Consider the following 57,671-nt stretch of genomic DNA (forward strand, 5'->3'; position numbering starts at 1 on the left):
CGCTTTTCCTCCCGGTGGGTGTGGATGAGGTAGGGGATGATGATGGCGGCGACGATGATCAGGAGGATGGCGCCGACGGCGGCGGCGTTGGCGTAGTCGAAGCTGGATTTGAAGACGAACATGTCCACGGCGGGGACTTTGGTCTGGTAGTTGGCTGGTTTGGAGATCGACATGATGAGGTCGAAGGATTTGAGGGACATGTGTCCGATGATGATCAGTGCGGACAGGGCTACCGGGGACAGTTGGGGAAACAGGACGTGGCGGTAGAGCTGGAGTTCGCTGGCGCCGTCCATGCGTGCGGCTTCGCGTAGTTCGTGGGGGATGCCGCGGAATCCGGCCAGGAACAGGGCCATGACGTAGCCGGACAGTTGCCAGATGGCGGGGATGGCGATGGCCGTGATGCCGAGGGTGACGTTGTTCCACCAGTTGTTCTGCAGGAAGTCCAGGCCGATGATCTGGAAGAGGCGGTTGAGGCCGGAGGCTTGTTGGTCCTGGTTGGAGTTGAGCAGCCAGCGCCATACGACGCCGGAGGCGACGAAGGAGACGGCCATGGGGAACAGGTAGATGGAGCGGAAGAAGCCTTCGCCCTTGACGGGTTTTTCCAGGAGCCAGGCCCAGCCGAAGCCCATGAGCATGGTGCCGGCGAGGAACACGCCGGTGAACAGCAGCAGGTTGGTCAGGGAGTGCTGGAAGTCCTCGCTGGCCAGGAGGGTCAGGTAGTTGTCGAACCAGACGGTGACCGCGGGTTGCTGGCCGGTGGCCTGGGCCGCGGTGTGGTTGTCGGTGAACGACATCTGGAAGTTCGCCGCGATCAGCCCGTAGACGAACACCCCCAGAAGCAGCAACGAAGGAGCGAGCAGAAGCAGGGCAGGCCCCACCCGCCGCAGGGTCTTGGACATGGGTTTCCTCGAAGGTCGATGCACCCGCCACGAAGCCCGCCGGGGAAGGCCGCGGCCGGGCAGGACCTCCGGGCGCCGTCGTGGGAGCCACCCGGAGGTCCTGCGCCGCCGTGTTACGCCCGGCGGGCTTGCGGGTCGTGCTGGGTCGGTCGTCTCAGCTTTGTGTGGCTGTGGCGAGTTCGGTCTGGAAGGCGTCCAGGTCGGAGGCGCCGGTGGTGAACTTGCTGGTGGCGTCGCTGATCGCGTTCAGGGTCGCGACCGGGGTCGCGGCGCCGTGTGCCAGGGAGGAGACGATGGTGTCGTTCGCGAACGACTCGATCGCGCCTTGCTGGTACTCGGAGAAGTCCGCGGGGTCGGCATCGGTCCGTGCCGGGATGGAGCCCTTGGCGGCGTTGAACGCGGTCTGCCCCTCCAGGGACCCGATGGTCTCCAGCCACGCCTTGGTGCCCTCGGGGTGGGGCGCACCGACCGGCAGGGTGAAGGAATCGGCCAGGAAGTCGAACGTGCCGGCAGTACCCGGAGAAGCAACGGCCACGAAGTCGGTGCCCAACTCCTTGTCCTGCTCCTCGAACGCGGCCACCGCCCAGTCACCCATGATGTTGAACGCGGCCTGACCATCGATGACCTGCTGAGTGGCCTCCGGCCAGTCCAGACCGTCCCGGTCGGAGTTCGTGAACGACATGATCGTCTCGAAGTCCTCCAACGCACCGGTCACCTCATCCGAGGACCAGTCCGTCGACCCGTCCCACAGACCCGAGTACGCCTGCGCACCCAGATCGGCCAGCAGCACCGTCTCCAGCAGATGCACCTGCGTCCACGTGGTCGCCACCGAGATCGGCGTCACCCCCGCCTCGTCCAGCTCCTCCAGATCCGCGATGAACGCATCCAGGTCCTCGTACTCACCCGAGGGATCCAGCCCCGCATCCTCCAGCACCGCAGGATTGGCCCACAACACGTTCGCCCGGTGAATGTTCGACGGGATCGAGTAGATCGCCCCGTCCTCGGTCGAGAGCCGCTCCACCAGATCCGCCGGGAACGCGTCCGTCAGCCCGAACTCCTCGTACAGACCCGACACGTCCTCGATCTGAGCCGCATCGATGTAGTCCTGCAACTCCGCACCCGCGTGAGCCTGGAACGTGTCCGGCGGGTCCTGCGCCTGCAGACGCGTCTGCAGCAGATCCTTCGCCGCCGACCCCGCACCACCAGCCACCGCACCGTTCACGAACTCGATGTCCGGGTGCTGCTCCTGGAACACCCCCACCAGAGCATCCAACCCCGCCTTCTCCGAACCCGCAGCCCACCACGTGAACACCTCCACCTGATCACCGCCACCCTCGGAGCCGGCATCACCAGAACCACTACCGCCACCACACGCCGCCAGAACCATCCCCAGCACAGCGGCCGAAGCCACCACACCGGCCGACTTTCGATCTACTCGCATTTCGAGCCTGAGCCTTCCTAGGTCGTTCGCAGATGTGCTCGCCGGAGGGGCCGGCGCACGATGTCGTGGCGCCCCGCACCGCCGGCGAACGGTCGGGCCCGTGAGCCCCGTGACCTGCCTTCCATGCAACGGGGGTGCGTGCGGGGTGTCAATCGGTGGGGATTTTTGACGCCGGACCGTGACCTGTTGACCTCTCGCCAGGGCCTCACCAGCGCTTATGCCCGGGTTCGTCCGCCCGTGACGTCGTGACTAGGTGGTTCCCACATCTTCGCTTGGTTACTGTTCAGCAACGGATCAGTCATCACTAGCATCGCGGGTGGCCCTCATGCGATGCGGGCGATGTTGCTCGCATCGTCGGTGCGCGCGTGACGACGTCGTCACGTCCGCGTGCCGTGTTCCTCACCCACACCCCGGCTCCGGCCGGGCCCCATCGAGGGAGTAGCAGATGCTCAGATCGTCGAGAAACTCCTATCGCAAGCCTGTGACAGCGCTGACGCCGTGGGCTGTCGCGACCGTACTCGTCGGCGCCACACTCGTCGGCGCCCCAGCCACCGGTGCCGAACCGGCCGAGCCCGCTCCGGCACCCGCGCCGGGCCTGACGGGCATCGCGCCGGAGCAGGTCGAGGCGTTCGAGCGGGATCTCGGCCTCACGCCCGAGGAGATTCCCGCACGGCTCGCGCTGGACGCCGGCGCAGCGGGCCTGGAGAAGCACTTCGCCTCGTCGCTCGGCGACGACTACGCGGGCACCTGGGTGTCCGAGAGCGGTGACGCTGTCCACGTGGCCGTCACGACGAAGGCCGCGGCGAACGCGGTTCGCGAGACGGGTGCCGAGGCCGTCGTCGTGCGGCACGGACTCGACGACCTCACGCGGTGGAAGGAGGCGCTCGACGACATCGGAGCGCCCCGGTCGGTTCACGCGTGGTACGCCGACCCGGAAGCCAACGAACTCGTCATCGAGGCCGCCGACGCCGACGCCGCGCGTGCTCTGGCGAAGTCGGCGGGCGTACCGTCTGGTGTCGTGCGGGTGCGGCACTCCGAGACGGCTCCCGTACCCGCGCGCGACATCGTGGGCGGCAACGAGTTCCACCGGCCCACCGGTGACGGGTTCGTGACGTTGTGCTCGATCGGCTTCGCCGTCGCGGGCGGATTCGTGACGGCCGGCCACTGCGGGAACACGGGCGACGCGGTCAACGCGCCCGACGGTGCCGCGCTCGGTACGTACGCCGGCTCCCAGTTCCCGGGACGCGACTGGGCGTGGGTCAGGACCAACAGCAACTGGACACCGACTCCGGCGGTGAACAACTACGGGGGCGGCACGGTCGCGGTCGCGGGCTCGAACGAGATGCCGATCGGCGCCTCGGTGTGCCGGTCGGGCCGTACCACCGGCTGGCGCTGCGGCGTCATCCAGGAGAAGAACGTCACGATCAACTACGGGAACGGCGACATCCCGGGGATGGCGACCGGCTCGGCCTGTGCCGAGGGAGGCGACTCCGGCGGCTCGGTGATCTCGGGTGACCAGGCGCAGGGTGTGACCTCAGGCCGGATCGGCGACTGCTCGAGCAACGGCCGGTTCATCTACCAGCCGATCAACCCGATCCTGGCGAACTACAACCTGAGCCTCACCACCACCGGGGGCGGCGGGGGCGGCCGAGAGATCGTCGGGTACGAGGGCAAGTGCATCGACGTGCCCAACTCCAACTTCTCCGACGGCGTGCCCCTGCAGATCTGGACCTGCAACGGTACGGGCGCCCAGCGGTGGACGTTCCACTCCGACGGCACGGTGCGTGCCGGTGGCATGTGCATGGACCTCGCCTGGGGCGATCCCACGAACGGGACGACCGTGCAGATCGTGAACTGCAACGGGAACGTCGCGCAGCAGTGGGTCCTGTCCGGGGCCGGTGACCTGGTGTCGATTGCCGCGAACAAGTGCGTGGACGTCCAGGGCTGGAACGGCAACGACGGCACGAAGCTCGTGATCTGGGAGTGCCACGGCGGCGCGAACCAGAAGTGGTGGCTCAGGTGAGCGCCGGGTCGAGCACGACCTGACAGAGCACCGGGCCGGTAGGACCGCACCACACGGCACGCCCTGGGACGCCTCCCGAACCCGCGACGGTCGCGGGGGCTCCCAGGGCGACGTCGTCCGCGCGGTCGCGGCTCAGCATCACGAGACGTGGACCGACGCCCAGGGAGTGGACGACTCCGGGGTGGCGCGTGGAGACGGCGACCGGTACGCCGGAGGGTGGTTCCCAGCCCGGCCGGACCGAGCGAACGGCCTCCAGATCGTCGACGAGCAGGAGATCGGCCTCCGGGGCGGACGGCGAGCCGGGCGTGACGGTTCCCACTCTCATGCCGCTCATCCGCGCCCCGTGCGCCAAGGCGGCCAGCGCGGTGGAGCGGCCCGATCTCGCGCGGCCGAGCACGGCGAGGTTGCCGTCAGCGGGGTCCCAGCGGATCGCCGTGCGGCGCTGCTGGCCCGGGAGATCGCCGAGCGCGAGCAGGAGCCCGGGCGCCGGCCGGTGTTCTGCAGAGGCCAGCTCGGCATGAGTGACACGCTCGGGAAGCGGCGGCTGCCAGAGCGGGGCGTGGGCCGCGGGACCACCGTAGGCCGTGCGGATCGCCGCGACGAGATGGGTGGGCCCCAGGGGCTCGGCACGAGACCGGCGCGTTCCGGACGGTGACATGGTCGTGGACGCCCTGTCCGCCCTCTCGTCGCGGCTCCGCCCCCACGGCGTGGCTCGCCGGACCGGCGCAGTGGTCTCGCCCGGACCGGTGTGGGCGCACTGCAGCGCGACGGGGGAGCTTGACCCGATCCGCAGGATCGCCCGTCCAGGGCGAGCGACGGGGAGCGACGCGGCATCGGGACAGTCGACCACGTCGCGGGACTCGAGCGGATCCGTGACGCGGAGGGCGAGCCGCGCGGTGACGTTCGCACGTACGTCGTTGCTGACGGCTCCGGCCGGTCGCTGGGTCGCCAGGACCAGATGCACACCGAGCGATCGTCCCTGTGCGGCGATCCGGGCCAGGTCGGGAAGCAGGCCGGGCAGCTCGTCGGCGAGGGCGCGGAACTCGTCGACCACGACCACGAGGCGCGGCATGGTGCCCGCTGCCAGCGCCGCGATATCGGCGACGCCATGGTCGGCGAGGACCGTCTTGCGGCGTCGTAGTTCGGCATGTATTCCTTCGAGCGCCCGTGCCGCCAGCACCGGATCGAGGTCCGTGACGTGTCCGACGACGTGCGGCAGATCGGTCAGAGGGCCGAGCCCGGCACCGCCCTTGAAATCGACGAGGCCGAGCATCAGCCGGTCGGGCGGGTGCTGCAGGGCGAGTCCGAGCACGAGGGCGCGTAACAGTTCCGACTTGCCGGAGCCCGTGGTGCCGGCGACGAGGAGGTGCGGTCCGTCGGCCACCAGGTCCCATGTGACGGTGCCGGTCGTGGTGCGGCCGAGGGGTACGGCCCAGCTGCCGCCGCGGTGGCCCGTGACGCCCGCCGCGACACCGTCGAGGTCGTGCAGGCCGCCGAGCGGGACGTCGTCCGGCAGGTTGCTCACGGCGTCCGTGGGACGGGCGGCACCGCTGAGCGTGGCCGGCGTCCGGCCGAGGTGCCGGGCGCCGGCCAGGAGCCGGGCGTAGTGTTCCGCCCACTGCGTCGTCACGCCGACGAGCGGCAGGGTCCGTCGGCCTCCCTCCGGTCCCGTGACGTGGATGTGGCGGTCCCGGACGGTGATGACGGTGCGGCATCCCGCGACGGCACCGAGGACGACTGCGACGGCGCCCCGGGCGACCGCGCGACGCGCGGTGGCATGGTCGTCGGGCGAGCCGTGGTCGACCACGAGGACCGGGCCGACGGGGAGGTCGTCCGTCTCGGTGCCGCTGAGTCCCGGGCCGGTGAGTCCCGTGCCGGTGAGGCGGGGAGCGCGGCCGGCGAGAGCCGCGTCCGGCTCTGCCGGGAGCATGGCATGGTCGGCGGCGAGCCAGCGGCACCACGCCCAGTGGTGCGTGGCTCCGAGCACCAGCACCGGCCGCCCGTGTACGAGGAGGTCGGCGACGACGGCACGGGCCACGGCGCGCGCGGGATCCGGTGCGCCGACGACCGCCACGGACCCGTCGCCCAGGAGCTCGTCCCACATCCCGCCGGGCCAGCCGGGACGGGGCCCCGCCTTCGACCAGGCGGACCGGGCCGCGCGCCAGGTACCCGGCGAGGCCTGGTGGGCGGCGACCGCGAAGGCGAGCAGCGCATCGGGTCCCGCTCGGTAGGCCTTGCCGGCGAGCGCGCCGGCCGTTCCGGCCGGTGCGCTGCGTCGCCGGAGCACCTGGGGAAGCACCGCCGCGAGACCCAGCAGCGCGAACAGGGCGAACACGGGCTGTCGCAGAACGACGGCCACGCCGACCGAGGCGAGTACGGGCAGGAGGCTGAGGAGCCACGTCACGTCGGCCGATGATCGCGGGGGAGCGAGGACTCTGCCCGCACCACCGCGCCGCAGGCGCAGTCCGTGACGGCGCCGCATGCCGTGGCCGCTCCGGTCGATCAGGCGTCGGACATCACGGACCAGTCCTCCGGTGACGGGGAGGAGGACACCCGCCGCCGCTCCTTCGGTCCTCGTCAGCATCCACGACGCGCGGAGCACCGCGGCGGCGGCCGGTCCCGGCGCCGGGACCGGCCGCCCGGCCGCCAGCGTCGCGCCGGGGAGCAGTGGCCGTTCTCCGGCACGGCCGTCCTCGGGGACGGAGGCGCCGTCGGCCAGGAGGGCGCCCCGCAGCAGCTCCGGGCGGCGGAGAAGTGCGGCGAGCGGCTCTCGGAAGGTGGCGGGGGAGACGCCGTCGGACAGTTCGACGTCCTCCCCGGGGTGCACGGTCACGCGGACGGTCATGGCGTCCACGTTGCCCGACGGCTGTCGCGGGCGAGCGGGCCGTCCCGCGGCCCTGTGCACGACCGGTGTTCTCCACCGGCTTTCGTCCGCGTCACCGCCTGCGACCTCGGTGGTCGGGGAAGACCCCGGGTCGTCGGACCCACGGACTCAGGGTGGCTGTACGACCTGGGTATGACACAGCGTCCGCACAGGACCATCCTCTCGCACGACGCGGGACCACCGGCCCGATCCGTAGATTCCGAGGTGTTCTTGAAACATCCCTTCGTTCCGAGGAGAACTTCCGTGGACACCACCGTGTACGTCCCCGTCGACGGCACCCGCGCCGTCCGGGCGCGTGACCTCACCAAGACCTATGGATCCGGGGAGGCCGCCGTGCACGCCCTGGCGGGTGTCGACGTGGACTTCGCCGCCGGCGAGTTCACGGCGATCATGGGCCCGTCGGGTTCGGGCAAGTCGACACTGATGCATCTGCTCGCCGGCCTCGACACGGCGACGTCGGGGCAGGCGTTCGTCGGGACCACCGACGTCACCGCCCTGAACGACAGCGCCCTGACGAAGCTGCGCCGCGACCGTGTCGGCTTCGTCTTCCAGCAGTTCAATCTCCTGCCGATGTTCACCGCCGAGCAGAACATCACGCTCCCCGTGGAACTGGCCGGCGGCACGGTCGACCGCCAGTGGTTCGGCACCCTCGTCGAGACGCTCGGTCTGACCGAGCGACTGACGCACCGTCCGGCCGAGATGTCCGGCGGCCAGCAGCAGCGCGTCGCGATCGCCCGCGCGCTCATCGCGCAGCCCGACGTCGTCTTCGCCGACGAGCCCACCGGTAACCTCGACTCCCGGTCCGGCGCCGAGGTGCTGAGCTTCCTGCGCCGCAGCGTCCGCGAGCTCGGCCGCACGATCATCATGGTCACGCACGACCCCGCCGCCGCGGCCTACGCCGACCGTGTCGTCCTGCTCGCCGACGGCCGGATCGCGGGTGACATCAGCGACCCGACGCCCGAGTCGGCGCTGGCCGGCCTGGACGCGCTGCGCACGCTGGAGCCGAACGTGTCGACGGGCACCACGCCGGTCGTTCCCGGGGCTGGTGCGCGATGACCACGACCACGACGACTTCGTCCACCGACGCCCCGGGCACGTCGCCCTCCGGCGTCGCCGGTTCGCCCCCGAAGCGCAACGACCTGCCCACGGTCCGGTACACGATGGCGCAGATGCGCCGCAGCGCCGGCCGCCTGACCGCAGCCGGGATCGCGATCCTCATCGGCACGGCCTTCGTCGCCGTGACGCTCCTGGCCGGCAACGTCATCACCCGCGCCACCTACGACACGATCGCCGCGCGCTACGCCGACGCCGACGTGCTGGTCACCACCTCCGGCAACGACTGGCGGGAGGACGTCGAGGCCGTGCGCGGCACCGAGGGCGTCGTCGCCGCGGACGCCGTCCGGAGCGCGTACCTGAACCTCGCCGAGAACGGCGAGTTCGCATACGCCGAAGGCGTCGCCCGTCCCCAGGACGACCGTCTCATGCCGCTCGACCTGACCGAGGGCAAGTGGCCGTCCGAACGCGGCGAGATCGCGGTGCCCGACGGCGTCGCCGAACGGCTCGGCGTCGCGGTGGGCGACGAGATCGACATCCACCGCTGGGTGCAGACCGACCCCGAGACCGGCGACGGCGAGGAGGTCTCCGAGCCCGTCCGCGTCGTCGGCGTCACCGAGGACCCCTACGGCGCCTACGCCGCGAGCGGCGGCGCCGTCGTGGCCACGGCCGCCGACATCGAGGAGTGGGGTGACGAGCCCGTACCGGGCGATCCCTTCGAGATCGCCGCCGTTCTCGACCCGTCGGCCCTCGCCGGCGGTGAGCCCACGCAGGCGGTCCGTGACGCCCTGAACTCCGCGGTGGTGAGCGACGGAGACCACTCCGTCGTGACCGTGGACGAGCACGCCCAGCGGGTCAGCGCGGAGCGGACCGGGGGTGAGGACCTGGTCTTCCTGGTCTTCGTCCTCACGTTCGCCGCCGTCGCCCTCCTGGTCGCCGGCCTCGTCATCGCGAACACCTTCCAGGTACTGGTCGCCCAGCGCACCCGGACGCTCGCGCTGCTGCGCTGCATCGGTGCCGGGCGAGGCCAGCTCTACCGGTCCGTGCTGCTCGAAGCCGCCGTCCTGGGCGTGCTCGCCTCACTGGGCGGCGTGCTGACCGGCGTCCTGCTCGCCCAGACCGCACTGTTCGTCGCGCCGCAGTTCGACATCGGGGTGCCGCTGCCCACCATCGTCAGCCTCACCCCCCAGGTCGTGCTCATCCCGCTCGCGGTCGGTACCGTCGTCACCCTGGTCGCCGCGTTGGCCCCCGCCAGGAACGCCACGCGTGTCGCACCGCTCGCCGCGCTGCGGCCCGCCGAGACCCTGAGCGTGCGCAAGGGCGCCGGCCGGGTACGGGCGATCTTCTCCGCTCTCGCCGTCCTCGGCGGTTCCGGTCTCGTGGGCCTCGGGGTCTACCTCGGCGCGGACGGGCGGGTCGACCTCGGGCTGGCGGCCACCGTCCTCGGCGGGGCGCTCTCGCTCATCGGCATCATCGTCGGGACGGTGTTCTGGCTGCCGAAGGTCGCCGCGTTCCTCGGGGCGATCGTCGCACGCACCGGGCCCGCCTCCCGCCTGGCGGCCGCGAACACGCTGCGCAACCCACGCCGTACGTCGGCCACCGCCACGGCGCTGCTCATCGGCGTCACGCTCATCATGACCATGACCACCGGCGCCGCTGCCGCCCGGAGCACCGCGGACTCGACCCTCGACGAGACGTTCCCGGTGGACATCATGGTCATGCCCGGGTCGAGCGACGTCCCGGCCTCGGCGGTGGACGACATCGCCGGTGTGGAGGCCGTCAGCACCGTCACCGAGGTGTACGCCGCGGACGCCGAACTGCCCGGTGGGGAGTACCTCTACCTGCAGGCCGCCGACATCGAGGACCTGCGCGGCACGGTGAACGACGAGTCCGCCGCCGACGGCCTCGAACCGGGCACCGTGCTCCTCAGCGAGGGGCAGATGGAGAACCTGGATCTCGCCGAGGGCGACACCGTCGACGCGACCGGTACCGGTGGCGAGACCGTGCCACTCCAGGTCGTGGAGACCAGCAACGTGGGTCTCACCAGCTTCGTCACGCTCGGTGACCTCCGCCGGCTCGATCCCGACGCGGCGCTCGCCGGGGTGTGGGCCTCGCTCGCCCCGGAGGCCGAACCCGCCGACGCCCTCGCCGACGTCCAGGACGCCATGTCGGACGACGGTGTGTTCGTCACGGGTCCCGCCGCTCAGCGCGCCCAGTTCGAGCAGGTGATCAACGTGATGCTCGGGATCGTCGTCGGTCTCCTGGCGGTCGCGGTGGTGATCGCGGTGATCGGCGTCGCCAACACCCTGTCCCTGTCCGTGATCGAGCGCCGGCGCGAGTCGGCGACGCTGCGGGCGATCGGCCTGAGCAAGTCGCAGCTGCGCGGCATGCTCGCGGTCGAGGGCATGCTCATCGCCGGGGTGGGTGCGGTGCTCGGTATCGTGCTCGGTCTCGCCTACGGCTGGACCGGAGCGCTGACGGCGCTGTCCATCATGGGCGAGGTCTCGCTCACGGTCCCGTGGCTCGATCTGGGCGTCGTCCTGGTCGTCGCGGTTGTCGCAGGCCTCGTCGCGTCGGTGGCCCCGGCCCGCAGCGCCCTGAAGGCGTCCCCGGTGGAGGCCCTCGGAGCGGAGTGACACGCCGTCCGGACCGGGAACCGCCGAGATGGTGACCGGACCGGGAACCGCCGAGGTGCGAGCTGCCGCGCAGCACGTACCTCGGCGGTCCTCGTCGTGGGGCCGGCTTCGGCGCCGGTAGCCTGGGTGGTTCATTCCGCGAGCCGTCCAGGAGAGTCCGCGATGCGCGCAGTGATCTTCGACGCCGTCGGCGCGACGCCCCGGGTGCGGGACGTTCCCGAGCCGGTTGCGCCCGACGGTGGCGTCGTCGTCCGGGTCGAGTCGACCGGGCTGTGCCGCAGCGACTGGCACGCCTGGGCGGGCCACGACGACATCGCCCTCCCGCACGTGCCCGGCCACGAGCTGGCGGGTGTCGTCACCGCGGTCGGCACCGGTGTCGAGCGCTGGGGCGTCGGCGATCGCGTCACCGTCCCGTTCGTGTGCGGCTGCGGACGGTGTGCCTGGTGCGCCCAGGGCGACGCGCAGGTCTGCCCCGACCAGGAACAGCCCGGCTTCACCCACTGGGGATCGTTCGCCGAGAAGGTCGCCCTGCACGCCGCGGACACCAACCTGGTCGCCGTCCCCGACACCGTCGGCCTCGACGCGGCCGCCGCCCTCGGCTGCCGCTTCGCCACGGCCTATCGCGGCCTCGCCGGCCGTGCCGCCGTCCGCGAGTCCGAGTGGGTCACCGTGATCGGCGCGGGCGGTGTCGGACTGAGCGCCGTGATGATCGCGCGGGCGCTCGGCGCGCGCGTGATCGCCGTCGACCGTCACCGCGAGGCGCTCGACGCCGCCCGGTCGCTCGGCGCCGAGCACGTCGTCGTGTCCGACGGCGTGACCCGGGTACCCGACGCCGTCCACGAACTCACGAGCGGGGGCAGTCACGTCGCCGTCGACGCCGTCGGCGGGGAGCGAACCTGTGCCGACGCGATCCTCAGCCTCCGGCGACGCGGCCGCCAGGTGCAGATCGGGCTGCTACCGCCCGTCGACGGGCACCCGCGCGTCCCGATGGACCGCGTCATCGGGTGGGAGCTCGACCTCCTCGGCAGCCACGGAATGTCGGCCGCCGACTACCCGGGAATGCTGGCGCTCATCGGCCAGGGCCGGCTCCGCCCGGACGACCTCGTGGAACGGGTGATCGGCCTCACCGAGGCGGCCGACCTGCTGCCGCGCTTCGACAGCGCGACCGTCGCCGGGATGACGATGATCCACCCGGGCGGGTAGCGCCGGGGCCCTTCCCGAGTGATGCCTCAGCCGCGGCCCCAGCGGCGGCGCCTGCCCACCTCCGCGGAGGACACCGTCGATCCCACCGGCAGCACCGCCTGAGGGTCGTAGGTGCGTGGCACGCCCGCGAGGAACACGGAGAACACCGGAGGTGTGCGCTGGCTGAGTTCCAGGCGCCCGCCGTCGGCCGCGACGAGGTCCCGCGCGAGCGCCAGCCCGAGGCCTGTGCCGTTGCCGGAGGTCACGCCCCGTTCGAAGATCTGGCCGACCATGTCCTCCGGCACGCCCTCGCCCTCGTCCGTGACCTCGACCGCGACCATGCCGCGCGTGCCCGACGGGCGCGACCGCAGGGTCGTCGTGCCGTCCCCGTGTCGTAGCGAGTTCTCGAGCAACGTCGACAAGGTCTGAGCGAGTGCGCCCGGAGTGGCGAGCACGCGTTCGCCGTCGGGCTCCTCCACGACGAGCGTGCGGCCCTCGGACTCGAACGTGTCGCGCCACTCCTCGTGCTGCTGCCGGAAGACGACCGCGAGGTCGACGGACTCGGTGGTGCCGCCCTGCGCCTTGCGTGACCGGGCCAGGAGGTCGTCGACCACGCCGACCAGCCGCTCCACCTGTTCCAGCGAGATGCGCGCCTCCTCCTGCACCTCGGGCTCCGAGGACATGAGGGTGATCTCCTCCAGTCGCATCGTGAGCGCGGTGAGCGGAGTGCGGAGCTGGTGGGAGGCGTCGGAGGTGAACTGCCGTTCGACGGCGAGGCGGGCCGCGAGGCGGTCCGAGCTCCGTGCCAGTTCGGCCGCGACGAGGTCGATCTCCTCCACACCGGACGGCTCGAGCCGGGGCCGGACCTGTCCGGCGCCGAGCTGCTCGGCGGCCCCGGAGAGGTAGACGAACGGGCGGGACAGGCGCTCGGCCTGCCAGGCGGCGGTCACGGAGCCCGCGGTGAACGCCGCCGCGCTGCCGACGAGCATGAGAAAGACGAGCTGACCGGACTTGATGTAGGCGGGCCAGGCCGAGACCTCGATGCTGACTCCGACGAAGGGGCGGGTCTTGGTGGCCCAGGCGGCGTCGATCACGGGGCCGGTCGGCGCCTCCCCCCGCGAGAGGAGAGTTCCGTTGGGCAGGCTGACCGTCACGTGCGCCGGCGTCTCGGTCTCGGCCGGCTGCACGGCCTCCGCGAGGAGCGCCTCGGGAAGCTCGCCCTCCTCGTAGGAGGCACGGGAGACCTCACGGGCGACGTCCTCAGCGAAGGTGACGGCCCGCTGCTCGATGCGCTTGACCTCGGTGTCGTAGACGAACCGGGCGCCGAAGATGGCGAAGGGAACCCCGAGCAGCAGAACCGCGACCGCGACCGCGACCATCGTCGCTTGGACGATGCGGTGGCGCATGTGGCTAGCTCGCTCCGATCTCGAAGCGGAAGCCGAGGCCGCGCACCGTGGAGACGTAGCGCGGGGCGTTCGCGTCGTCGCCGAGCTTGCGGCGCAGCCACGACACGTGCATGTCCAGGGTCTTGGTCGAGCCGACGGGGTCGGAGCCCCACACGTCACGCATCAGGGTGTCGCGGACGACGACGGAGCCGGCGTTCTGCACGAGCACCCGGAGCAGGTCGAACTCCTTGGTGGTCAGATGCAGCTCACGATCCCCCTGGAAGGCGCGGTGCGCGGAGACGTCCACCCGCACGTCCTGTGCGTGCAGTTCCTCCTCCTCGCCGGTCTCGCCGTGCGTCCTGCGCAGCAGCGCCCGCACGCGCGCGAGCAGTTCTGCGAGGCGGAAGGGCTTGGTGACGTAGTCGTCGGCGCCGGCGTCGAGGCCCACGACGAGGTCGACCTCGTCGGCGCGAGCGGTGAGAACGAGGACCGGGACCGTCAGCCCGCTCCCGCGAATCTCCCGCGCGACGTCCAAGCCGTCCATGTCGGGCAGGCCCAGGTCCAGGACCACGATGTCCGCGCCGCTCGCGTGCTCGATCGCACCTTTGCCGGTTCCTTGCGCGACGACGTCGTAACCTTCACGGGTAAGCGCACGCGCCAACGGCTCGGCAATGGCCGGGTCGTCCTCGGCTAGGAGTACGTGAGTCATTCCGCCATGGTAGGGCATAACGCGCGTCCTGGCTGCCATGGGCAGGGGTACATCTAGTGGTTTGACGAATCGGTTCGGCGACTCGTTCGGCGAACCCGCCACGAACCGTACGAATCATCCCCGTGTCCAGGCAAATTGCTACCACGGTATGACGCGCCGGTCAACGGCTCGCCATACGCTGGCCACCGTGGAGAGCCCCAGTCTGTACGAACGCGTGTCCGGGTGGTTCGAGCGCCATCGCTTCGCCACCGACGTGACCGTGGCGGTGGTCCTCGGGGGCTTCGTGCTCGTCGCCGCGGTCGGCGCCACCGAGGCGATGGTCTGGGCATCCGGGCTGCCGGGATGGTTCCCCGCCGTGTGGTCCGCGCTCATGATGGTGCCGATGGCCTGGGTGCGGACCCGGCCGGTCGCCTCGACGGGCGCCATGGTGGTGCTCGCGCTGGCCCACATGGGGCTCGGGGTGCCCGTCATGCTCCCTGCCGACCTGATGCTTCCCTACTCCCTCTACGGCCTGACCGCCTACGGGCCGCGGTGGGGACCGCGGGCGGGCATCATCGCGGCGGCGGCCGGCTGTTTCCTGCTCTACCTGGAGACCAAGTTTCTGACCGGCGACACCGGCGGCGGCGCCGAGGCCGCGGGGACCTTCGCCTTCCTCATCTTCTGCACCGCCTGGGCGCTGGGCCTGTTCCGCCGGTCCCGGCGGGCCATGCTGGACGCCCTGCGCGATCGCGCGGAGCGGCTGCAACTGGAGAGCGCCCAGCAGGCGACGATCGCGGCCGGGGCCGAACGCGCGCGCATCGCCCGGGAGATGCACGACGTCGTCGCGCACTCCCTGTCGGTCGTCATCGCCCAGGCCGACGGCGGCCGCTACGCCGCCCGGGCCGACCCGGAGGCGGCGAGCCGTGCCCTGGACACCATCGCGGAGACAGGTCGTGCGGCTCTGGCGGACATGCGCAAGATCCTCGGGGTGCTGCGCACGTCGCCCGAACCGGGTGAGGCGCCGGGCGCACCGGCGTCGTCGGACGGGCCGGGCGCCACGGGCTCCGCCGCCGAGCCGGCTCCGATCGCCCCGCAGCCCGACGTCACCCAGATCGAGGCGCTCGTCGAGCAGTCCCGATCCGACGGGATGCGTGTCTCCTACGCCCGGATCGGCGAGGAGCGCCAGTTGCCGCCAGGCATCGGGCTCAACATCTACCGCGTCGCCCAGGAGGCCCTCACGAACGTGCGCAAGCACGCCGGACCTGACCCCCGGGTGACCGTCCTGATCCGCTGGGGTGAACGCGAGATCGAGATGAAGGTGTCCGACGACGGGCGCGGGCTCGCCTCGAACAACCGGCCCGGTGCCCCCGGCGCGGGGTACGGTCTGGTCGGGATGCGGGAGCGCGCCGAGCTGTTCGGCGGGACGCTCACCGCCGGCGCGAGGTCCGGGGGCGGGTTCCAGGTGCGGTTCGTCGTGCCGGTGCCGGCCGCGCCGTCCGGCGCCGGGCATCTCCGGTTCGCGCCGCACGAGACACCGGCTGACACGCCCGGGGCCGACGGCGCGCCGGCGGACGCTCCCGACGGAGCGCCACCTGGCGCGACGACCGGTGCCACGGCGGGCAGCTCCGCCCGCACAGCGACTGACGAGGAGTCATGACCGAGACCGCCGCCCCGACCCGCGTCGTCCTCGTCGACGACCAGCAGCTCGTCCGTGCGGGACTGCGCATGGTGATCGACTCGCAGCCCGACCTCACCGTCGTCGGCGAGGCGAGTGACGGCCTCCAGGCACTGCGCCTCCTCGCCGCCACCCCGGCCGACGTCGTCCTCATGGACGTGCGGATGCCCAACCTCAACGGCCTGCAGGCCACGGAACGGTTGCTGGGGGGCGACGGCGGAGGTGGTGCCGTACCGCGCGTCGTCGTGCTGACGACGTTCGACCTCGACGAGTACGTGCTCGAGGCGATCCGGGTGGGCGCCAGCGGGTTTCTCCTCAAGGACGCGCCGCCGGAGGAACTGCTCGCCGCCGTGCGGACGGTGCACCGGGGCGACGCGGTGATCGCGCCGTCATCCACGCGGCGGCTGCTGGAGCACCTGGTCACCGCGCTGCCTACGACCGATCCGCACGGCGCGGAGGCGCACCTGGCGCTGGGCGCGCTCACCGAGCGCGAACGCGAGGTGCTCGTGCTGATGGCGCGCGGCCGGTCGAACCAGGAGATCGCGGCGGAGCTGTACGTCGCCGAGGCGACCGTGAAGACGCACGTGGGGCGGGTCCTGGCCAAGCTGGGGGCGCGTGACCGCGTGCAGGCCGTGGTGACGGCGTACGAGACGGGGCTGGTGCGGCCGGGGGCGTGAGTGCCTGTCCGTCGGCATGGTTCAGGGTGCTCGACGGGGCTTCCGGTCGCGTGGGTGACCTGTCGATGGACGGGACTTGGCCGGCAGCTTTCCTGGCCGTGGCACCTTGCCCTGTTGTGGGTGAAATCGTGGCCTGAATAGGGATAAACGTTGACGAGCCCTACTTGAGCCTGGGTAAGTTGTCTGCCGGTCCGGCGGCTCCGCGAGTGTCGTCCTGTTAGAGCGAAATGGAGCAGTCGTGGCGGTTCGACGTTCGATGGCGGTTCGGTGGCCTGTTCTCGTGGCGGCGTTCGTGACCGTCGCTGCCTTGTTCGGTGTGGTGTTGGTGCCGGCGGTGTCGACACCGGCGTTCGCGGATGAACTGCCGGTGACAGATCCCGTGTACGAAGGGCCTGAGGCCGAGGACGGTCCGACCGGGGACGGGCTGGCGGACGACGGTCGGCCGGTTCTCGAGGGAGCGGGTGACGGGTCGCAGCCGGTCGAGGACATCGAGGCGGTCTCACAGGCCGAGTCGGAGGCGCTGGCCGAGGCAGCGGAGACTGGCGAGGCGGTCGAGGTCGTCGCTCAGCGCTCCGAGCAGGGCGAGGTCTGGGCGCAGCCGGACGGCACCCTGGAGGGGCGTTCGTTCGTGGTTCCGCAGTGGACGCGGGCCGACGGTGATTGGGTCCGCGTGGACACCACGCTGCGGGAGGCCGACGGCGTGGTGGTACCGGTGGCTTCGACGGTGGATGTCGAGTTCTCCGCCGGTGGCGACGGGCCGCTGGTGCGGATAGACCGGATGGGCCGCGTGGTCGAGCTGACGTGGCCGGAGCCGCTGCCGAGTCCCGGTCTGGACGGTGACACCGCTACGTACAGCGAGGTACTGGACGGTGTGGACCTGCAGATGACGGCCACGGAAGACGGGTATGCCTCGTACTTCGTGGTGAAGACCCCCGAGGCTGCCACATCGCCGGAGCTGGCCGAGATCCGGTTCTCCCTGGAGACCCAGGGGCTCGACGTCTCGGAGACCGAGGACGGCGGGCTGGAAGCCCGGGACCAGGGCGCGGCCGGTGTGGTGTTCGCGGCTCCGCCGGCGGCGATGTGGGACACGGTTGCCGAGGAGCCGGATCAGGCCGGCGGGGAGTCCGCCGAGGCGACCTCCCTTCGGACGAGCGCTTCGGGTGCCGGCAGCGCGGACACCGCCGCGGACGCGGCGGGCGAGCATGGCGATCCCGACACGTTCGCCGAGGTTGGCGTCGAGGTCTCGGCGGAGCGCGACCGGCTGACGCTGATCCCGGACCAGGGGTTGCTGAACGACCCGGAGACGACGTTCCCCGTGGTGATCGATCCGCAGTGGCACACGCCGAAGGCCGGAGCGTGGGCGTCGCCGAACAAGTCGTACCCGGACAACATGGGCTGGAAGTTCAACGGGAAGTCGACACAGGGCCTGGGCACGTGCACGGGCTGGTCGGACTGCCCGGGCGGGTCGACCTACCGGCTGATGTACCAGTTCGACGTGTCGCGGTTCAAGGGCACCAGGATCCTGTCCGCCGAGTTCGTGGTGAAGAACACGCACTCCGCGGTGTGCTCGAACCACCGTGTCGACCTGTGGCGTGTGGGGGCGATCAACTCGTCCAACACGTCGTGGAACAAGACGAGCAACTCGACGTTCTGGAAGGAACTGATCGCGCACGACTCGTTCCACTACGGCGGGAACCAGTCCACGTGCAACAGCGCGGCGGACGCGGAGTTCGGCATCCGGGACACGGTGCAGCAGTTCGCCGACAACCGTTGGGGGCGCCTGACGCTTGGCATGCGCGCGTACTCCGAGACCAACAAGTCGTACTGGAAGAAGTTCTCGCGCAACGGCTACGTGCGGGTGAAGTACAACCGTGCGCCCAACCGGATCAAGGCGACGCAGCTGTCGATGAACCCCGGCGGCTCCTGCGCGAAGTCGGGGGACGCACCGCGGATCCGGCAAATCGACAAGCTGGTTGCTTCGCAGGCCACGGACCCGGACGGGGACCGACTGCAGGTGCGGTTCACGATCACCGACACGAACAACAACCAGGTGTGGACCTCGGGACTGGTGCCGTCGAGTTCGAAGGCGAATGGGTCGGCGTTCAGCGTGCAGGTGCCCAAGGCGGAGATCCCGGAGAACAAGCTGTTGCGGTGGGCGGTGCGCGTCTGGGACGGGCACGACACGAGCAAGTGGTCGTATGCGGACAGCGGCTGGCGGTGTCACTTCGTGTACGACACCTCACGGCCGAAGGAGCCGACGATCACGTCCGCTCGGTGGCCCGCGTCCGACCCGGAGAACCCGGAGGACCCGTGGCTGGACGGCGTGGGACAGTCCGGTGGCTTCGACTTCTCGACGACCTCGGGCGACGTGGTCAAGTACCGGTACGAAGTCAACGCGCAGCCGACCGGGTCGAGCCGGGAGGTGACCGCGGCGCAAGCGGGCTTCCACTTGATGCCCTCGGAACCAGGCGTCTACACCATCAACGCGCAGGCGCTGGACGCGGCAGGGAACAAGTCGACGACGGCGACCTACCAGGTGCGGATCGGATCGGGCCGGCCCCCGGTCTCCATGTGGGGGTTCGATGGTGCGGCGGCCGACAGTCCGCTGACGCTGTCCGGGGACGCCCATGTCGCCTCGATGCCGGCGGGCGAGCGTGTTGACGGTGACGCGCTGTTGCTTGACGGTGCCGGGGATTCAGGGATGGCGCCATCCTCCGAACGGGTTGCCACGACGTATTCGTTCGCCGTGGAGGCATGGGCGTACCTCGATACCAAGACGCCTGGGCAGGCAGTCGTGGTCTCGCAGGCCGGACCGGACTACATGGACTACAAGCTCTACTACACGGGTTCAGCCGACGGCCGCAGTGATCGTTGGGCGTTCGGCCGGTACACCTCGGACCTGGCGATCATCGGCGTCGGATCGGACGTGCCTGTGCGGACCGGGCGATGGACCCACCTGGTGGGCGTGCACAACTCCATGACAAACCAGTTGCTGATCTACGTCGACGGTGTGCCAAGCACACCGCGATCGTTCTCGGACCCGGTCTCTGAGCTGGGTCCCGTCACCATCGGAGCTGGCCGCTACTCGGCAACCGCGAACCCGACATCGTTCTGGCCGGGCAGAGTCGACGGTGTGAACCTTTATGACCGGATGGTGCCCGTCGGGGAGGCTGCTGCGCTTGCGTACGCCCGGCCGTCGGTCGCGGCGCGTTGGTCGTTCGAGCCGACCACCGTCGACCCCACAGCGTCGCCGGTCACGGTCGCGAGTGAGGTCGACACGACCGGCGGGCAGGGTCCGTCCTTGACGCTGTCCGCGGGCGCCGGGCTGAACCAGGAATGGTGGGTCGACGAGCAGGCGCTTGTGCTGGACGGAGTGGATGGATACGCGGCCACGTCTTCCGTGCCGCTGGACACCTCGAACTCGTTCACCCTGACTGGGTGGGCGCAGGCGGCCGGGGAACTCGACGGGTCCGCGACCGTGGCGGCGATCAACGGGTCGAGCGAGTCTGCCGTGCTGGTTGAGGCGGAACCCGGGATACCGGATGCCGAGGGGGAACCTGCCGGGGTGACCTGGCGGCTGATCATGCGCGACGCAGATGGCTCGAGCGCGACAGTGGCTGAAGCGGTGGACACTTCGGAACTGTCCGCCACCGACTGGACTCACCTGGCGGTCGTGTACGACGCGGCGCGTCGAACGGCCCGCCTGGTGGTCAACGGAAACGACGCCGATGTGAACCCCATGATCGAGAACGTCGACGTCTTCTCTGCCAGTGCCTCGGTTTCGGTGGGGCGTGGACGGTCAGCCGGCGCTTGGGGCGGGTACTGGCCCGGCCAGGTCGATGACGTGTGGCTGTTCAACGGCACCTTGTCAGATGCGCAGATCAACCAGTTCCTCCACACCCAGTTCGGCATGCCGACCGAGGTTCCGGGGGGCGCGGAGTGAGCAACAACCGAACACGATCCTCACGGGTGAAGGCCGCCGGGCGGCGCGGGAATGCGACGAAGCAGGAGAAAATGACGAGGATCTTGACCGCCCACGGCGCTTCTCGTAGAGACAGGCGCTGGTTGCAGCTGGTTGCTGGGATGATCGTGACCGGCTCCCTGGTCGGGACCCTCCTGGTGCCGGTCATGACGGCCCCGGCCGCCGCTGCGACGGTCGACCCACCTGATCCGGAGCCAGGTGTCGTGGTCGCCGGCGAGGACCACACGAAGGTGGCTGCCGCGAACACGGACATGCTGCCGGAGGTTGAGGCGCCGGCTGCCGACCTGCCTGAGCGGGGATCTGCGACCGTTCCCGTCGAACCCAGTGGTGTGACTCGTCGGAACGGAGCGGGCGCGGACCCCGACGAGAGTTCTGCTTGGCGCCCCACGCAGGTCGGTGGGATTCCGATCGCGTTCTCACCGGCAGGGGGCGCGAGCATCGAGGAAGTCGCCGTGCGCGTCCGCGAGGGCAAGGCTTCCGGGAACCCCGTAATCGAGTTGAGCCTGCCTGCAGGATCGACACCACAGGCCGCGAAGAATCACGACACGACCGACGTCGGCAATGTGACTACGGCGACCGTCGACGTGCAGGTCGACTATTCCGCGTTCGCCGGCGCGTTCGGCGGCGACTATGCCGGCCGGCTCACGCTGGTGAACGAGAACGGAACACCGGTCGACACGGTGAACGACGCGGAGAAGCAGACGCTGACCGCGCAGGGCGTCGAGCTGAGTGCTACCTCGCCGACGACGTTGGCTGTGGCGGCTACGACGGCAGGTGACACAGGGGATTTCGGCGCGACGCCGTTGGCGAAGGCTGCATCGTGGTCGACGGATCTGCGGTCGGGTTCGTTCGCGTGGAACTATCCGATCGGTGTGCCGGATGTCCCTGGGTCTTTCACGCCGACGCTGGGACTTTCGTACAACTCGGGCGGGATCGATGGGCGCACCTCGAGCACGAACAACCAGGCTTCGCTGGTGGGCGACGGGTTTGATCTGTGGCCCGGCTACATCGAGCGCAAGTACAAGTCCTGCTCGATCGACGACGTCAAGAACGATGAGGGTCGCGCGATCGGCGACCAGTGCTGGGACTACGACAACGCGCACATCTCGTTCAACGGCGCGGCCGGCGAGTTGGTACCTGACGGCGAGAATTCCTGGCGTCTGGCCAAGGACGACGGCACGAAGGTCGATCTGCTCACGAACAGCGCTCGCGCCAACGGTGACAACAACAACGAGTACTGGCGAGTGACGACTCCTGAAGGTGTGAAGTACTTCTTCGGCTATCACCGTTTGCCGGGCTGGAGCTCGGGCGACAGGGCGACGAACTCGACATGGACGGTTCCGGTCCTGGGTGACGACGCGGGAGATCCCTGCCATGCGTCCACGCGGGCTGGGTCCGTGTGTGATCAGGGGTGGCGGTGGAACCTGGACTACGCGGTGGACCCTGCGGGGAACGTGATCGCCTACTACTACAGCAAGGGCAACAATTCCTACGGCAGCCTGGGGGATCCGGAGAACAACGTTCGCTACACGCGAGGCGGGACGCTCAACCGGATCGACTACGGCCTGGATTCGTCGGATGTGTCAGGGGCGACGCCACTGGGGCGGGTGACGTTCGGATACAGCGAACGGTGTATTCCCGGCGCTGTCGAGGGATTCGGGTGTAGCGCCATCAACGAACAGCCCAACGGCTGGTTCGACACGCCGTGGGACCTGAACTGCAGCGCGACGGCGACGTGCGACAACGGCCGTACCTCTCCGTCGTTCTGGGGCCGCAAGCGCCTGACGTCGATCGCCACGAAGGTGAACGTCGACGGTGCGTTCACGCCGGTGGACTCGTGGGACCTGACGCATGAGTGGGGGACCGCGGACACCGACTATCAGCTGCTGCTGAAGTCGATCATCCGCACCGGAGAGACCGGTCATGCCACGGACGCCGACCTGGCCGGTGACATCACGTTGCCGCCGGTCGAGTTCGGCTACGAGCAACTGGTCAACCGGTTGGACGAAACGGGGGACGGGCAGGCCCCGTTCGTCAAGGCTCGCCTGGCCACCATCGTGGACGAGACCGGGGGACAGGTCGACGTCGGTTACTCCGAACCGGCGTGCGACGCGACGAACCTCCCGGCGGAGAACACCAACACCACCCGCTGTTTCCCGCAGCGTCGGCTGCCCGGGGCGGATCTGTCGCCGGTCACGGACTGGTTCAACAAATACGTCGTCACCTCCACGGTGACGACCGACAGGACGGGCGGCGCACCGGACACCGAGACGCGTTACCAGTACCTGGGTGGGGGCGCCTGGCACTGGGACGACGCCACCGGTATCACACCGGATGAGGAGAAGACCTGGTCGGACTGGCGCGGCTACGGCCACGTGCGGACCACGAAGGGGTCAGTGACCGAGCAGATCAGCCAGTCGGAATCCTGGTTTCTGCGCGGCATGGACGGTGACCGCTCCGACCGGTCCGGCGGCACTCGTTCCGTCGAGGTCGAGCTCGGCACCGGCGAAGGAGACCCGATCGCTGACAGCGATTGGCTGTCCGGCTTCACCTACAAGACGGCCCAGTACTCCGAGATCGACGGCCAGGTCCTGTCCAAGTCGGTCAATCGGCCCTGGTGGCACCGTACGGCCATCAGTCAGCGTGACTGGGGCACCATCCGATCTGGATTTCTCCGCACGGCCGAGACGAAGACGTGGACCTCGCTGGGGACCGGCGGGTCGCCCTGGCGTGTGACGCAGACCAACACCACGTATGACGACACGGTGGCCGGCAGAGTGCTCGAGGTCACCGACCGTGGGGACACGAGCACGAGTGGTGACGAGCGCTGCTCGAAGATGGAGTACGCCACCAACACCACCAAGAACATCTTGGGCCTGCACGAACGCAAGCAGACTTGGGCGGTGCGGTGCGACCAGACGCCTGACCGCGTGAACGGCGACGTCATCAACGACGTCCGCTACGCCTACGACGGTCAGGGATATGGGGCCGCACCGACGGCGGGGCGCATCACCCGGACCGCCGATCTCGCCGGGTTCGACGGTACGACTGCCCAGTACGTCGAAGCGTCTTCCACCTACGACGCCTACGGCCGGGTCACGTCGGTGACCGACCTGTCCGCTGATTTGGCCGTGACGTCGAACGGCGAGGGCGCACTGACGCGCACGCCCCGGTCCGACGGCCGGACCGCGACCACGTCATACACCCCGGCCAGTGGGTTTGCCACCTCGATGACCGAGACCACACCGCCTGCCACGCCAGGGGACTCCGCGACGGCACTGGCCAACACCACGACACTCGATCCGCGGCGCGGGACACCCACGCGTGTCGTGGACACCAATGGCAAGAACACGTTCGTGCGCACCGACGCGCTGGGGCGCACGGTCAAGGTGTGGCTGTCGAACCGGGCGACCTCTTCGACGCCCTCCATGCAGTACACCTACCGGATTGCCAAGAACACACCGGTCGCGGTCGGTACCGCAACGATCAACGACGCGGAACAGCAGCAGACTTCCTGGACGATCTACGACGGGCAACTGCGCGAACGACAGACCCAGTCCCCGGGGCCTGAGGGTGGCCGGATCATCACCGATACGTTCTATGACGCGCGCGGTCTCAACCACCAGTCCTACGAGCCGTACTACAACGACCAAGCACCGAACGCGGCAATCTTCGACCCGTATGACTCGTCGGCCGTCGACACGATGATCCGCACCGACTTCGACGGCACAGGCCGTCCGACCAGGTCGCGGACGATGTACAGCGATTCGGACGGGGAATACACGGTCGGCGCAACCAGGTGGATCTATCGCGGCGACCGCACGACGACGATCCCGCCGAGCGGCGCGACGGCAATGACCGCGATCACGGATGCACGGGGGCAGACGGTCGAACTGCGTCGGCACGAGGATGCCGCCTCCGCCGGTCCTGAGGACACTTCAGGGTTCGACTCGACCAGCTACACATACACAACCCGCGGGGAACTGGCGACGGTCGCCGACCCGGAAGGTAACCAGTGGTCCTACGAGTTCGACCAGCGCGGCCGGCAGGTATCGGCTACCGATCCCGATGCAGGGACCACGACCAGCACCTATGACGACCGTGGCCAACTGGTTATGACCACCAATGCCGCGAACGAGACGACGTGGAACGCCTATGACGGTCTCGGGCGACCGATCGAGACTCGTCAGGATGGCCCGACCGGAGAGCTGATCTCTTCGTGGACCTACGACACGGTCTCGGGAGCCAAGGGACAGCCGGCGTCGTCCACGTCGTACGTGGACGGCAACGCGTACACGACGCGCGTCACCCACTACGACTCGCTGTACCGGCCGCTGCGCAACCTGGTACAGATCCCCGCGGTCGAGGGCGACCTGGCCGGCAACTACATGACCAGCACGGGCTACACCCCCGCTGGCAACATCAGCGGTATCGGAATGCCTGCTGCGGGATCGCTTCCGGGCCAGGCTGTCGTGTTCGACTACGACGACGCCACCAACTGGCTGCGCGACGTCGACTTCGCCAACGGCCTGCACGCCGAAAGCACCTACGACTACACCGGCAAACTGACCCAGATCGACATGTCCACGGGCCTGGGCCGGAACGTGTACGCCACCAACACCTACGAGGACGGCACCAACAGGCTGTCCACCTTCCGCGTCGACCGGCTCGACCAGCTCGGCGTGGACCGGTACGAGACATACGAGTACGACGACGCCGGGAACGTCCTGTCCCTCAAGGACGTGTCTCGCACCGGTACGGACGTGCAGTGCTTCACATACGACCACCTGACCCAGCTCACCGAAGCGTGGGCGCAGGACACGCCGGGTTGCGAGTCGGGTGGAGCTGCTGCCGAGACGGCTGGCACCCTGGGTGGCCCAGCCCCCTACTGGCACGAATGGACCTACGACGGGGCCGGCTCCCGGCAGAGCGAAATTCTCCACGGCATCGGCGGCACGGACACACCTACTGACGTATCGCGCCAGTACACCTACGACACCGCCCAGCCCCACACGGCCACGTCCGTGAACCAGCAGGTCGCCGCCGGTGACAGCAGCCCGGCGGTTGACTCGCTCGAGCAGTACGCCTACGACGCGGTGGGGCGAACCATCTCCCGCCAGATCAACGGTGACACGCAGACGCTGGACTGGGGTCCCGACGGTCGCCTTGCAGCGGTCACAAACGCCGACGAGTCCGGCGCAGAGTACATCTACGACGCAGACGGGCAGCGGCTCATCGGTCGCAGTACCGACGCCGATGGCGCTACCGAAAGCACCCTGTACCTCGGGCACACCGAGATCACGGTCAGCTCGGCCGAACCTGGCGTGGAACGCGCTACCCGCTACATCGACGTTGGCGGTGGGCACGTGGCCGTGATCGACGACCAGGGTGGCACTGAGTTCGTCATGGCCGACCACCACGGCACCGGCCAACTCACCATCAACGCCGCCGACACCTCACAGGTCTCCCAACGCCGCACCACTCCGTTCGGCACCGAACGCGGCACCGACAGCATCCCCCTCGGAGAATGGCCCGGCTCGCGCGGATTCGTCGGCGGCTACGACGACCGTGAAACCACCGTCCTGGTCTCTTTGGGAGCACGCGAGTACGACCCTGCTCTGGGCAGATTCATCAGTCTGGATCCGATCATGGACCTGACTGACCCGACTCAGATGCACGGGTACAACTACGCCAACAACAGTCCCATCACTCTGTCTGATCCCGACGGTCTCGAACCGCGCCCGTGGCACGAGGAAGACAAGGGCTTCTCTGATTTCGACGACGAGGTCATCGACGACTATGACGGCGACCTGGATGGAAGCACCGTCGCGGGCGGCGGTCTCTGGGGCGCGGGCGGGGACACGTCCGACACCGGCGGCGGAGCTGCGGCCGACGGCGCCGGCAGCCAAGGTCCTGCCTCGACCGGTCCCACAGCCCAAGAGATCGCTCATGCCCAGGAAGTGATGGACAAGTCCATCACGGACGTCGCCTTCGAGCTCGGCTTCGAGGCCATCAAGGACTTCATCGGCTGGAACGACCTCATGGGCTGCGTCAACGACGGCTCGGTCGGTGCCTGCGCCTCACTTGTTCTCGGCGTCGTCCCCATAGGCAAGGTCGCCAAGGCGCTCAAGGTCGTCACAAACATCGTCATCGGCGGCATCAAGTTCTACAACCAGCAGAAGAAGGCTCGCAAGCTTCTCGAGGCTGCCGGGAGCACATGCAACAGCTTCGCACCGGGAACACTGGTCCTGCTCGCAGATGGCACCTGGAAACCTATCGAGGACATCGAACTCGGGGACGACGTCCTCGCCGCAGATGAAGACACAGGCGAGACAACCCAAGGGCGCGAAGTTACCGCCCTCATTACTGGTGAGGGTGAAAAGACGCTGGTCACCCTCGTCGTGACCGACGATCGCGGCGACACGCAACAGATCGTCGCCACCGACGAGCACCCATTCTGGGTGTCCGAGCTTGAGGCCTGGGTCGACGCGATCGACTTGACCTCCGGAGATTGGCTTCAGACCTCGGCAGGAACACGGGCGCAGGTTACGGCGGTTCATCTCCAGCGTAATCACGCGGTCGTTCATAACCTGGCTGTGGCGACCGATCACACTTACTACGTCGCCGCTGACGAGGATGCCAGTCCACTTCTCGTCCACAATGACTCCTGTCCCTTGCTGCCATCGGATGAGGCCCGTGCTGCCTTCAACAAACAGCTGAAGAAGTACGGCAAGGACGGATTCAAAGTGCTTGAGGGTGGTCGGGTCCGATTTTATGGCAGAGTGTCTCCCGCTTCTAACCCTGGCGAAATGGTAGGACGTCGGATGGTTCGTGAGTGGGATCCGATAACGGGGGGTAAGAGGATCTGGCATGAAACTATCGACGGCGATGGTCAAGTGCGGATCGTGCGTCCTGACGTTAACGTAACAGGCGGATCCAAAGTGCACTACGTGTTCGACCGTTCTGGGAGATTTACTGGGAGATTCTAGCGATGGGTGTTTTAAATAGGTTGGACGTGATGTTCCGCCTTCGAGGGCTCTCTGCTGCCCGCACAAGCCGGTCCGAAGTTGCGGAGTGGGCGATGGGATTTTTGCGAGACGAAGAGATGGAGATTCGTGACCGATGTATTGAGATTGCACTTGATCGAATGGCTGGTGCCGACCTATTGGTTGCTCCTGGAGAATGGTTGCACAGTCGTGAAGATTTCCGGCTATGGCTCCGCGAGTTCAAGCAATGTGTTGGAGATGGCGGGGAATAGGAGTTAGCTCGTGGAAATCGGCTTGGGCGCCGGCCAGGTCCAGGACACGACTCCGGCGTTGGCTGGGTGCGGGGCGTCAGCCATGGTCGAGTCGGCCAGTTCCACCCAGAGGCACTGCCGTGAGCAAGATTCAGATGGCGTCGTTCGACCGCGGTGGAACCGCTGGGGAACTTGTCCTTGCTGACCATCGGCTGGATCGATGGCAGGATGAGCGACGCGGTTTGGGTCGAGGGCAGGCCTGAGCGCATGTCTTGCTCGGCCCTCGTGCCGGTACCCTTGATCCACGTGACTCCCCCCGTGATCGCCGTCGTCGGCGGCGGACAGCTCGCCCGGATGATGGCCCCCGCAGCCGCGGAACTCGGAGTGCATCTCCGCGTCCTCGTCGAGAGCCCAGGCACCTCCGCCGCTCAGGTCGTGACGGACGCTCCGGTCGGTGCGGCGTCCGAGGAGGCCACGATCCGTGCCCTCATCGCCCCGCCCGGCGGTCAGGACGCGGCCGACGTCCTGACCTTCGAGCACGAGCACGTGCCGAACGCCCTGCTCACCGACCTGATCGAGCACGGGACGCCGGTGCGTCCCGGCCCGCACGCCCTTGTCGCCGCGCAGGACAAGATCGTCATGCGCACGCGCCTGGGCGAGCTCGGCGTGCCGTGCCCGCGCTGGCGCGCACTGCCGTCCACGGTCGACGGGGGCAGGGCGGCGCTCACGGAGTTCCTGGCCGAGGTCGGCGGTGAGGCGGTCGTCAAGCTGGCCCGCGGCGGCTACGACGGCAAGGGCGTCCGCGTGGTCTCCGGCGCGGACGAGGCCGACGACTGGCTGGTCGCGGCCAGTGAGGGCGGGCCGCCGGTGCTCGTCGAGGAGAAGGCGCCCTTCCGGCGCGAGCTGTCCGCGCTCGTGGCGCGTCGTCCGTCCGGCGAGGTCCGCACCTGGCCTGTGGTCGAGTCGATCCAGCGCGACGGCGTGTGCGCGGAGGTGGTCGCCCCGGCGCCGGACCTGTCCGACGACGTCGCCGCGCAGGCCCGCGAGATCGCCGTCGCCGTCGCGGAGGGGCTCGACGTGACGGGCGTGCTGGCGGTGGAGCTGTTCGAGGTGCCGAGCGACCAGTCCGACCCCGGTGGTCCGACGACGGTCCTGGTGAACGAACTCGCGATGCGCCCGCACAACTCGGGCCACTGGACCATCGACGGGTCGGTGACGAGCCAGTTCGAGCAGCATCTGCGCGCGGTCCTGGACCTGCCGCTCGGGTCGACGGACCCGGTCGCGCCGTGGACCGTGATGGTGAACGTGCTCGGTTCCACGCGCGAGGAACTGACCGATGCGTTGCCGGAACTGCTCGAGCGCTTCGACACGGCCCGGGTCAACCTGTACGGCAAGGGCATCCGCCCCGGCCGCAAGCTGGGCCATGTGAACGTGAGCGGCACCGACCTCGACGAGGTGCGCGCCGCCGCCAGGGCAGCCGCGGCCCTCCTGATGGGGGACGATGACGGTGGCCGGGCGTACAGCACAGGTGCGAGGGCGGAGTCCGCCGTTCCCGTGGCCGGGCCCGCCGAGACGAAGGAGAACGCACGGTGAGCACCAACCCGCAGGTCGGAATCGTCATGGGGTCCGACTCGGACTGGCCCGTGATGCGCGCGGCGGCAGATGCGCTTGCCGAGTTCGACGTCCCGGTCGAGATCGACGTCGTCTCCGCGCACCGCATGCCGACGGAGATGATCGACTACGGCCGCGCCGCCGCCGGGCGCGGCCTGCGAGCGATCATCGCGGGCGCGGGCGGGGCGGCCCACCTGCCCGGCATGCTCGCGGCCGTGACACCGCTGCCCGTGATCGGCGTGCCCGTCCCGCTCAAGTACCTGGACGGCATGGACTCGCTGCTCTCGATCGTGCAGATGCCGGCGGGCGTGCCGGTCGCCACGGTGTCGATCGGCGGCGCCCGCAACGCGGGCCTTCTCGCGGTCCGCATCCTGGCCTCCGGCACGGACGAGGCCGCGGCCACGCTCCGCGAGCGGATGGTGGCCTTCCAGTCCGACCTCCGCGACGTCGCCCACACCAAGGGCGACAAGCTCCGCGCGTCCGTAGCTGAGGAGTAGCTCCTCCCCTGGCAGCAGATTCTGCCGTCAGTCCGCCACCACGTCCCGTACGGCGACCGTGCTCTCCGTCGCCGCCGTCTTCGGCGGGGTGAGGGTCGCGATCAGCGAGCCGTCGGTCAGCCGCAGGGACCATACCGCGGGCGTGTCGCCGCCGGCGGTCAGGCCGATCGCGGCCACGTCGTCGCCCAGCGGTTCCAGGGACTCGTCCGACAGGTCGACGTCCTCGCCCGCGGGGATCTCGACGTCGTGCGTGCCCGTCTCGGTCCCGTCCGCCGCGTAGCCGGTGACCGTGACCTCGGCCGTACCGGTCGGGTCGGTGTCCTCGCCCCGTGCGGCCGGGACGGCGGCGACGTTCACCGCCCACGACACGTCGTCGGGCACGGCGAGCAGGCCGGAGGAGGGCTGTCGCGCACCCGCCTCGCCGCCGGCCGTGTCCGCACCGGCGCCCGCGTCGCCGTCGTCGGTCCCGTCGGACATCCCCGCCGCGCCGCCGTCGTCCACCGCCTGCCCGGCGATCCATGCCGTGTCGTACGGGTCCTCGCCGACGGGGGAGTCCTCGGGCGCCGAGCCGCGTCGGTGCACCAGCCCGCCGGCGACCACCGGCACCGCCGCGTCCACGACCACGGCGTACCGTCCCCGGGGCAGTCCGCCGAGCGGGATGTCGGTCACGGCCCCGGCGTGCAACGAGATCTCGTCGATCCCGCGCAGCCATTCGCGACCGTCCTTCCCGTACACGCTGAGCCGTACCGTCCCGTCGTGGTCGCCCGGGGCGAGCAGCCGGATCGCCGGCGCGCCGGGATCCTCCACGGACTCGCCGCGGCTGTCCACCCCGACCACGGCCACGGCCGACGCCGGCGCGGCACCTCCGGTCACGAGGTCCGCACCCTGCGGCACCAGCCCGTCGATCCGGTGATGCTGCAGGTACGCCGCCACGCGGGCGCCCTGGCTCACCGCGTGCACCACGATGCGCCCCTGCTGGGGGGCGATCGCCTCGAGGGTGGTCGACACCTGCTGTCCCGCCGGCACCACGACGACGGCCTGCCCGCCGAGCGTGACCGCCCCCGACGGACCCCACACCTCCAGCGACACCGAGGCCGCGGTGCGCCCCGGGTTCTGCAGCAGGAGGCGCGAGCTCGACCCGACCTCGGACGACCCGCCCACGAGCCAGTGCTCGATCGCCGGTTCCCGGCAGGCGCCCGCCACGAGCCCGCGCAGGTCGCCGGCCGTCGTGACCGACGTCGCCGTGGCCGCCGCGACCGCGCCCGGCCCGGCCCGGACCACACGTGCCGCTTCGGCGCCCGTCCCGTCACCGCTCCCTTCCCCTTCCGCGGCCCGGCCGTCGTCCTCGACGGTGGACTCCCGCCCGTCGAGTCCGACGACGTCGGGCGCCTCGGCGGCGACCGCCAGGCCGGACTCGGTCTCGACCGGGCTGGCGTCGAACTGGTCGTCGCCGACGTCCTCCTGGACGAGTTCGGCGGGCGACGGGCAGACCAGCGTCGTCTCGCCGGGTGCGGTCTCGACCGTGCGGGGAGGAACCGTGCCGGTCGCGTCGCCCGGGACGTGCTGGGCGAGCATCGCGACCGCCGCGACGCACGCCACGCTGATGGCGTGCGCGCCCACGCGCCGTGTCGTCCTCCAGGCGGTCATCGTGACCGCCTCCGCCGTGTCGTCGTCCTCGTCGTCACCGTGATCGCCTCCGCCACGTGGTCGTTCGGCTCGTCATCGTGGCCTCCGTCCTCGCACCGGTAGCGCGAGCAGCGCGAACACCGCGCCGACGAGGCCCAGTGCGAACAGCCATCCGGTGCGGTGCGGCGTGTGGTGGACGATGTCGAGGCGGCCGCCCTCGGTCCCCAGCTCGAAGCCCTGCAGGGCTGCCCCGGCGGCGTGCACCTCGACCGGCTCCAGGCGGCGCCCGTCGAGCGTCGCCGACCAGTGCGGGTCGGCCGACTCGGCGATCACGACCCGCCGGCCCGCGTCGCCCGGCGCCACGTCGACGTGCACGCTCGGACCGCCGGACGCCAGCGGGGTGACCGACCGGCCGTCCTCGACCCGCGCCCATCCTGGGGACGGGTCCTGTTCGGTCCGCACGCGCCAGAGCGTGACGGGCTGTCCCTGCGTCACACGTTCCACCCCGGGGATCATGTCCAGCGACGCCGTCAGCTCGGCGTTCCCGACGGCCCGGCCCGAACCGTCCGTGGCGTCGTCGCCCACGTCCGGGGTCGAGACCTGGACGGCTCCGATCCCGAGCGCGGCGAGCCGCTCGGCCACGTCGGGGTCGTTCCCTGCGGCGAGCCGGACGGCGACGTCGTCGACGGCGCCCCGCGCGGTGTCCTCGGCGTGCGCTCCGGCGGCCACCGACGCGTCCACGAGCTGTGTCCCGTCCTCCCGGAGCAGTGCGTACTCGACGGCGCCGTCGTCGCCGGTCCCGAGCTGGAGCACGCGTGCCTGCCTGGGCGCAGCCTGCATCTGCTGCCCGACGGCGGGAACCGCGGGATCCGCGGTGGCGTGCATGCCGTCCTCGGACAGCGGCCCACCGAGATACCACGAGGCGAGACCGGCCGCGCTCACGAGGCCGATGGTGAGAGGCACTGCGACCCCGGCGACCGCCACGGTCCGCGCGGCCCGGCGCGCTCTCACCGCCCGCGTGGTGCACAGCGCGGCACCACCGAGGCCGAGCAGCACGACCGAGGCGAGGGCCGTGCCCGAGCCCCGGCCGCCCAGGACGCCGGCCTCCAGGCCGAGCGCCTCGAGCGCTCGTGCGCCGAGGCCGCCCGGACCGGCGCCGGCCAGCACCACGACGGTGAGCCCGGCGGCGGCGAGGATCCAGCCGACGCGCGCTCCCGCGGCCCGGCGGCCGACCAGCGCGACGAGTGCCACGGCGCCGAGCAGACCGCCGAGCAGGTACGGCCCCAGCTCCAGACCCGGCCACGTGCCACCGAACCACGCGCCCGGGTCGGCGGACTGGCCGAGCATCACTTCCCACCCGGCGGGCCCGCCGCCCGCGAAATGGTCCGGCGGAGCGAGCGGGTCGGCCACGAGGACACCGAGGTCGCCGGTGCGCCCCACGTGGATCAGCAGGGGTGCACACGCGACCAGGGCAGGCAGGGCCGCCAGAGCCAGGTGGACCCGGCGGGACGGAGCGGCGAACGCCGCGGCGGCCAGCACCACGACGGCGACCGGCAGCAGTACGGGCGCGCCGGACACGGCGACGGCCAGCATCAGCCCCGCCGCTCCGGCGGCGCCGAGACGATGACCGCGTCCCTCCTCGACGAACGCGCCGTCGAGCACCGGCCGGTCGTTGACCGCGTCGACGCTGGACCGGGTGGGCAGGTCGATCCGCTGCGCACCGACGGACCGGACAAGAGCCAGAGCCACCCACGGCAGCGCGAGGTGCGCCACGAGCGCCCCGAGCAGGCCTTGCGACAGCGCGCCCAGCAGCGGCGGAGCGGCCGCCCACGCGAACGCCGCGACGGCCCGCACCCACACCGAGCGGGTCACGGCCCCCGCAGCGGCCCAGCCGCCGAGGGCGGCCAGGGGGAGCGCCACGACGAACAGCACGTGGACGGCGGTCTGCAGCGAGTCCCCGGCCAGCAGGGCGAGCACGGTCAGCGTGAGCAGCAGCGGATCCCCCGGCGCGCTCTCCCCGAGGCCCGACCGCACCCAGCCCGACGTCGCGGCCGTCCACACCTGGCCCGTGTCGGAAGCCGCCGGCAGGAGCGCACCCCCGACGAGCCGGCCGCCCGAGGCGAGCGTGCCGAGCACCGGACCGAACACGGCGGCGGCCAGACCCGTCGCGACGACCATGACGAGCGCCAGCACCATGCGCCTGCGGGCCGCGATGCGGCGCAGATCCTCTCGGTCCAGGTCGTCGGGGCCGGTGTACCGGGCGTCGGCGCGTGCCAGGCGCCGCTCGCGAAGTTCCCGGAGGGTCTGACGCCAGGTGCCGAGCAGCGGGCGCAGCACGCGGTACGGCTGGGTCGAGCTCCGTGCCGTGCGGCGCCGCGCCCGCAGGACGCTGCTCAGGCCGAGCAGCATCCACAGCGGGGCCATCAGCTCGTCGCGGGCGGCGGCCGGCTGCTTCACGGCGAGCCGGTAGGCCGCCCGGAACGGCGCGCCGGCCACGACCGCGAGCATCACCCAGCCGAGCAGCCAGGAGGACGCGGCGACGAGCCGGAAGCGCAGCTGCGCGCGGCGCATCCGGGTCCGGTGGGAGGGGTCGGCGAGCGACTGCTGCGCATGCCGCACCACGGCACCGGGCACGACGATCACGCGGTGCCCGGCCAGCCGTACCCGGCGGCAGAACTCGAGGGAGTCCCCGAACGGTCCGTACTCGGCGTCGGTCCCGTCCAGATCGCGCCACACCGACGTGCGCACCAGCGCCCCGGCCAGGCCGACGGCGAGCACGTCCTCGCGTGCGTCGTGCTGGCCCTGGTCGATCTCGGTCTCGTCCAGCCCCGTCATCCGCCGACCCAGCGGGGAGACGGTGTAGCCGACCTGGAGCAGGACGCCGCGGTCGGCCCCGGCGGGGTCACGCGGCGTCCCGTCGTCGTCAGCCTCCCACTTGCGCTGCTTGCAGCCGGCCACGGCGACCGTGCTGGTGTGCTCCACCGAGCGGAGCAGGGTCGCCAGTGCGCCCGGCGCGGGGGCGGAGTCGTCGTGCAGGAGCCAGAGCCAGTCCGGGGTGGGCGCGTCGGACGAGGCGGAGATCTCGGCGATCGCGGCGTTGACCGCGTCGCCGAAGGACCGCGAATGGCTCGCGGCGACGTAGCGCGCACCGTCGAGGCTGAGACCCCGGTGCGCGGCCGTCGAGGGCGCGGTGTCGACGTCGACGACGACCACCGAGTGCGGTGCCGGGGACTGCGCCCGCACCGCGGCGAGCGTCGCCTCGAGGTAGGGACTGCGTCCGCGCGTGACGACCACGGCCGTCACGGTGACAACGGTGGGGACAGCTCCGGTGACCGACCTGACCGCGGCGAGTGCGGTGTCGGTGGTGCGGCGGGGCGGGAGCCCGGTGGGTGGCGACGTCATCTCGCCGACCATCATGCGCATCGTGAGCCGGATCCGCAGGGTAAGAAGGGAATCCGGCGTGTCGCGCTCCGCCGGGCGTGTTCCCTGGCAGAATGCCCGTCCGGCGCGGGCCGCGAGCCGTCGGCGCGAGAGCCCGACGGCAGGGTGGGCGACGGGTCAGACCGCGCGCCGCTTGAGCTTGCGCCGCTCCCGCTCGGAGAGGCCGCCCCAGATGCCGAACCGCTCGTCGTTCGCAAGGGCGTAGTCCAGGCACTCGGCCTTGACCTCACAGCCCTGACAGACCTTCTTGGCCTCGCGCGTGGAGCCGCCCTTCTCCGGGAAGAACGCCTCGGGGTCGGTCTGCGCGCACAGCGCTCGTTCCTGCCAGCCGAGCAGGGCGTCGTCCTGCTCCTCGTCGAAGAGCGACAGCACGTCCGCCATGGTCTCGCTCGGGCGTTCGGTGTCGGACGGAATCTCGCCGTCCGGTTCCAGCATGTCCCACATGATGTGCCCCTCCATGCCGCCTCTGTCGGTCATGTGTCGCGCGTGTCCGCGCTCTTGCTTCGCTACGAAAACTGCATACATGGAATTACACGCGTGTCGTCTGGAGTCGTCAAGCGGAAGTGTGCTATCGGCAGAGGGCTTCACAAGAAAATCGCCCCCACCTCGGCGGACGGTCACGCGTGGCGCGTCGGGGCGCGCGGGACTGCGCGCCGCGTAGCCTCTGGGCATGCTTGTCTCCACGCTTCTCGACCGCCTCCAGTCCGATCCCGGCCGTCCCCGGCTCACCTGGTACGGCGACGACGGCGAACGGATCGAACTCTCCGGGGCGGTCCTCGCGAACTGGGTCGCGAAGACCACCAATCTGCTCGTCGAGGAGTACGACGCACAGCCCGGCTCGATGGTTGGGGTGAACCTTCCGGTCCACTGGCGCACCGTGACCTGGGCACTCGCGACATGGCGGGTGGGCGCCACGGTGGTGCTGCTCGGCGACTCCGGGGCGCCGGAACTCGACGTCGTGGTCACGGACTCGCCGGAACGCTGGACGGCGTCGCCCGCCGAACTCGTCGTGGTCAGCCTCCCCGCACTGGCCCGCCGGTACGACGGCGACCTGCCGTCCGGTGCGACGGACGCGGCCGCGGCGGTGATGACGTACGCCGACCAGGTGATCTACGCGCCCGAGCCCGAACCTGGCCGCGTGGCCCTCACCGGCGTCCGCGGCGGCCCGACGGGTCCCGGCGGGGCCCGCACGGGCGAGGGCGCCGACGGTTCGCCGCCGGCGGCGGCCGTGCGGCACGGCGAACTCGTGCCCGAGCCGGCTGGTGAGACCGGCCGCGTACTCGTCGACGGCCGGGCCAACGCGGCCGAGGTGCTGCGCGGCGTCCTGCGGGTCTGGGCCGGAGGAGGGTCCGTGGTGCTCACGAGCCCTGCCACGGCCGCCGCGCTGGAGGCCGACACCGCACGCCGTGACCGGCTCGTGACCACCGAGAAGATCGAGACGATCGCCTGACCTGTTCTCCACGAACCCTCTACCGTCCCTCTGTGCGGCCTCTGCGCTCGTGCAAGTCCGCTCCCCTATGCTCTGAAGTTGTGACCTTTCCCGACTTCAGCACGCCCGGAGCGGGCCTGGACCACTCGGCCGGCCCTGCTCACGCGCGGGTTCTGAGCGGGAAGGCATCGACGGCGCGAGTCGTGGCGCTGGTCATGACCGGGGTGCTGGCGTTCGCGATCTCGGGCGCGTCCGCGGCGGTCGTGCGATGGACCGGGAACATCGAGACGGCGTCCACAGGCGTGCTGACGAACCGTCCGAAGAAGGTCACCCCGACCGACCCGAGCGCGGGTGAGCCGGTCAACCTGCTGCTCATGGGCAGCGACTCGCGCGAGGGCGCGAACGTGAACATCGGCGGTGCGGCCGACGGCGGCGAACGGTCCGACACGACGATCCTCCTGCACATCTCCGGTGACCGGACGCGTGTCGAGGCCGTCTCGATCCCGCGGGACACCACGGTGGACATCCCGTCGTGCGTCACCGCCGGCGGGGCCACCACCGCCCCGCTGTACGCCCAGAAGTTCAACGCCGCCTTCGCCGCGGGCGCACTGGCAGGCGGCGACACGGCGTCGGGCGCCCTGTGCGCGATGCAGACCGTCGAGGCCCTGACCGGCGTCTTCCTCGACGGGTTCATGGTGATCGACTTCCAGGGATTCCAGCGGATGATCGACGCCGTCGGCGGCGTCGAGCTCTGCATCGAGGAGGAGATCGACGCGCCCGAGGCGAACGACCTGCACCTGGAACCAGGAGTGCAGCCGCTGAACGGGAAGCTCGCGCTCGACTACGCCCGTGCGCGCAAGGGGGTCGGCGACGGCAGCGACCTGAGCCGCATCGGCCGGCAGCAGGAACTGCTCGCCGCCCTCGTGCGCACCGTGCTCAGCGCGGACACGCTCGCGAACCCGACCAAGACCCTGAGCTTCGTCGACGCGGTCACCAGCTCGATGACCATGGACGACGAGACGGCGCAGCTCGACAACCTCACCGGGCTCGCCTACAGCCTGCGCGGCCTGAGCCCCGACGCCGTCACGTTCCTCACGGTGCCGAACACGCCCGACCCGGCCAATCCCGCCGCGAACGTGGTGTGGACCGAGGAGGCGGGCCTCCTCTGGGAGAACATCAAGCACGACCGACCGATCGACCACGACCCCGCCGCGGCCTCCGCCTCGCCGTCGGCCACCGACGGCACCTCGGCCGCCTCCGGCGCGTCCGCCTCGCCGTCGGCGCCGGATGGCGAGACGATCGACTCCACGGCGTCCCCCAGCACCGACGACGTCAAGGAAGCCGGTACGGATCCGTTCACCGGCGCCGACACGACCGCCGTCTGCGGCTGACGGAGAGAGACATGCCAGATCCCACGACCGACGACGACGCCACCCGGGTGAACGAGGACGCCCGGGTCGCGTCGCCGATCCCGCCGAGTTTCACGCCGCAGCAGGCGGGGGACCGGCCGGGGGCGGACGGCGCGATCGCCGTCGGCGACGCGGCGCGGGGGACCGTACGGCCGGGCGCGGAACCATCCGGCCGGGCGCGCCCTCTGGCCGAGACTCCCGGGGCCGGCGTGCCCGTGGGCGAACGCACCAGTGAGCCACGCATCAAACGACAGTCTTCCCGGGAGGTCCCAGTGTCCGGTGGCAAGAACCCACCGCCAGTCCCGCCGCGTTCCGTGCCGCCGCGCGGCGCGCAGCCGCCGCAAGCCATCCCCCCGCGCCGAGCCACGGGCCGCGCGTCGGGCCTGAACGCCGCTCCCGTGCCGCAGCAGAGGCGGCCCGCGTCCGCGCACGGTACCCAGCGCCCGCTCGCGCCGGTGCGGCAGCGGCCGCCCGGTGGCGGACAGGCTCCCCCGCCGGGGTACGGCCAGGCCCGCCCCGCCCCGCGTCCCGGGCGACCACGCCGCAAGGGCCGGGGCAAGCTCATCGCGATGCTCGTGGTGCTCGCGCTGCTCGCCTGGCCGATCGGTCTGCTCGTCTGGGCGAACGGCAAGATCCAGCACGTCGACGCACTCTCGGGCGCGCCCGGCACCCCGGGCACCACCTACCTGATCGCCGGCTCCGACGCCCGCGGGTCGGGAGGGATCGACGACGCCACCACCGGCGCCCGTACCGACACGATCCTGCTGCTGCACGAGCCGGCCTCCGGTCCGACGGCGCTCATCTCGCTCCCGCGGGACACCTACGCGCAGATCCCGGGTGTCGGCGGACAGAAGCTGAACGCCGCGTACGCCTTCGGCGGGCCCGAACTCCTCGTGCAGACCGTCGAGGAGCTCAGCGGGCTCACCATCGACCACTACGCCGAGGTCGGGTTCGGCGGGGTGAGCGACATCGTGGACGCCGTCGGGGGCGTGGAGCTGTGCTACGACCGGAACGTCGACGACTGGCGCTCCAAGATGCAGTGGACCGCCGGCTGCCACGAGGTGACCGGCGAGGAGGCGCTCGCGTTCTCCCGCATGCGCTACTCCGACCCGGAAGGTGACATCGGCCGGGCCAAGCGCCAGCGTCAGGTGATCGGCAAGGTCGGGCAGGCCATCAAGGACCCCGCGCTGCTCCTCAACCCTGCCAAGCAGATCTCGCTCGCGAACGCCGGCCTCGGCTCACTGGCCGTCGACCAGGACACCGGCGTGGTCGACCTCGCCTTCCTCGCCGTCCGGTTCCAGAGCGCCAACGGTGAGGACGGCGTCACCGGCACGCCGCCCATCGAGAGCCTCGGCTACGACCCGGGCAACGGCGCCGGCTCCACGGTGCTGCTCGGCCCCGAGGAGGCAGTGGCCCAGTTCTGGACGGACCTGCGCGACGGCAACCTGGAACCGGGCGAGGTGAACTCGCTCACCCAGTAGGCCTCCAGGACGGAACACGGCCCCGCCGGCCAGGACGGCGCCGTCGCCGACTCGGGCGACGACGCGACGCGTCCGGACCGGCGGGGCCGAGCCGTCCCTCAGCGTTCGCCGAAGTGGGGGTCGATCTCTTCCGGAGCGCGCGCCAGCAGCCGCGCCACCTGCTCGACGACGACGTCACGCACCAGATCGGCGAGGTCGTGCTCGTCGTGCGAACGGACCTCGATCGGACGCCGGTACGCCACCACCCGCGCGGGCTGGCCGGCCTCCGCCGGGAAGTAACGGCCCAGCGGTACGCCACCGTCCTCCCAGGGGGCCGGGTCGGACGGCGGGACGTCCTCCACGGCGAACTGCGTGCCGTTGAGCGCCTTCCCCCACCGTCGGTCGAGAGACTGCGCGACGTCGAGGACGAGATCGTCGAACACCTCCGCCCGCGTGCGGTACGCGGGCGATCCCGGTGGGAAGAGCGGCCCGCGCAGACCGCGGCCGCGCCGGTCGCGCCGCCTGGGCCGGGCCGTGCCCGGGTGCGGGCCTTTCCGGCCGTCCGGTGTCGCGGGGCGAGAGAACTTCGAGACCACAGCACGACGATACGTCCCCGCGGGCCCTGCCCCCGACAGGCTCGGCCATCGGGCCGGCCCACCGTCGCGAACGCGGTCGTCCCCGGCCCCGTCCGTCGACGGCGTCGTGCGTCCGCGCGGTGCGTCGGCGCCGCTCGGCCCGGACTGGATGAGCGCGCGAGGAGGTTGCCATACGCTGATGCCGTGCGTGACGACATCGCCTTGGCGCGCTATCGAGTCGCCCTCGCCCTCATCACGGCACTCGTTGCCGCCTCCACCGCCTGCTGGGCCGCGCTGACCCCCGCCTTCCGCGCACCCGACGAGGTGCAGCACCTCAACAGCGCCCTGCGTCTCGCCCACGGCGGCGGCTGGCCCGCGCCGGGCGAGGCGCTCGTCAGTCCGGGCGTGGACGCCGCCCGCGACGAGGCCGCCGTCGACACCGACGTCCCCGGCCGCTACCTCGACCGCGTCGAGAAGGACCAGTACGCCGAGGCGGTGCCGATGCCCGACGGCGACCGGACCGTCGTCGGCCCGGGCAACGCCCTCGCGGACGACGTACCACCGGGCACGGACACCAGCACCTGGGACGTCGAGGAGATCGACCAGATGACCCAGCACCCGCCGCTGTACTACGCGGTGGCGGCGGGCTGGCTGCACCTGACCGGGGCCGCCGAGGCGCGCTGGGACCACCAGGTCCTGGTGCTTCGCCTCCTCGACGTGCTGCTGTTCCTGCCCGTGCCGCTCCTGGCCGCGGGCGCCACGCGGCTGGTCACCGGATCACGGACGGCGGCACTCGTCGCGGCCTCCGTCCCCCTGTTCCTCCCGCAGCTCGGCCACATCATGGGCAGCGTCACGAACGATGCGCTCGTCGTGCTCACGGGCGCAGGTGCGGCGTACCTCTGCGCGCGGGTGGTGACCGGCGACCTGCGACGGACCACGGCGGCGGTCCTCGGGGGCGTGCTCGGCATCGGGCTCCTCACCAAGGTCATGGCGGCATTCACGGTGCCGGTGGTGCTGGCGGCATACCTGCTGGCCGTGCCCGCCGCTCCCCGGTCACGGCGTCTCGCGCCGGCGGGGATCGCCCTGGCCGTCGCCTTCGCGCTCGGCGGCTGGTGGTGGCTGCGGAACCTCATGGAGTTCGGGACGGTGCAGCCCGTGGGCATCCCCGAGCGGTTCGAGCCCGTGGAGGACCGTGGCCTCTGGTACTTCGTCAGCACCACGGTGCGGCACCTGACCTGGTCGTTCTTCGGGAGTTTCGGGCTCCTCGACGTCCGGGTACCCGAGACCGTCTACTGGACGGGGGCCATCCTGACGGCCGTGCTGTGCCTCGTGGCGCTGGCGCGTTCGCCCCAGCGGCGGGCGCTCGTGGTGCTCCTGCTCCAGCCGGCGCTCCTGTGGTGTGCCGTCATCGTCAACGCCTGGCCCCGGTTCGCCGAGACGGGCTGGGTCGTCGCGGTCCAGGGCCGCTACATGTTCGGTGCGGTCGTGGGACTGGCGGCGGGCGCCGCCGCCGGTGTGCTGGTGCTCGTCATGCTCCGGTCGAGCAGCCGTTCACGGCCGGAGGCCGGCGTGTGGGTCGTGCCGGCGTCGCTGGTGGGCGCCACCGCCGTGGCGGCATCCGGCATGGCCTTCGCGTTCCGCGGGTTCTACCGGGCGCCGGGCGAGGACCTGGGCACGGCACTCGAGCGGTGGTCCGGATGGAGCCCGCTCACCGGAATTCAGCTGGCGGGCTGGTTCGCGGTCGCGGTGCTGGTCGCCGTGGCGGCCGTCGTCGCCACCGTCCGGTACGCGCGAAGCGTCAGCGCGGTGGCTCCCACTGCCGAGGAGACCGCCAGGACCCCCGCCACGACGGCGGGCACCACCGGCTCCGAGTAGAACCCGGGCTCGGCCGGTTCGCGGAGTTCCAGGACGAGCCACACCACGAGATCCGCCAGCGCGACGGTCACCCATGCCGGCACGAGCACCCGGGGCCGGAGCGAGAGACCGGCCGCGACCCCGAGGAAGAGCGGCAGGGCCACCGGCAGGAAGTAGCGCGGATAGACCCCGCCGCTGCTCGCGGCGTACAGGACCTGCATGGTGGCGGCGACGCCCACGGCCGCCCAGGGCAGCGTGGCGAGCAGGAGGCGGTCGGCGGGACGGACGGGCGGCGCGGAAGACGGCGTCCGGGCCGGGCCGTCGCCGGAGGTGGTCCCGGCCGCCACGGCACCGGTGCCGCTCCGGGCCGGCGCCGCGGCGGCCGGTTCGTCCGGGAGCGGACCCGTGACCGGCACCCGCTGCTCTCGCCGGTGCCGCAGGAGCTGTCGCAGCACGGCGAGGAACAAGGGCGTCCAGACGAGCAGCACCGCCGTGACGACCAGCGTCGTCATCGGGTGGAGCGTGCGCGGCGGCACGCGCCCCGCCCACCAGAACAGGTCGGGCAGCCGCGCCCAGGTGACCGGATCGAGCACGACGGCCCACACCGGCCGCTCGACCCGGTTCTGGTTCTCCAGCGCCCAGTCGAAGTGCGAGCCCTGGATGTTCCCGGTGAGCGCCACGTTCCGTGCGTAGAACCAGCCCGCGGCGGCCAGCGCCGTCGCCGGCCCGCCCACCGCGAGCCATATCGCGGGGCCCCGGCGGCCCCGGCCCTGCGCCGCCCGGACCACCCCGGCGAGCACGGCGACGGCCGCCACCACGACGGCGATGACGGCCGTGGACAGCCGTGTCAGGGCGCAGCCCGCCGCGAGCAGGCAGAGGGCGGCCACGAGCCGGCCGTCGAGGCCGCGCCGGATCGCCGTCGCCGTCACGCCGTACATGGCCGTCACCAGGACGGCAGCCAGGAGGTCGTTGTACCCGGAGCCGCCCGCGTGCGCGACGGCGGCCGCCAGGGCCGCCACGAGGGCGACGAGGGTCGGCAGAGGGCTGCCCGGCCGGCACAGGCGCCGCGCGCTCCACCACGCGACGACCACGAACAGCCCTGCCAGGAGCGTGTTCACCGCGCGTGCGGCATAGACGGCGGCGACCGGGTGACCGGCGTCCGCCAGCGGTCCTACGAGGGGCGCGACGAGCAGGTAGTACAGGGGAGGATGCTGCGCGGTCCACTGCACCGGGGCGAGCCACGCACCGTCGGGCCGCAGCTCCAGGCCGTCCTCGAAGACGGGCAGCTCCCCGTGCCACACCTGGTAGGCGTAGTCCATGTGCGGTGGCTCGTCGCCCGTGGCATAGGGCGGGTCGGTGAGCAGCACGGTGAGGGACAGCAGGACCGCGGTGAGAACCGCCGCGGCGACGCCGGCGTGCTCGCGGCGCCGTGGATCGCGCGCGGCGCGGACGAGGGTGCGGATCACGCCGTCAGCATAGGAGATCCGGCCCGGCCCCGGCCCCGCGTCACGCGTGCGGGACGCCCGCGGCCGGCCGGGTGGAGTCCGCTGCCGCGGGGACGACGGCGGGCGGCCTGACGACCCGCCACGTCACGCCCGCCGCGGCGGCCGCACCGGCCGTCACGATCGCGACGAGCACCCAGGGCTGCCACGGATACCAGTACGTCACGGCCGACACGGCCGACACGAGCGCGGACCAGCCCGACCCGTGCTCCGGCAGCCAGTACAGGACCCAGGTGTCGTACTGGAAGGCCGCGTGCAGCCCGAGGGCGAGTACGAGCACACCGGCGGGCACCCACCGGCGCCACGCGGGCCGCAACGCGATCGCGCCGGCGACGGCGACGAGCACCACCCCGGCGAATCCCGCGTACAGGTAGCGGCCCTGCTGAGCGGCGCTGAAGTCCTGGAACGCGGCGAACTGCTCCCAGGAGCCCCGGGCCACGATCGCTCCCAGCATCGGCACGGCGGCGAGCAGCACGACGGCGGTCGCGCGCGGCACCGTCCGCCGTACCAGCGCCACCGCGACGCCCGCGACGACCAGGGCGAGCGCGACGCGGGCCGCCCACCAGGACGCGTCGTGCGCCTCGGCGACGGCGTGGTCCTGCACGAAGAACGTCGTCACGAAGCGTTCCAGCATGTGACCGAGCCAGCGTCCACCTCCGTCGGACCAGCCGTAGACGGGCGTGAGGTCCGGTACCTCCGTCTTGGAGCCGTGCGGCTGGATCGCCCCGTACAGGACGAGGTTGCGCACCCACCAGGCGACCCCGGGCAGCGTCGCGACGGCGGCCACGGCCAGCGACCCGATCGCCGCCCGGCGCCGGTCACGCGAACGGTAGGCAGCGACGCCGTAGGCCAGCGCGATCCACGCGGGGAACATGAGGGCGAACCCCTTGGTCAGCAGTGCCGCGGCGGCCACGGTCCCGACGACGAGCGCGGTGCGGCGCGACAGGTCGCCGGTCATCACCCGCACCAGCAGGTACGTGAGTGCGGTTCCGAGCAGGACGAGCAGGTTGTCGTTGTTGACGGCCGAGGACAGATGCTCCATCTCCGGGACCGCGACGGGCGCGAGCGCGGCCGCGACGGGCAGCGGCCCGGGCAGTCCGAGCCGCCGGGCGGACGCCCACAGCAGCAGCGGGATCGGTGCCGCGAGCAAGGCGTTCAGCCATCGCAGGGAGAGCCACACCTGGTCCATCGGTGCCGTGGTCCAGTCCGGGATGGCGTGCAGTGCGGCGGCGCCCAGCAGGTAGTACAGCGGTGGATGCTGGACGAGCTGGTCGGGAACGGGCGCGACGGTGCCGTCGGCGCGTTCCGGCTTCCAGTGGGCGAGGCCGCCGCCGTCGACGAACGACGGCCGCTCCCCGCGCGGAGGCGCGGGCTCCTTGCCGTCGGGGTGGATGCCCTCCACGCGGTCCGCGAGGAACTGCTGCCCGGAGTACAGCCGGTCGCCGAAGAGGAAGTGGCCGGCGTTGACGCCGTCCGCCACGAAGATCGTGCCCGGGTCGGGCCACGGCCAGGCCTGGCCTTGCTCGACCTGGACGATCAGGTCGACGTGCTTCAGCTCGTCCGGTGAGCGGACGTTGGGGAAGACGGCGGTCTGCGCGAGCATCACGGTCACGTGCAGCACCGTGATCAGCCAGACGACGACGGGGACGGCCCGCAGGGGTGCCGTCGCACGCGCGCCGACGTCTCGAAGTTGCTCGCGGTTCACGGCAGAAGATTATCGGCCCGGCTCATGAAGCCCGGGTGATCTTGGAAATAGGTTCGCCGGTGCCGGGCGGGCGTACCCCGCGTCGTGCCAGCACGAGGCCCGCGCCCGCCAGCACACCGTCGACCACCGTCAGAACGACCCGGCTGACCAGGACCGCGAGCGCCGGTGCCGCGGCACCGGGGAGGGAGCCGGCCAGGACGCCGGCCAGCACGACCTCGCGCACGCCCGCGCCGGCGGGTGCGATCACGACCAGGAACCCGACGGTCCAGGCGAGTGCCCAGCCGCCGACCGCCAGCGCGAAGGTGCGTGCCGACGGCGTCATGCCCAGTCCGGTGGCCAGCAGCCAGGTCTGCGTCCCGGCGACGAGCCAGCCGGCAACCGACCACGCCGTCGTGGCCGCCAGGCCGCGCCAGGTCAGGGGGCGGGTGAGAGGTGCCCGGCCGCCGATCCGCAGGGCGAGGCCGATGAGGCGGTTCAGCACGGGCGGCAGGAGGACGACGGCGATCGCGGGAGTGGTCCACACGACCCAGCCCCAGGCACCGAGCGCGCCCGCCGACACGAACGGGAGCGCGACCGCTCCGACGGCGGCGCCGGAGACCACCGACACCAGTACCGCCACTCCCATCGAGGCGACCGACCGGTGCCGGGGAATGCGGTGGTCGGCGCCGATCTCCGCTGCCGCGACCACGTTCCACACGCCGCCGGGCAGGTACTTGCCGAGCTGGCTGAGTCCGAAGACGCTCACGGCGTCTCGCAGGGACAGCCGCGAGCCGAGGTCGGCCAGGACGGCTCGCCAGGCGATCAGCGTGCACCACACGTAGACGAACCCGAGGACGACGACGGCGGCCAGCGTGCCGCCCGAGAGCATCGCGGCGGCGTCGGCCAGCTCGTGGCGGGCACCGACGACGTACCAGGCGGCGAGCCCGACGGTCACGGCGAGGAAGCCCCACCGCACGCCGGGCGACCTCATCGTGCGGGCCGCGATGCCCAGCGCGCGCTTCACGCGTCGCCTCCGCCCCGCGGGTGGTGGTCTGGCGCCGCGGGGACGCCGTCGCCCCGTCCACCCCTCGCCGGCGCGGAGCCTGTCATGATGCCGAGGAGCGGAGTCACGACCGACGGCGGGCGGATCGCGTCGCGGCCCGTGGCTGCGCGGGTGCGGGCGGCGTCGAGGCGGGCCGGGTCCGTGAGGTCGGTGAGGGTCTTCGCGAGGGCGTGCGGGTCGGCGGGCGGGACGAGTTCGGCGACGTCGCCGACGGCGCGGCGTTGCGGGGGAGTGTCGGAGGTGACGACGACGCACCCGGCAGCGAGTCCCTGGTAGACCTTGTTCGGCACGACCCGGAGCCCTTTCGGGGTGTCGCTGAAGATGCCGAGGCAGACGTCGTGTGCGGCGACCAGCGCGGGGAGGTCGGCGGGCTCGATCCAGTCGTGCCAGGTGACCCCTGGCGTGCCGCGGAGCACCTCGCGGGCGGCGGACAGGTCCTGCCCGGACCCGATCATCGTCACGTGCAGGTCCGCTCCCGCGGCGACGGCGTCCCGGACGGCTTCGGCGATCACCCGGGTGCCCTGCAGCGGTGTGTACAGGCCGAAGAACACGACCCGCAGCCCGCGGCCGTCGGCCGCCGTGTCCGGCTGCCCGGCCAGGCCGGCGTCGTCGGGTGTGCCGTCGGGCTCGGCGGAGGCGAGGGCCGGTGCGGCCGCGTCGAACCAGGCGGGCGGGGCGCCGACCAGGACCGTGACGCCCTTGGCTGGGTCCGGGAGCATGGCGCGGTGCTCGTCCGTGTCCGTGACGACGACGTCCGCGCAGCCGGTCGCAACGCGGTCCAGCAGGTTCAGCAGCCGGACCCGCAGGCCTGTGGCCCCGCGGTCGGTCGCGGTGTCCCCGGCGAAGACCAGATGGTCGAGGACGACGGTGGAGCGGGGGAACAGTGCTCGCGCCAGGACGACGTCGAAGTGCCCCAGGTAGCCCACGAGCACGGTGTCGGGTCGCCCGTGTGCGCGGCGTAGCCGGACCGCTCCGGCCACGAGGCTCGCCCAGCAGGTCAGCAGCCGGATCAGCAGGAGCGGCAGGCGCCACGGCTGCTGCAGCATGCGGACCCGTTCCGCCGTGGAGAACCCGAGCGGGCGGTTCAGCTCGGTGACCTCGGCGCCGTGGGCGCGCAGGCCGGTGACGAGGACGGCGACGCGGGGGTGGCGTTCGGCGTCGTACGTGCCGAACGTCAGGATCACGACAGGCCCGCCGGTTCCTCGGCGCGGCCGCCGGCCGCGTCGCGCAGCACCTCGGACCGCCCCGCCTTGAGAGCGGGCCGCGTGGCGGCGCCGGGCTCCCCGGGGCCGGGCGTTCCGGTGGTCGTGCCGGCTGTCGTCCCGGTGGTCGCGCCGGGGCCGGAGCTCGCGTCGCGTCCCGCCGTCGTCGGGACCGGGCGGGAGTCACGCCCGTACTGGACCTCCTTGAGGCGCTCCAGCGTCTCCTCCATCAGCGTGCGGTTCGTCTTCTGCAGATCCGCGATGACCAGCAGGGCGAACGACAGCAGCGCCCCCACCAGCATCGAGGAGCCCAGGATCAGGGACTGGATGTGCTGGCCCGCCTGGCCGAGCATCAGGAGCACGAGATACCGGCCGAAGGGGATCAGGCAGCCCAGGCCGAAGATCACGCCGAGTGTCACGAACACCGTGTGCGGCTTGTACATGAGGTACGAGCGTGCGATCGCCTGGCCCGACTTGCGGATGTGCTGCCACATGCTGGAGAACAGGCGTGACTCGCGGGTCTTCGGGTTGGTGGTGACCGGGACGCTCGCGATCCGCAGGCGCTTGTTGCCCGCCTGGATGATCGTCTCCATGCAGTAGCTGAACTGCGTGACCACGTTCAGGCGCATCAGCGACGCGCGGGAGTACGCGCGGAACCCGCTGGCGGCGTCGGGCAGATCGGTCTCGGCGGCGAAGTTGACCACCTCGCTGCCCACCTTCTGCAGCGCCTTCTTCAGCGGGGAGAAGTGCTCGATCGTGGCGGTCTGCCGGTCGGCGATCGCGATGTCCGCCTCGCCGGCGACCACCGGCGCGACCAGGTCGCCGATGCGCTCCTGCGGGTACTGGTTGTCGCCGTCGGTGTTCACGACGACGTCGGCGCCGTGGCGCAGCGCGTAGTCGACGCCGTCGCGGAACGAACGGGCCAGACCCATGGTCCGCGCGTGACGGACGAAGTGCCGCACGCCCAGGCGGCGCGCCACCTCGACCGTCGCGTCGGTGGACCCGTCGTCGATGACCAGGATCTCGACCTCGTCGATCCCGGGGATCTCGCGGGGGACCGTGGCGAGCACGAGGGGGAGCGTCTCCGCCTCGTTGAGGCAGGGGATCTGCACGAACAGCTTCATGGGGAGGGACTTCCGCCTCGGGGCTGGGGCACCACCCATCGTACTGAGCGGCGGAGCGGTGGGGGAACGGGGGAAGGCCGGACGCCGCGGGGGCACCGTGTCCGGCGGATCGGCAGATCGGCGGGAACGGCCCGGCGTGTTCGTGACATTGCTCCCGGTCAGCGGCGTACGCTCAGCGGGTGAGATCGGTGAGACAGTGCTCGAGGTCCGCATGTACCCATGCTGCGGTCGCGACACTCACGTACGTGTACGCGGACTCGACGGCGGTGCTGGGTCCGCTCGCGCACCTCGCCGAGCCCCATAGCTACGACCTGTGCTCCGAGCACGCGGAAGGCCTGACCGCGCCACGCGGCTGGGAGGTGGTCCGGCTGGTCGCCGAGTTCCCCGCGGAACCCGCCCCCTCACCCGACGATCTCTCGGCACTGGCCGACGCCGTGCGCGAGGCGGGCCGCACCCGCAGGGCACCGGACGACACGACCGAGTCCCCGACGGAGCCGGGCGTCACGGAGACGGCACGCCGGGGCCATCTGAGGGTGCTGCGGGCAGAGGACTGACGGCTCCGCCGGTCCCGGCGGCGCGCGTCGCTACGGAACCCAGGCGCAGACGACGTGACCCGTCCCCGTCAGCGTGAGGGCCCCGGAGACGTCCGGGACGAACGCCGAACCACCGCGAGCCAGGCTCGTCGCCGCACCGTTCCCGCAGGTCAGAGTCGTCTCGCCGTCGAGGCACAAGACGATCCGCGGGCCGTCGTCGGGCAGCTCCACGCCCTCGCTCGGGTCGACGTCGGCCAGCGTCAGCGCGAACTCGGCGACCGGTGCCCGGTACGTCTGCACCTGGCCGCGGCTGCCGGACGTCGCGACCTCGGGCAGCACCGGCGGCCGCGCCGCGAACGACGCACACTCGACCAGCGCACCCGCGTCGACCAGCTTGCTCGTCAGCCCCGCGCGCAGCACGTTGTCCGACGACGCCATGATCTCCGTCCCCACCCCCGACAGGTAGGCGTGCAGCTCACCGGCCGGGGTGAACAGCGCCTCGCCGGGCTCCAGCGTGAAGCGGTTCATCAGGAGCGACGCGATCGCGCCCGGATCGCCGGGATGCTGGTCCGCCAGGTCGACGACCGTGCGGTCCGCGCGCTCGAACGGGGAGCCCGCGGCCAGGCGCTCGCGGACCGAGTCGACCGTCCGCTCGATGTCGGACCGGCAGCCGGTGTCCTGGCGGGCCCGGATGAGCACGTCGAACGCGGCTCGCATGCCCGCGGCCGAGCGATCGGCACGGAGTGCGGCCACCACCTCGTCGACCAGCCTGCCGCCGAGGCCGTCCAGCAGGCTGAGCGCGGCGCGGGTGCCGCGCAGGCCCGCGAGTCCCTCGAACTGCGTGAGCGCCACGAGCATCTCGGGCTTGTGCTGGTCGTCGTGGAAGGAGCGCTTCGGCGATCCGGCCGGGAGGCCGAGCCGGTTCTCGCGGTTGAAGCCCTCCCGCGCGGTGTGCGGCTTCGGGTGGACCTGGAGGGAGAGCGCGCGGCGTGCGGCCAGCACCTTGAGGAGGTACGGCAGGCGGGGACCGAACTCGTCGGCGACGCGCTTCCCGAGCATGGCGTCGGGGGCCGAGCGGATGAGCGAGTGGAGGGTCGTGCCGTCGTCGGCCGGACCGGTGCGGGACGGGGCGCTCGGGTGGGCGCCGAGCCACAGCTCGGCCTGGGGCGTGCCGTCCGGCTCGGCGCCGAGCAGACGGGGGATGGCGTCGTAGGCCCCCCAGTCGTACGTCTGGACCGTGTTCCTCAGCCGGAGGGGGACGTCGGTGGCGTGCACCCGGGCGAGTTTATCGGGCGTGGTCCGGCGCCGTGTGACGGCTCGGGGGAGGGGGAGTGAGGGTGGGCGGGCATGAGGTCCTGGCGTGTCGCGGCCCAGCCGCCATGAACGACGGCGGCCGGACCGGAAGGCATCGTCACTTCCCGTCCGGCCGCCGGTCATGGGCCGTGACCGGTGTCAGTTCAGGTACGCGGCCGCCTCCCAGCGAACCGAGTCGTACACGACCCCTGAGCCACCGAGCACGACGATCCGCTGCGGGTCGAGCCGATCGAGCTCTGCCTCGATGGCGGACGGCAGCGTCGACTCGTCGGTCAGCAGCACGGGACCGCCGAGGCTGCCGGCCGCCGCGGCGCCCGACAAGGCGTCCGGGAAGTTTCGCCCGTTCGCGATGTAGACCACGGACGTCCCGGGCCGGAACGCTGCCTCGGAGATCTCCGCCGAGGTCTCCCACCGGTTGCCGCCGGCCAGTCGGCTCACTCCACCGCTGGTGTGCGTCGCGAGTTCCGCCTCGATGGCGGTGCTGACGACGCCCGACCCACCGAGCACGATGATCCGCTGGGGCCGGAGCCGGTCCAGCTCGTCCGCGACCGTGCCCGGTAGGGCGTCGTCGTCGGTCAGGAGCACCGGGCCGCCGAGGATGCCGGCGGCTGCCGCGCCCGACAGCGCGTCGGGGAAGTTGCGGCCGTTCGCCACGTAGGCGACCGCGACGCCCGGGTCGAAGGTCGCGGCCGAGATGGCGGCCGAGGTCTCCCACCGGTTCGCGCCCGACAGGCGGGACACGTTCGCCGAGAACGCCGCGAGCGTGGCCTCGACCTCGGACGAGACGACGCCCTCCCCGCCGACGACGACGATCCGGGTCGGGTTCAGGCGCTCCAGCTCGTTCCGGACCACGGCGGGAATCCGGTCGGTGGCGGTCAGCAGGACCGGGCCGTCGAGCGTGCCGGCGGCCGCGGCGGCGGACAGTGCGTCGGGGAAGTTGCGACCGCTGGCCACATAGGCCACGTCGACGCCCGCCGTGAAGGTCGCCTCGGAGATCGCCGCCGAGGTCTCGTAACGGTTCGCACCGGCGAGCCGCTCGGGCAACTGCGCCGTGTAGTGCTCTGCCCAGTTCCTCGCCGTGGCGCGGATCGTGCTCAGCAGCGGGTAACCCAGGTTGCCCGGGCAGGCCGTGGCATGGGTGTCACGGTGGCCGAACACGTGCGCGAGTTCCACCTGGTCGCCCGGGTAGTACTTGCCGCCCTCGGTGTGGCCGACGGCGGTGAACGTGGACGTGCCCTCGGGGTCGACGCCGTACCGCGCCAGCTTGAAGCCGATGATGTTTCCGACGCCGGTCAGCTGCGCCTCCTGCGGCGCGACCTCCTGGTAGTTGCCCAGCATGGAGACACCGACCGTGCCTGTGTTCCAGCCTCCCGTGTGGGCGCCGATGATCGGTTCCTCGATGCTGCCGGCGGCGCCCTCGTAGATGTTGCCCCACTTGTCGACCAGGAAGTTGTAGCCGATGTCGCACCAGCCGTTGGAGTCCTGGTGGAACGCCTGGTCGTTGCGGATCTGCTGCATGGCTTCCGCGACGGTGGCGTAGTCGTTCGCCCCCGCGGTGTGGTGGACGGCCGCCTTCTCGAGGCCGTCGGGTGCCGGGTACCAGGTCGGTCCGTCCCCAGGATCGTCACACCGGGGTGCGGCGCCCCACTCCTCGCGCGTGATGATCGTCGGCCCGAAGGATCCGGAGCTCGACGTCGTCGTCTCCGCCGACGTCGTGGACATGGTCGACGCCGACTCCTGGGAACCCGCGATCTTCCCGCCGGTCAGTGCCTCCGGCGAGTCGACGGTCTCGGAGGACACGAGCACGAGCTCCACACCCTCGGGCACGGTCCGCACGCCGTCGACCGTGGCGAGCTGCACGGCGTCGGACTCACCGACGTAGACGGGGACCGAGGTCGTGACGTCGGACTCCTGGTCGGGCCCGTCCGTCTGCTTCTCGAGGTGCGTCCAGTCGCTCCACGTGCCGTCGAGCGCGCGTGTCCGCACCTGGAGCTCGGGGACGGTGTCGTCGATCGGCGTCGGCCACTTCGCGCCGACCGTCTGGAAGCCCTCGGGGACCTCGAGCACGCCCGCGAGAAGGCCTGCCTGGTCGGTGGTGTCGAGAGTCACGGCGCCGTCGTCCGTGGTGTCCGGCGTCGGCTCGGTCGCCGTGTCCTCGGGAGCGGACTCGACGACGTCGTCCACCGTCGTCTCCGGGGCGGTGTCGATGTCGATGGAATCGACGTTCGCCTCGGCCGTGCCCGACTCCGGAAGGGTGGAGTCGGTCGTGGTGGTACCCGTCGGCTCCGGCTCCAGGTCGGTGGACCGGTCGTGGGTGAGCGCGACGGCGCTCGGGGCGAGCGCGCTCGTGAGGGCCAGGGTGGGGATCGCTCCCAGGGCGAGAGCCCGTCCGGCGATGACCCGGGTGACGGGGACCACCGGCGTGGAGCGCTTGGCGGTGTACTTCTTCTGTGCAGGCCGTGCGTGCCTTGCCACGAATACTCCTCCTCACGGATCACGTCCGGTGAATTCGCATCAGCGGACGCGGGGAGCCTACTGGCCGACGGATGAAAGGAGCCGGATCGAGGGGGTGAAATCGGTGGCCGATCACTGCGCCTGTTGTTTCCTGGCCCGCCAGAGGTGGCTGATCGACCACCTGCTCGCTCGCTCGGTCCGCGACATCGCGTCGGAGGGGCGAACGCCCAGGTCTGTCACCCGGTGCAGGAGGGCAGCCGGCCCGAACCATTCCCCCGCGCGCCGGATCGCGCGGGAGGACTGGGCCCGGTAGGCGTCCGGATCGGCCCACAGGCGGTCCACGACGGAAAGCGCGTCGTGCGGTGACGCGTACACGGCGGCATCACCGAAAGTCGGTTCCATGTAGTGCGGCAGAACCACGACGAGACCGGCATGCAACGCCTCGACGGTGGCCATGCCGAACGACTCGAAGAGCTCGGGTCCGTGGAAGTAGACCCAGAAATCCAGCTCGTTCAGGAACTCGGAGGGAGCGTGCGAGCCGAACGGGTACACCGTCCAGGCGTTGTCGACGTCGAGCCCGGTGCGGCGACTCGCCTGGGTCGCACCTCCCAGCACGCGGATGTCCCTCGATCCGTCGACGGGGTAGACCTCTTGGAGCACCTCGGCGTCGGGCCACTTCTCGAAGCCGTCGCGAGAGTGCCTGCCGATCACCGGCGGACGATCGGGGGCCGCGTCCCTGGGTTCGGCCGGTGCGGAAGGAAGGATTCCGTGCCAGTCGTTCTCCGTCAGCAGGCCAGGTGCGACGAGTCCCTCGAGGAGCTTGCGGATGACCTTCGACTCGGGGGCGACCTGTGGAGTCACGCCGAACATCGCTTCCGCCGTGGTGACGACCGTCGACATGTCGTACATCGGGTTCGAGCCGTCGGCGTCGTGCGGAGGATGATTGACGATCTGAACGAGGCGGCGGGTGGTGATCGCACACCTTTGTGGCTCGGCGAACTGCAGAACCGTCGGATGACGCACGACCGTGAGATCGGCGGCCAACTCGGTGGCCGACGAGACGATCTCAGCTCCGGGCCGCACAGCGACGTCCAGAATTCGGGGGTCGATCCGGAGACCGTGCTTGGGCACAGCGGAATCGAGTTGCAGGAGCGCGACGCGATGGCCCGCGTCGAGCAGCGCGGTGATCTCGTTACGCGCGAGGCTCGTGTTCCCGCCGGGAAAGCGGAAGTCGGTTGCGTAGACCACATCGACGTGATGAGGCCTTCGATGTCGCGGTAACAGCATGATCGGCGCGGAGAACGGGCGGGAACCCCCGGCGGAGGGACCGGCTTCGAGCGCGGACGCCGGGGCCGTGGCGTGCCAGTGCTGGAACGACTCCGCGTACCACCGCCGGTCCTGGTCGAAGGCCACGGGTCGGTCAGGACTCCGATCGGAGCGGATGATCCGGGTCGGCGCCTTCCCGACGACGCCGATCGCCAGGCCGGTCAGCGCCTTGACTCTGCCCGCCAGTTCTGCGTCCGAGTACCGTTCCGTGCGGTCCCAGCCGCCGGCGAGCACGGGATGCTCTCGTCGGAGCATCATGGTGTCGCGTTCGGGGCCTATGAAACCAAGGTTCTCGCCGGAACCGACGAAGTACAGGTCGTCGGTGGCGTGGACGGCCGGTGCGATACAGCCGACACGCTCCGGGTGGTTCTCCAGGTAGTCGACCTGGCGCTCCACCGCGCGTGGGTGCAGCCAGGTTCCGGGATGGTGGAAGGTGACGTAGGTGCCGCTGGCTGCACGGGCGATGGCCAGTCGGCGCGCCTCCGTGGGGCCGGCCTCGTCCTCGACCCGGATGTGGCGGATTCGCGGATCGGCCACGGCCCACGGGCTTCTTCGGGGCAGTGCAGGGACCTGCCGGACGACGATGATCTCCACATTGCGGTAGGACTGCTCCAGAAGCGTCCTCGCGCCGCCCGGCGTCCATGGTCCGTCGGCAGACGCGACCACGCTGACCAAGGGGCCGCTGTCCACGCGAGACGTCGGTGAGCACTCGAGCCGTTCGAAGGCGCTTCCCGCTCCCCCACCCACCACGGGCGGTTCCAGTCCTGCGTCGGTGAGAACTGCTTTCAGCGCCCTGGTCGCGGCCTCGAACTCCCGGCCCGTCCTGTCGTGGCGACGGCGGAGCGAATTGGCGACGAGCAGCTGCCCCTGACGGTGCGTCGAGTCCGCGGTGCGGAGGGTTCGGACGTAGTGCTTCAGCGCCTCCGTCCGTCCGTCCAGGGCCAGCAGCTCCAGGAAGTCGAGGGTCTCCCGATCCTGGAGCGCGGCCCTCCCACCGACAACGGCGACCAGTTCGAACAGCGCCAGTGCATCCGCGCGGTCGTCGTCGTCGCGAGCGGTGCGGGCGACCGTCCTCGCGAGGCGTGCGATGACCCGGAGATCGAGCGTGCCGGCGAGTTCGCGCCGAGCGTCGTCGGTGCTCGCGTCGTGTACGAGCCTTGCCAGTTCAGCGTACGTCCGGCCGCCGTACGTGGCCGCGGCCGCGATCAGGTCGCGGGCGCGGGTCGTGCCGGTACGTATCGACATCTCGGCGAGCCCTCGCGACCGACGTGCGTACGCGGCGGCGAGGCGGTCCTCGATACCGGCTCGTGCATCCGAGGTTCGGTCCGGCGCAGTGCTCACCGAGGAAGGTTACCCGTGCGTGTGCCGCGCCCTTGCCAAGGGCATGGTGTCCATGGGGGACTTTTTCACCATTGGTCAAGAACGGACTTCACCCGCTACTTCCTTGGAAGAAGCGCTCTCCGTGGGTCTAGGGTGTGGCCGACATCCCCCAACGAAGGAGTTGCCATGCCCAGGCTCGGCACCTTGCTGAAGCCCACGAAGCTGTCTGCGAAGCGCCATGCGTGCCGTGCGGTCGCGGCCACGGCGACCGCCGCACTGGCGGTCACCGCCCTCGGGGGCACCGTGTCCGCAGCGCCCGAGGCCGCCCCCGGACCGCGCGCGGACCTCGCCCCGATCGAGTCCCCCGTGAGCAAGATCCCCGCCGAGACGCGGGCCCGGATCACGGCCGAACTTCGGAAGACGCACGGAGTCCCGGCCGACGCCGGCGTGGAGAGCACCGCCGCCGCCGAGGAGGTCTTCCGTGTGTCCGGCCGGGACCGCTACGCAACCTCGGTGGAGACCTCGTGGTACACCCCCTGGGGTGACATCGACGGGGACGGGGAACTCGGCGAGGTCGAGTTCGAGGACGGTTCCTTCTGGGTCGAAGAGCCCGCCCCCGTCGTGTACGTCGCGACCGGCGGCAACTACCCGGACGCGCTCAGCGCGGCTGCACCCGCGGGTCTGCAGGGCGGGCCGCTGCTCCTGACGCGCACGGACTCGCTACCTGGAATCGTCGCGGACGAGATCGAGCGACTGCAGCCGGAACAGATCGTCGTCGCGGGCGGTGAGGGCGCAGTGTCGGCGGACGTCTACGACGAACTGGCCGAGATCGAGCCGAACATCCGCCGGGACGCCGGCAGCACCCGGTACGAGACATCGCGCGTGCTCTCCGAGCGCGGTTTCGCCCACCTGGGAGACCAGTTCCCGGGTGGGGCCTTCATCACGACGGGCAAGAACTTCCCCGACGCGCTCGCCTCCAGCGCTGCCGGTGGTACGTACGCCTTGCCGGTCGTGCTCGTCCCCGGGGCCGCTTCCGGGCTCGACGCCGAGACGGAGGCACTGTTCTCCCGTATGGGCATCGACTGGGCCTCGATCGTCGGCGGCACGGGTGCGGTCAGCGAGGGCATCGAAGCCGACCTGATCGACCGGATGGGCGGCGACTACGTCGAGCGCCTGGGCGGTGCCACGCGGTACGAGACCGCTGTCGCCATCAACGACGGCTACTTCGGGTGGGACCACGACGTGAACGGCTACCTGCCTGTCGGGGCCAACATCGCCACGGGCAAGAACTTCCCCGACGCTCTGGGCGCCGGTGCCCTCGCGGGGATGTACCAGGAGCCGTTGTACACGTCGCGTCAGGACTGTCTGCCGAACGACACCCTCGACCACATGCGGTACCTGGAGGTCCAGGAGGTCTGGCTCTACGGCGGCGAGAGCGCGCTGAGCCCTGCGGTCGAGGCACTCACGACCTGCTGATCACCTCCGTCCAGCACATGCTGGCACCGTGACGGGGCCGTCCTCCTCCGGGAGGGCGGCCCCGTTGACGTTTCTGACCGCCTGCACGATCCGCCGGCGACCACCCACCGACTCCACGATCTGCACCGCTGTCGTCCCGACGCCGCTCGCACCAGATCATGGGGGCTCGTCCGGTCGGTGACCGGGCGTGAACGGCTGGGCCGTGCCGTCGATCGGGTCAGGCCTGCCCGCAGCAGTTCGAGGGGTGGAGATCGAGCCGCCTGCGTCGATCCAGACGGCATTCGGCCGACCCTGCCGAAGTCCTTCCAGCGACGTCAGGAGGCGCTCGGCATGCTCCGGTCCGACGAGGAGGTTGTTGACCTCCGCCTGAGGGGCGTCCTGCCAACCCGCCAGCGAGTGTTCGACGCCGCCCACATCGAGCGGGAGCGCGACGGTGGTGGGCCTCCGCGACGACGCCTTCGGACGAACCGCACGTCCGCGCGACCAGTACCCTTGCCATGTGTCGATCGACCTCACCCAGATCATCAAGGCCTACGACGTCCGCGGCACCGTGCCGGACCAGCTCTCGCCCGGCGTGGCGCGCGCCATCGGGGCCGCGTTCGCGCGGGTCGTGGTGCTGAACGCCCAGGACAGGCGCGCCGGCGGTGACCAGGCTCGCCCCGGCGTCGTCGTCGGCCACGACATGCGGGAGTCCGGCCCTGAGCTCGTCGCGGCGTTCGCCGAGGGGCTGACCGCCGCCGGCGTCGACGTCGTGCGCATCGGGCTGTGCTCGACGGACGGTCTGTACCACGCCTCCGGCGTCCTGGACCTGCCGGGCGCGATGTTCACCGCCAGCCACAACCCGGCCGAGTACAACGGCATCAAGCTGTGCAAGGCCGGGGCGGCGCCCGTCGGGCAGGAGACCGGCCTCGCGGAGGTCCGGGAGCTGGCCCAGGGCTACCTGGACGGCGGGCTTCCCGAGCCCGCCGCTGAGCCGGGCACGGTCACGGACCGCGACATGCTCGGCGAC

34 protein-coding genes (1 of these 34 running past the window's edge) are annotated in these 57,671 nt (G+C 71.2%); 18 read left to right on the forward strand and 16 right to left on the reverse strand.

Going from position 1 to position 57,671, the window contains the following annotated elements; all coding sequences use genetic code 11:
- On the reverse strand, positions 1–899 hold an 899-nt coding region (locus tag J0911_RS08850; protein ID WP_207275019.1), incomplete at its 3' end, for a carbohydrate ABC transporter permease.
- A gap of 154 nt (positions 900–1,053) precedes the next feature.
- Complete coding sequence (locus J0911_RS08855; protein ID WP_207275104.1) at positions 1,054–2,340, reverse strand: ABC transporter substrate-binding protein; 1,287 nt, start codon at positions 2,338–2,340, stop codon at positions 1,054–1,056.
- A 481-nt stretch (positions 2,341–2,821) separates the two neighbouring features.
- On the opposite strand from J0911_RS08855, the gene J0911_RS08860 reads away from it, so the two are divergent.
- On the forward strand, positions 2,822–4,363 hold the full coding sequence (locus J0911_RS08860) for a ricin-type beta-trefoil lectin domain protein (RefSeq protein ID WP_307864992.1): 1,542 nt from the start codon (positions 2,822–2,824) through the stop codon (positions 4,361–4,363).
- Here J0911_RS08860 and J0911_RS08865 read toward each other — a convergent pair.
- Positions 4,356–7,208 (reverse strand): FtsK/SpoIIIE domain-containing protein, encoded by a 2,853-nt coding sequence (locus J0911_RS08865; RefSeq protein WP_207275107.1) that lies wholly within the window; start codon positions 7,206–7,208, stop codon positions 4,356–4,358. The two genes, J0911_RS08860 and J0911_RS08865, sit on opposite strands and share 8 nt — an antisense overlap.
- 282 nt (positions 7,209–7,490) lie before the next feature.
- On the opposite strand from J0911_RS08865, the gene J0911_RS08870 reads away from it, so the two are divergent.
- The 3 genes from J0911_RS08870 to J0911_RS08880 all read left to right on the forward strand — a co-directional run bounded on the left by J0911_RS08870 (position 7,491) and on the right by J0911_RS08880 (position 12,139).
- The gene (locus J0911_RS08870) at positions 7,491–8,303 is read left to right on the forward strand and encodes an ABC transporter ATP-binding protein (protein WP_192862968.1); all 813 of its coding nucleotides are present in this window, start codon (positions 7,491–7,493) and stop codon (positions 8,301–8,303) included.
- Positions 8,300–10,936 carry an ABC transporter permease gene (locus J0911_RS08875; RefSeq protein WP_207275110.1) on the forward strand — a complete coding sequence of 879 codons (2,637 nt, stop codon included), beginning with the start codon at positions 8,300–8,302 and terminating at the stop codon, positions 10,934–10,936. Before J0911_RS08870 ends, J0911_RS08875 begins: the two co-directional genes overlap by 4 nt.
- A 162-nt stretch (positions 10,937–11,098) precedes the next feature.
- Complete coding sequence (locus J0911_RS08880) at positions 11,099–12,139, forward strand: zinc-dependent alcohol dehydrogenase family protein (RefSeq protein ID WP_207275112.1); 1,041 nt, start codon at positions 11,099–11,101, stop codon at positions 12,137–12,139.
- Between the two features lie 26 nt (positions 12,140–12,165).
- Here J0911_RS08880 and J0911_RS08885 read toward each other — a convergent pair whose 3' ends face one another.
- Both J0911_RS08885 and J0911_RS08890 read right to left on the reverse strand, forming a co-directional pair.
- Entirely contained in the window at positions 12,166–13,524 is a 1,359-nt protein-coding gene (locus J0911_RS08885) for a sensor histidine kinase (protein ID WP_207275113.1), read from the reverse strand.
- Between the two features lie 4 nt (positions 13,525–13,528).
- Positions 13,529–14,212, reverse strand: a complete 684-nt coding sequence (locus J0911_RS08890; RefSeq protein ID WP_192862964.1) for a response regulator transcription factor — start codon at positions 14,210–14,212, stop codon at positions 13,529–13,531.
- A gap of 187 nt (positions 14,213–14,399) precedes the next feature.
- On the opposite strand from J0911_RS08890, the gene J0911_RS08895 reads away from it, so the two are divergent.
- The 7 genes from J0911_RS08895 to purE all read left to right on the forward strand — a co-directional run bounded on the left by J0911_RS08895 (position 14,400) and on the right by purE (position 29,870).
- Positions 14,400–15,848 carry a sensor histidine kinase gene (locus J0911_RS08895; protein ID WP_307864993.1) on the forward strand — a complete coding sequence of 483 codons (1,449 nt, stop codon included), beginning with the start codon at positions 14,400–14,402 and terminating at the stop codon, positions 15,846–15,848.
- Entirely contained in the window at positions 15,845–16,543 is a 699-nt protein-coding gene (locus tag J0911_RS08900; protein WP_207275117.1) for a response regulator, read from the forward strand. The genes J0911_RS08895 and J0911_RS08900 overlap by 4 nt, the downstream gene beginning before the upstream one ends.
- Positions 16,544–16,910: 367 nt before the next feature.
- Positions 16,911–20,486 (forward strand): LamG domain-containing protein, encoded by a 3,576-nt coding sequence (locus J0911_RS21060; protein ID WP_207275119.1) that lies wholly within the window; start codon positions 16,911–16,913, stop codon positions 20,484–20,486.
- Positions 20,487–20,626: 140 nt separating this feature from the next.
- A complete protein-coding gene (locus J0911_RS08910; RefSeq protein WP_207275120.1) occupies positions 20,627–27,514 on the forward strand; it encodes a polymorphic toxin-type HINT domain-containing protein in 6,888 nt (2,295 codons plus the stop codon).
- Between the two features lie 2 nt (positions 27,515–27,516).
- Positions 27,517–27,783 (forward strand): YxzC family protein, encoded by a 267-nt coding sequence (locus J0911_RS21345; RefSeq protein WP_504739184.1) that lies wholly within the window; start codon positions 27,517–27,519, stop codon positions 27,781–27,783.
- 285 nt (positions 27,784–28,068) lie between these two features.
- On the forward strand, positions 28,069–29,355 hold the full coding sequence (locus J0911_RS08915) for a 5-(carboxyamino)imidazole ribonucleotide synthase (RefSeq protein WP_307864994.1): 1,287 nt from the start codon (positions 28,069–28,071) through the stop codon (positions 29,353–29,355).
- A complete protein-coding gene (purE, locus tag J0911_RS08920; protein ID WP_307864995.1) occupies positions 29,352–29,870 on the forward strand; it encodes a 5-(carboxyamino)imidazole ribonucleotide mutase in 519 nt (172 codons plus the stop codon). The genes J0911_RS08915 and purE overlap by 4 nt, the downstream gene beginning before the upstream one ends.
- A gap of 27 nt (positions 29,871–29,897) precedes the next feature.
- On the opposite strand, the gene J0911_RS08925 is transcribed toward purE, so the two are convergent.
- The 3 genes from J0911_RS08925 to J0911_RS08935 form a co-directional block, all read right to left on the reverse strand.
- Positions 29,898–31,517 (reverse strand): DUF5719 family protein, encoded by a 1,620-nt coding sequence (locus J0911_RS08925; RefSeq protein ID WP_207275122.1) that lies wholly within the window; start codon positions 31,515–31,517, stop codon positions 29,898–29,900.
- Positions 31,518–31,589: 72 nt separating this feature from the next.
- A complete protein-coding gene (locus tag J0911_RS08930; protein WP_207275123.1) occupies positions 31,590–34,898 on the reverse strand; it encodes a glycosyltransferase in 3,309 nt (1,102 codons plus the stop codon).
- Between the two features lie 156 nt (positions 34,899–35,054).
- Positions 35,055–35,318, reverse strand: coding sequence for a WhiB family transcriptional regulator (locus tag J0911_RS08935; RefSeq protein ID WP_225997651.1), 264 nt, complete (start codon positions 35,316–35,318; stop codon positions 35,055–35,057).
- 289 nt (positions 35,319–35,607) lie between these two features.
- Between J0911_RS08935 and J0911_RS08940 the strand changes: the two genes are divergently transcribed.
- The 3 genes from J0911_RS08940 (at position 35,608) to J0911_RS08950 (ending at position 39,256) form a co-directional block, all read left to right on the forward strand.
- Positions 35,608–36,387, forward strand: a complete 780-nt coding sequence (locus J0911_RS08940) for a TIGR03089 family protein (RefSeq protein WP_207275124.1) — start codon at positions 35,608–35,610, stop codon at positions 36,385–36,387.
- 80 nt (positions 36,388–36,467) lie between these two features.
- Positions 36,468–37,757, forward strand: coding sequence for an LCP family protein (locus tag J0911_RS08945; protein WP_307864996.1), 1,290 nt, complete (start codon positions 36,468–36,470; stop codon positions 37,755–37,757).
- A gap of 11 nt (positions 37,758–37,768) precedes the next feature.
- On the forward strand, positions 37,769–39,256 hold the full coding sequence (locus tag J0911_RS08950) for an LCP family protein (RefSeq protein WP_207275125.1): 1,488 nt from the start codon (positions 37,769–37,771) through the stop codon (positions 39,254–39,256).
- Between the two features lie 98 nt (positions 39,257–39,354).
- Here the strand turns inward: J0911_RS08950 and J0911_RS08955 are convergent, their stop codons facing one another.
- Positions 39,355–39,678, reverse strand: a complete 324-nt coding sequence (locus J0911_RS08955; protein ID WP_307864997.1) for a metallopeptidase family protein — start codon at positions 39,676–39,678, stop codon at positions 39,355–39,357.
- A gap of 336 nt (positions 39,679–40,014) precedes the next feature.
- On the opposite strand from J0911_RS08955, the gene J0911_RS08960 reads away from it, so the two are divergent.
- On the forward strand, positions 40,015–41,685 hold the full coding sequence (locus J0911_RS08960; protein WP_207275127.1) for a DUF2142 domain-containing protein: 1,671 nt from the start codon (positions 40,015–40,017) through the stop codon (positions 41,683–41,685).
- Between the two features lie 1,485 nt (positions 41,686–43,170).
- Here J0911_RS08960 and J0911_RS08965 read toward each other — a convergent pair.
- Genes J0911_RS08965 through J0911_RS08980 form a run of 4 tightly spaced genes read right to left on the reverse strand, consistent with a single transcriptional unit; the run spans position 43,171 to position 48,239 of the window.
- A complete protein-coding gene (locus J0911_RS08965) occupies positions 43,171–44,871 on the reverse strand; it encodes a glycosyltransferase family protein (protein WP_207275128.1) in 1,701 nt (566 codons plus the stop codon).
- 22 nt (positions 44,872–44,893) lie between these two features.
- A complete protein-coding gene (locus J0911_RS08970; protein ID WP_307864998.1) occupies positions 44,894–45,874 on the reverse strand; it encodes a lysylphosphatidylglycerol synthase domain-containing protein in 981 nt (326 codons plus the stop codon).
- Positions 45,871–47,097, reverse strand: coding sequence for a glycosyltransferase (locus J0911_RS08975; protein WP_207275129.1), 1,227 nt, complete (start codon positions 47,095–47,097; stop codon positions 45,871–45,873). The genes J0911_RS08970 and J0911_RS08975 overlap by 4 nt, the downstream gene beginning before the upstream one ends.
- Positions 47,094–48,239 (reverse strand): glycosyltransferase family 2 protein, encoded by a 1,146-nt coding sequence (locus J0911_RS08980; RefSeq protein ID WP_207275130.1) that lies wholly within the window; start codon positions 48,237–48,239, stop codon positions 47,094–47,096. Before J0911_RS08980 ends, J0911_RS08975 begins: the two co-directional genes overlap by 4 nt.
- Positions 48,240–48,418: 179 nt before the next feature.
- Between J0911_RS08980 and J0911_RS08985 the strand changes: the two genes are divergently transcribed.
- Positions 48,419–48,793 carry a DUF3499 domain-containing protein gene (locus tag J0911_RS08985; RefSeq protein WP_207275131.1) on the forward strand — a complete coding sequence of 125 codons (375 nt, stop codon included), beginning with the start codon at positions 48,419–48,421 and terminating at the stop codon, positions 48,791–48,793.
- A gap of 30 nt (positions 48,794–48,823) precedes the next feature.
- Here J0911_RS08985 and manA read toward each other — a convergent pair whose 3' ends face one another.
- The 3 genes from manA to J0911_RS09000 form a co-directional block, all read right to left on the reverse strand.
- Entirely contained in the window at positions 48,824–50,047 is a 1,224-nt protein-coding gene (gene manA, locus J0911_RS08990) for a mannose-6-phosphate isomerase, class I (RefSeq protein ID WP_307864999.1), read from the reverse strand.
- 177 nt (positions 50,048–50,224) lie between these two features.
- Positions 50,225–52,561, reverse strand: a complete 2,337-nt coding sequence (locus J0911_RS20260) for a cell wall-binding repeat-containing protein (protein ID WP_207275133.1) — start codon at positions 52,559–52,561, stop codon at positions 50,225–50,227.
- A 111-nt stretch (positions 52,562–52,672) separates the two neighbouring features.
- On the reverse strand, positions 52,673–55,111 hold the full coding sequence (locus J0911_RS09000) for a glycosyltransferase (protein WP_207275134.1): 2,439 nt from the start codon (positions 55,109–55,111) through the stop codon (positions 52,673–52,675).
- A gap of 261 nt (positions 55,112–55,372) precedes the next feature.
- Here J0911_RS09000 and J0911_RS09005 point away from each other — a divergent pair, with 261 nt between their 5' ends.
- Positions 55,373–56,662 carry a cell wall-binding repeat-containing protein gene (locus tag J0911_RS09005; protein WP_207275135.1) on the forward strand — a complete coding sequence of 430 codons (1,290 nt, stop codon included), beginning with the start codon at positions 55,373–55,375 and terminating at the stop codon, positions 56,660–56,662.
- Positions 56,663–57,161: 499 nt separating this feature from the next.
- A protein-coding gene (locus tag J0911_RS09010; protein ID WP_207275136.1) for a phosphomannomutase/phosphoglucomutase crosses the window boundary here: on the forward strand, positions 57,162–57,671 show its beginning. It continues 963 nt past the right edge of the window; the window shows 510 of its 1,473 coding nt (coding positions 1–510); it begins with the start codon at positions 57,162–57,164; the stop codon falls past the right edge of the window.

The sequence above is a fragment of the Myceligenerans salitolerans genome (assembly GCF_017349295.1).
GTDB classification, from domain to species: Bacteria; Actinomycetota; Actinomycetes; order Actinomycetales; family Cellulomonadaceae; genus Myceligenerans; species Myceligenerans salitolerans.

Coding starts and splice junctions, on each gene's coding strand:
- J0911_RS09000 (WP_207275134.1), bottom strand. CDS start 55,111: ATGTCGATACGTACCGGCACGACCCGCGCCCGCGACCTGATCGCGGCC.
- J0911_RS08930 (WP_207275123.1), bottom strand. CDS start 34,898: ATGACGTCGCCACCCACCGGGCTCCCGCCCCGCCGCACCACCGACACC.
- J0911_RS21345 (WP_504739184.1), top strand. CDS start 27,517: ATGGGTGTTTTAAATAGGTTGGACGTGATGTTCCGCCTTCGAGGGCTC.
- J0911_RS08900 (WP_207275117.1), top strand. CDS start 15,845: ATGACCGAGACCGCCGCCCCGACCCGCGTCGTCCTCGTCGACGACCAG.
- J0911_RS08875 (WP_207275110.1), top strand. CDS start 8,300: ATGACCACGACCACGACGACTTCGTCCACCGACGCCCCGGGCACGTCG.
- J0911_RS08880 (WP_207275112.1), top strand. CDS start 11,099: ATGCGCGCAGTGATCTTCGACGCCGTCGGCGCGACGCCCCGGGTGCGG.
- J0911_RS08980 (WP_207275130.1), bottom strand. CDS start 48,239: ATGAAGCTGTTCGTGCAGATCCCCTGCCTCAACGAGGCGGAGACGCTC.
- J0911_RS08885 (WP_207275113.1), bottom strand. CDS start 13,524: ATGCGCCACCGCATCGTCCAAGCGACGATGGTCGCGGTCGCGGTCGCG.
- J0911_RS08935 (WP_225997651.1), bottom strand. CDS start 35,318: ATGGCGGACGTGCTGTCGCTCTTCGACGAGGAGCAGGACGACGCCCTG.
- J0911_RS08950 (WP_207275125.1), top strand. CDS start 37,769: ATGCCAGATCCCACGACCGACGACGACGCCACCCGGGTGAACGAGGAC.
- J0911_RS09005 (WP_207275135.1), top strand. CDS start 55,373: ATGCCCAGGCTCGGCACCTTGCTGAAGCCCACGAAGCTGTCTGCGAAG.
- J0911_RS08925 (WP_207275122.1), bottom strand. CDS start 31,517: ATGACCGCCTGGAGGACGACACGGCGCGTGGGCGCGCACGCCATCAGC.
- J0911_RS08940 (WP_207275124.1), top strand. CDS start 35,608: ATGCTTGTCTCCACGCTTCTCGACCGCCTCCAGTCCGATCCCGGCCGT.
- J0911_RS08890 (WP_192862964.1), bottom strand. CDS start 14,212: ATGACTCACGTACTCCTAGCCGAGGACGACCCGGCCATTGCCGAGCCG.
- J0911_RS08855 (WP_207275104.1), bottom strand. CDS start 2,340: ATGCGAGTAGATCGAAAGTCGGCCGGTGTGGTGGCTTCGGCCGCTGTG.
- J0911_RS08865 (WP_207275107.1), bottom strand. CDS start 7,208: ATGACCGTCCGCGTGACCGTGCACCCCGGGGAGGACGTCGAACTGTCC.
- J0911_RS08910 (WP_207275120.1), top strand. CDS start 20,627: ATGATCGTGACCGGCTCCCTGGTCGGGACCCTCCTGGTGCCGGTCATG.